Annotated in this window: 52 protein-coding genes, 1 tRNA gene and 6 pseudogenes; 15 read left to right on the top strand and 44 right to left on the bottom strand. The window is 62.9% G+C overall.

What is annotated here, in order from left to right:
* Both CHB90_RS16905 and CHB90_RS27065 read left to right on the top strand, forming a co-directional pair.
* The coding region (locus CHB90_RS16905) for a transposase domain-containing protein (RefSeq protein ID WP_141135912.1) at positions 1–321 on the top strand (321 nt) is incomplete at its 5' end.
* A 31-nt stretch (positions 322–352) separates the two neighbouring features.
* Positions 353–484: pseudogene (locus tag CHB90_RS27065) on the top strand (IS110 family transposase); the annotation flags it as partial.
* 47 nt (positions 485–531) lie between these two features.
* Here CHB90_RS27065 and CHB90_RS27060 read toward each other — a convergent pair.
* The 14 genes and pseudogenes from CHB90_RS27060 to CHB90_RS16840 form a co-directional block, all read right to left on the bottom strand.
* Positions 532–906, bottom strand: a pseudogene (locus tag CHB90_RS27060) (IS5/IS1182 family transposase); the annotation flags it as partial.
* A gap of 67 nt (positions 907–973) precedes the next feature.
* Positions 974–1225 carry a hypothetical protein gene (locus CHB90_RS16895; protein ID WP_089279037.1) on the bottom strand — a complete coding sequence of 84 codons (252 nt, stop codon included), beginning with the start codon at positions 1223–1225 and terminating at the stop codon, positions 974–976.
* Positions 1225–1899: a YcbK family protein gene (locus CHB90_RS16890; RefSeq protein WP_089279035.1), complete on the bottom strand. Its 675-nt coding sequence runs from the start codon at positions 1897–1899 to the stop codon at positions 1225–1227. The genes CHB90_RS16895 and CHB90_RS16890 overlap by 1 nt, the downstream gene beginning before the upstream one ends.
* A gap of 183 nt (positions 1900–2082) precedes the next feature.
* Complete coding sequence (locus CHB90_RS16885; RefSeq protein WP_089279034.1) at positions 2083–2394, bottom strand: hypothetical protein; 312 nt, start codon at positions 2392–2394, stop codon at positions 2083–2085.
* Positions 2391–3143 (bottom strand): DUF2793 domain-containing protein, encoded by a 753-nt coding sequence (locus CHB90_RS16880; protein WP_089279033.1) that lies wholly within the window; start codon positions 3141–3143, stop codon positions 2391–2393. The genes CHB90_RS16885 and CHB90_RS16880 overlap by 4 nt, the downstream gene beginning before the upstream one ends.
* Before the next feature lie 10 nt (positions 3144–3153).
* Positions 3154–5199: pseudogene (locus tag CHB90_RS27575) on the bottom strand (phage tail protein); the annotation flags it as partial.
* 492 nt (positions 5200–5691) lie between these two features.
* Positions 5692–7620: pseudogene (locus CHB90_RS27570) on the bottom strand (baseplate multidomain protein megatron); the annotation flags it as partial.
* 10 nt (positions 7621–7630) lie between these two features.
* Positions 7631–8092 carry an NlpC/P60 family protein gene (locus tag CHB90_RS16865; RefSeq protein WP_089279032.1) on the bottom strand — a complete coding sequence of 154 codons (462 nt, stop codon included), beginning with the start codon at positions 8090–8092 and terminating at the stop codon, positions 7631–7633.
* Positions 8089–8973, bottom strand: a complete 885-nt coding sequence (locus CHB90_RS16860) for a DUF2163 domain-containing protein (protein ID WP_089279031.1) — start codon at positions 8971–8973, stop codon at positions 8089–8091. The genes CHB90_RS16865 and CHB90_RS16860 overlap by 4 nt, the downstream gene beginning before the upstream one ends.
* A complete protein-coding gene (locus CHB90_RS16855) occupies positions 8970–9596 on the bottom strand; it encodes a DUF2460 domain-containing protein (protein WP_089279030.1) in 627 nt (208 codons plus the stop codon). The genes CHB90_RS16860 and CHB90_RS16855 overlap by 4 nt, the downstream gene beginning before the upstream one ends.
* 61 nt (positions 9597–9657) lie before the next feature.
* Positions 9658–12114 carry a phage tail tape measure C-terminal domain-containing protein gene (locus tag CHB90_RS16850; RefSeq protein WP_089279029.1) on the bottom strand — a complete coding sequence of 819 codons (2457 nt, stop codon included), beginning with the start codon at positions 12112–12114 and terminating at the stop codon, positions 9658–9660.
* A complete protein-coding gene (locus tag CHB90_RS26600) occupies positions 12107–12268 on the bottom strand; it encodes a DUF7697 family protein (protein ID WP_170941094.1) in 162 nt (53 codons plus the stop codon). The genes CHB90_RS16850 and CHB90_RS26600 overlap by 8 nt, the downstream gene beginning before the upstream one ends.
* A gap of 68 nt (positions 12269–12336) precedes the next feature.
* Positions 12337–12774 (bottom strand): hypothetical protein, encoded by a 438-nt coding sequence (locus CHB90_RS16845; RefSeq protein ID WP_089279028.1) that lies wholly within the window; start codon positions 12772–12774, stop codon positions 12337–12339.
* Positions 12774–13493 (bottom strand): annotated as a pseudogene (locus CHB90_RS16840) (phage tail tube protein); the annotation flags it as partial. The pseudogene CHB90_RS16840 and the gene CHB90_RS16845, both read right to left, overlap by 1 nt.
* 204 nt (positions 13494–13697) lie before the next feature.
* On the opposite strand from CHB90_RS16840, the gene CHB90_RS16835 reads away from it, so the two are divergent.
* Positions 13698–14639, top strand: coding sequence for an IS110 family RNA-guided transposase (locus tag CHB90_RS16835; RefSeq protein WP_089279027.1), 942 nt, complete (start codon positions 13698–13700; stop codon positions 14637–14639).
* Positions 14640–14645: 6 nt separating this feature from the next.
* Here CHB90_RS16835 and CHB90_RS27050 read toward each other — a convergent pair.
* Together CHB90_RS27050 and CHB90_RS16825 are read right to left on the bottom strand one after the other, a co-directional pair.
* Positions 14646–14867: pseudogene (locus tag CHB90_RS27050) on the bottom strand (phage tail tube protein); the annotation flags it as partial.
* 24 nt (positions 14868–14891) lie between these two features.
* The gene (locus CHB90_RS16825) at positions 14892–15314 is read right to left on the bottom strand and encodes an acyl-CoA transferase (RefSeq protein ID WP_089279026.1); all 423 of its coding nucleotides are present in this window, start codon (positions 15312–15314) and stop codon (positions 14892–14894) included.
* Between the two features lie 280 nt (positions 15315–15594).
* On the opposite strand from CHB90_RS16825, the gene CHB90_RS16820 reads away from it, so the two are divergent.
* Positions 15595–15669 (top strand) — tRNA-Thr (locus tag CHB90_RS16820).
* Between the two features lie 12 nt (positions 15670–15681).
* A complete protein-coding gene (locus CHB90_RS16815; RefSeq protein ID WP_089279025.1) occupies positions 15682–17868 on the top strand; it encodes a hypothetical protein in 2187 nt (728 codons plus the stop codon).
* On the opposite strand, the gene CHB90_RS16810 is transcribed toward CHB90_RS16815, so the two are convergent.
* From CHB90_RS16810 to CHB90_RS16765, 10 genes are all read right to left on the bottom strand, one after another.
* A protein-coding gene (locus CHB90_RS16810) for an IS3 family transposase (protein WP_089279024.1) occupies positions 17831–19320 on the bottom strand; the annotation gives its coding sequence in 2 pieces (ribosomal slippage) (positions 17831–18894 and positions 18894–19320; 1491 coding nt in all). The two genes, CHB90_RS16815 and CHB90_RS16810, sit on opposite strands and share 38 nt — an antisense overlap.
* A gap of 256 nt (positions 19321–19576) precedes the next feature.
* Positions 19577–20206: a DUF6441 family protein gene (locus CHB90_RS16805; RefSeq protein WP_089279023.1), complete on the bottom strand. Its 630-nt coding sequence runs from the start codon at positions 20204–20206 to the stop codon at positions 19577–19579.
* Positions 20203–20517: a head-tail joining protein gene (locus CHB90_RS16800; protein ID WP_089279022.1), complete on the bottom strand. Its 315-nt coding sequence runs from the start codon at positions 20515–20517 to the stop codon at positions 20203–20205. Before CHB90_RS16800 ends, CHB90_RS16805 begins: the two co-directional genes overlap by 4 nt.
* Positions 20518–20528: 11 nt before the next feature.
* Positions 20529–21551 (bottom strand): major capsid protein, encoded by a 1023-nt coding sequence (locus CHB90_RS16795; protein ID WP_089279021.1) that lies wholly within the window; start codon positions 21549–21551, stop codon positions 20529–20531.
* Positions 21552–21578: 27 nt separating this feature from the next.
* Positions 21579–21959, bottom strand: a complete 381-nt coding sequence (locus CHB90_RS16790) for a head decoration protein (protein ID WP_089279020.1) — start codon at positions 21957–21959, stop codon at positions 21579–21581.
* Between the two features lie 54 nt (positions 21960–22013).
* Positions 22014–23369 (bottom strand): S49 family peptidase, encoded by a 1356-nt coding sequence (locus tag CHB90_RS16785; protein WP_170941097.1) that lies wholly within the window; start codon positions 23367–23369, stop codon positions 22014–22016.
* Positions 23369–24865: a phage portal protein gene (locus tag CHB90_RS16780; RefSeq protein WP_089279018.1), complete on the bottom strand. Its 1497-nt coding sequence runs from the start codon at positions 24863–24865 to the stop codon at positions 23369–23371. The genes CHB90_RS16785 and CHB90_RS16780 overlap by 1 nt, the downstream gene beginning before the upstream one ends.
* Positions 24866–24868: 3 nt before the next feature.
* Positions 24869–25084 carry a phage head-tail joining protein gene (locus CHB90_RS16775; protein ID WP_089279017.1) on the bottom strand — a complete coding sequence of 72 codons (216 nt, stop codon included), beginning with the start codon at positions 25082–25084 and terminating at the stop codon, positions 24869–24871.
* A 1-nt stretch (position 25085) separates the two neighbouring features.
* Positions 25086–27137, bottom strand: coding sequence for a phage terminase large subunit family protein (locus CHB90_RS16770; RefSeq protein WP_089279016.1), 2052 nt, complete (start codon positions 27135–27137; stop codon positions 25086–25088).
* Positions 27085–27621 (bottom strand): hypothetical protein, encoded by a 537-nt coding sequence (locus CHB90_RS16765; protein WP_089279015.1) that lies wholly within the window; start codon positions 27619–27621, stop codon positions 27085–27087. The genes CHB90_RS16770 and CHB90_RS16765 overlap by 53 nt, the downstream gene beginning before the upstream one ends.
* A gap of 139 nt (positions 27622–27760) precedes the next feature.
* On the opposite strand from CHB90_RS16765, the gene CHB90_RS16760 reads away from it, so the two are divergent.
* From CHB90_RS16760 to CHB90_RS16725, 8 genes are all read left to right on the top strand, one after another.
* Entirely contained in the window at positions 27761–27979 is a 219-nt protein-coding gene (locus CHB90_RS16760) for a hypothetical protein (protein WP_089279014.1), read from the top strand.
* 2 nt (positions 27980–27981) lie between these two features.
* The gene (locus CHB90_RS16755) at positions 27982–28200 is read left to right on the top strand and encodes a DUF6900 domain-containing protein (protein WP_089279013.1); all 219 of its coding nucleotides are present in this window, start codon (positions 27982–27984) and stop codon (positions 28198–28200) included.
* A gap of 12 nt (positions 28201–28212) precedes the next feature.
* Complete coding sequence (locus CHB90_RS16750; protein ID WP_089279012.1) at positions 28213–28425, top strand: hypothetical protein; 213 nt, start codon at positions 28213–28215, stop codon at positions 28423–28425.
* A gap of 24 nt (positions 28426–28449) precedes the next feature.
* Positions 28450–28746, top strand: a complete 297-nt coding sequence (locus tag CHB90_RS16745) for a hypothetical protein (protein ID WP_089279011.1) — start codon at positions 28450–28452, stop codon at positions 28744–28746.
* Between the two features lie 103 nt (positions 28747–28849).
* Entirely contained in the window at positions 28850–29080 is a 231-nt protein-coding gene (locus CHB90_RS16740) for a hypothetical protein (protein ID WP_089279010.1), read from the top strand.
* On the top strand, positions 29070–29294 hold the full coding sequence (locus CHB90_RS16735) for a hypothetical protein (RefSeq protein WP_089279009.1): 225 nt from the start codon (positions 29070–29072) through the stop codon (positions 29292–29294). Before CHB90_RS16740 ends, CHB90_RS16735 begins: the two co-directional genes overlap by 11 nt.
* A gap of 11 nt (positions 29295–29305) precedes the next feature.
* Entirely contained in the window at positions 29306–29839 is a 534-nt protein-coding gene (locus CHB90_RS16730) for a DUF3489 domain-containing protein (protein ID WP_089279008.1), read from the top strand.
* A gap of 139 nt (positions 29840–29978) precedes the next feature.
* The gene (locus tag CHB90_RS16725) at positions 29979–30347 is read left to right on the top strand and encodes an NUDIX hydrolase (protein ID WP_245823282.1); all 369 of its coding nucleotides are present in this window, start codon (positions 29979–29981) and stop codon (positions 30345–30347) included.
* Between the two features lie 49 nt (positions 30348–30396).
* On the opposite strand, the gene CHB90_RS16720 is transcribed toward CHB90_RS16725, so the two are convergent.
* The 13 genes from CHB90_RS16720 to CHB90_RS16670 all read right to left on the bottom strand — a co-directional run bounded on the left by CHB90_RS16720 (position 30397) and on the right by CHB90_RS16670 (position 43707).
* A complete protein-coding gene (locus CHB90_RS16720; protein WP_089279006.1) occupies positions 30397–31725 on the bottom strand; it encodes a site-specific DNA-methyltransferase in 1329 nt (442 codons plus the stop codon).
* Positions 31722–32984 (bottom strand): site-specific DNA-methyltransferase, encoded by a 1263-nt coding sequence (locus tag CHB90_RS16715; protein ID WP_089279005.1) that lies wholly within the window; start codon positions 32982–32984, stop codon positions 31722–31724. Before CHB90_RS16715 ends, CHB90_RS16720 begins: the two co-directional genes overlap by 4 nt.
* Positions 32985–33490: 506 nt before the next feature.
* A complete protein-coding gene (locus tag CHB90_RS26235; RefSeq protein WP_141135911.1) occupies positions 33491–33925 on the bottom strand; it encodes a hypothetical protein in 435 nt (144 codons plus the stop codon).
* Positions 33925–37053 carry a type I restriction endonuclease subunit R gene (locus CHB90_RS16710; RefSeq protein WP_089279004.1) on the bottom strand — a complete coding sequence of 1043 codons (3129 nt, stop codon included), beginning with the start codon at positions 37051–37053 and terminating at the stop codon, positions 33925–33927. The genes CHB90_RS26235 and CHB90_RS16710 overlap by 1 nt, the downstream gene beginning before the upstream one ends.
* A gap of 123 nt (positions 37054–37176) precedes the next feature.
* On the bottom strand, positions 37177–38292 hold the full coding sequence (locus CHB90_RS16705; protein WP_089279003.1) for a Fic family protein: 1116 nt from the start codon (positions 38290–38292) through the stop codon (positions 37177–37179).
* Complete coding sequence (locus CHB90_RS16700; protein ID WP_089279002.1) at positions 38292–39623, bottom strand: restriction endonuclease subunit S; 1332 nt, start codon at positions 39621–39623, stop codon at positions 38292–38294. The genes CHB90_RS16705 and CHB90_RS16700 overlap by 1 nt, the downstream gene beginning before the upstream one ends.
* Positions 39620–41161 carry a class I SAM-dependent DNA methyltransferase gene (locus CHB90_RS16695; protein ID WP_089279001.1) on the bottom strand — a complete coding sequence of 514 codons (1542 nt, stop codon included), beginning with the start codon at positions 41159–41161 and terminating at the stop codon, positions 39620–39622. Before CHB90_RS16695 ends, CHB90_RS16700 begins: the two co-directional genes overlap by 4 nt.
* Before the next feature lie 92 nt (positions 41162–41253).
* Positions 41254–41907, bottom strand: a complete 654-nt coding sequence (locus CHB90_RS16690) for a hypothetical protein (protein ID WP_089279000.1) — start codon at positions 41905–41907, stop codon at positions 41254–41256.
* Entirely contained in the window at positions 41904–42503 is a 600-nt protein-coding gene (locus tag CHB90_RS27045) for a hypothetical protein (RefSeq protein WP_245823281.1), read from the bottom strand. Before CHB90_RS27045 ends, CHB90_RS16690 begins: the two co-directional genes overlap by 4 nt.
* Positions 42415–42831 carry a helix-turn-helix domain-containing protein gene (locus CHB90_RS27040; RefSeq protein ID WP_245823280.1) on the bottom strand — a complete coding sequence of 139 codons (417 nt, stop codon included), beginning with the start codon at positions 42829–42831 and terminating at the stop codon, positions 42415–42417. The genes CHB90_RS27045 and CHB90_RS27040 overlap by 89 nt, the downstream gene beginning before the upstream one ends.
* Positions 42828–43220: a VRR-NUC domain-containing protein gene (locus CHB90_RS16680; protein WP_089278999.1), complete on the bottom strand. Its 393-nt coding sequence runs from the start codon at positions 43218–43220 to the stop codon at positions 42828–42830. Before CHB90_RS16680 ends, CHB90_RS27040 begins: the two co-directional genes overlap by 4 nt.
* On the bottom strand, positions 43217–43462 hold the full coding sequence (locus CHB90_RS16675) for a hypothetical protein (RefSeq protein ID WP_089278998.1): 246 nt from the start codon (positions 43460–43462) through the stop codon (positions 43217–43219). The genes CHB90_RS16680 and CHB90_RS16675 overlap by 4 nt, the downstream gene beginning before the upstream one ends.
* The gene (locus tag CHB90_RS16670) at positions 43459–43707 is read right to left on the bottom strand and encodes a helix-turn-helix transcriptional regulator (protein ID WP_089278997.1); all 249 of its coding nucleotides are present in this window, start codon (positions 43705–43707) and stop codon (positions 43459–43461) included. Before CHB90_RS16670 ends, CHB90_RS16675 begins: the two co-directional genes overlap by 4 nt.
* Positions 43708–44317: 610 nt before the next feature.
* Here CHB90_RS16670 and CHB90_RS16665 point away from each other — a divergent pair.
* Complete coding sequence (locus CHB90_RS16665) at positions 44318–44941, top strand: hypothetical protein (RefSeq protein ID WP_245823279.1); 624 nt, start codon at positions 44318–44320, stop codon at positions 44939–44941.
* Positions 44942–44944: 3 nt separating this feature from the next.
* Here the strand turns inward: CHB90_RS16665 and CHB90_RS16660 are convergent, their stop codons facing one another.
* A complete protein-coding gene (locus CHB90_RS16660) occupies positions 44945–46216 on the bottom strand; it encodes a tyrosine-type recombinase/integrase (RefSeq protein ID WP_089278995.1) in 1272 nt (423 codons plus the stop codon).
* Between the two features lie 404 nt (positions 46217–46620).
* Between CHB90_RS16660 and CHB90_RS16655 the strand changes: the two genes are divergently transcribed.
* Positions 46621–47007, top strand: coding sequence for a hypothetical protein (locus CHB90_RS16655; RefSeq protein WP_245823278.1), 387 nt, complete (start codon positions 46621–46623; stop codon positions 47005–47007).
* A gap of 442 nt (positions 47008–47449) precedes the next feature.
* Here CHB90_RS16655 and CHB90_RS16650 read toward each other — a convergent pair whose 3' ends face one another.
* From CHB90_RS16650 to CHB90_RS16635, 4 genes are all read right to left on the bottom strand, one after another.
* Entirely contained in the window at positions 47450–48217 is a 768-nt protein-coding gene (locus CHB90_RS16650) for an anti-sigma factor family protein (protein ID WP_089278993.1), read from the bottom strand.
* Positions 48201–48743: a sigma-70 family RNA polymerase sigma factor gene (locus CHB90_RS16645; protein ID WP_089278992.1), complete on the bottom strand. Its 543-nt coding sequence runs from the start codon at positions 48741–48743 to the stop codon at positions 48201–48203. The genes CHB90_RS16650 and CHB90_RS16645 overlap by 17 nt, the downstream gene beginning before the upstream one ends.
* Before the next feature lie 29 nt (positions 48744–48772).
* Positions 48773–49942, bottom strand: a complete 1170-nt coding sequence (locus tag CHB90_RS16640; RefSeq protein ID WP_089278991.1) for a 2OG-Fe(II) oxygenase family protein — start codon at positions 49940–49942, stop codon at positions 48773–48775.
* A gap of 1160 nt (positions 49943–51102) precedes the next feature.
* On the bottom strand, positions 51103–51394 hold a 292-nt coding region (locus CHB90_RS16635), incomplete at its 5' end, for a transposase (protein ID WP_141135827.1).

Here is a 51394-nt window from a genome sequence, read left to right as displayed (position 1 = left end):
ACCAAGCTGGCCGAGGCGATCCGCTACGCGCTCGGCCGCATGCCCAAGGCGCGTCCATACCTCGATAACGGGCTTCTGGAACTGGACAACAACATCTGCGAGCGGTCAATCAGGCCCCTGACTCTCGGCAGGAAAAACTACCTGTTCATGGGTTCGGAAGGTGGCGGCAAGGCCGCGGCTGTCGCCTACACACTCATCGAAACCGCCCGCATGAACAGCGTTAATCCCGAAGCCTGGCTCACCTGGGTTCTCGAACGGATCGCCGATCACAAGATCAACCGCATCGGCGAACTCGCGCCATGGAACTGGACGCCGAAATAGGCGTCAAGCGCTGCGTGGCCGGACGCATACAATGCAAGTTACCACAATCGGCCTGGACCTGGCCAAGAACGTTTTTCAAGTTCACGGCATTACAGAAGACGAAGACGTCGCCTTCAACCGACCTTTGAGACGGGTGCAGTTGTTGCCTTTCTTCTCCAAGATCCCTCGTGTGTGAGAGATGGTGATATCGAGGCCGTCACGGTCGATCTTGTGGCCGCAGTAGCCGCGATCGACATAGGCGCGTGCGACGGATGTTCCGGTCAGGCGGACCACCTGGTCGATCTGTCCGGCGAGGCTGTGACCGTCATAGGGATTGCCAGGCAGCGCAATGGCTCCGAGGACGAACTGGCCACCTTTGCAGCGCTCATTGGTCGTGGCGATGGATGTCTTGCAGCCGAACTCGTAGCGGGTGCGGGCCTTGCCCTTGCCGATGCATTCCACCTCCGGCGCGTGGAACGCATAGAGTTTCACCTTGTCGTCTTTCTGTTGCTCAAGGATGCGCTCGGCGCGCTCCAGCACGGTGGCGAACGCGGCTTCCAGGAGCATCCGGACGATCATTGCGCCGTCTGGCTGCGCCTCCACCTCTGAGGTCGCGCGGGCCAGTTCGGCCGCGCTGTAGTCGACCACCGGCGGGCAGACCTGTCCCGTTCGATCAGAACCGCCTGTCGCGCAGGCGCTGAGCCAGAGAATCCCGATCAGCGGGGCGGCGGCTGGCGGCGTCCAGCATCTGGCGTTGGATTTCATGGGCTCTCTCCGATGTTGAAAGGCGCTCTGCCAGCCGCCCGGCGCGTTCGCCCGTGCGGCGGAGGTTCAAAAGGAACAGAGCGATGGTGAGGGCGGCCAGCAGGAGGTGCCGCGCTTTGCGCGCCAGGCCGCTGGTGAGGTTCGCGGTGATCCAGCCCATCATCGCTGGCCCCGCTTCCAGTCGTCGATCCGGGCGTGGATGGCGACGGCTATGCCGGTCAGCGCCAGGGCGATGAAGACCCAACGCAGGGTGTCGAGGTAGGGCAGCAGCGGCAGGATGGCGGATTGGGTTTCGGCGAGGACGTCCTGCGCGACCTCGATACCGGCGGCACCGACTGTGGCGATGCCTGCGGCCCCGCTGCCCTTCAGGGTGCGGCTGTCGGCCAGCACTTCGCGGGCGGGTGGGGTTTCTAGCGCGAAGGGCGTGGGACGTGCGGGAAACGGCTCGCCCCAGCTGCGCGCGGGGCCGAGGTCGATGTGCATGAAGCCCGAGCGGGGATAGGTGCCAAAGCCGAGGAAGCCGACGGCGCGGGCGGCCACCATGAAAGCTGCGGGGTCGTGGTTCGACATGGCGATGTCGAATGCCGTGCCCAGCATGTGCTTGGAGGCCGGTGCCCCACCGACGGCGCGGTTGTGGCTGGGGCTGCGATAGCCGGAGCGCACGATCAGCGGCTTGCCGAGGTGGTTGCGCAGGGATTGCAGCTTGTCCATGGCCTCGGTGTTGATCCTGATCGCGCCGGTGCCGCGGCAGGCGATCTCGGCCGGGGAAAAGCTGGGCCAGCGCCAGGTGGAGTCAGGCACGTCGCGGAAATGGGCGTAGGTTGTGGTTGGCATGGTGGGTCTCCAGAAATGCAAAACCCGCCCCCGCGTGGCAAAGCCACGCAGACTTTAGAGTCTGGCGGGCATTGCCCGCCGGGTGGCAAGGCCACGCAGACTTTAGAATCCGGCAGGCATTGCCTGTCGGGGGCGGGTTGGTGGCGGGTTGGGTGGGTCGGCAGGGTCGTGATTGGGTCTTGGTCAGTCGGTGTGCCCGCGCTGGTACGCCTCGAACATCAGATCCCGCATGGCGCGGATGTCGGCCTCGATGCGCTCCAGCCGGTCTGCGTCGCCCTTTCGGTCCTCGGCGCGCTGGCGATCGACGCGGTCGCGCTCGGCCAGCAGCTCTCGGTCGAGCCGTGCCAGCATCGCGTCATTGGTGAAGGCGCGGCGCGTGACGGCGGCAAGCAGGGCAATGGTCCCGCCGATCAGGGCGGTGATGGCGGCCGTCAGTCCGTGATCGCGCAACGCCTGACCGATCTCGGCCAGCAGGCTGGAGGCGTGATCGTTCATGTGGGCGCTCCCAATGTCAGATAATGGATGGCAATGCGCACCGCGCCGCCTGTAAAACTGCCCCCCCGGGCGGTGAGCTGGATGGGCGTGTCGGCATAAAATGCCTGCGGGCCGATCACGCCGATGTTGGTGCTTCCCGCAGCGATGCCGAGCGCGCCGCCAAACTTGCTGGTCTCGCCCGCAATCCCGCAATCATATGAGGTGGCACCCGTGATTGTGGTCGCGGTCCGCGTCGAGACACCGAGCACAATGGCCCGGTCAGGGATCTCGATGTCAGAGGTCACCGTGGGCCCGGCGAGGCCAGTGAGGCCTGCGAGGGTCTGCTCCAGCACGGCTATTCCGGTGGTGCTGCCCAATGCGCCCCGGGCGACATCCACGCTGGCGGCCTGTGACAGCAGCCCCATGGCCACGTCCAGCGGCGTCCAGACGGCGCTGATCCAGACAAGAGCCCGGGCTTCATCCTGCACCCAGACGAGCCAGCCTGCGCGCGGCGGCAGGCGCAGCCAGGTCCCATCCGTGAACAGTGCCACATCTTCGTCCCATCCCGCCCAGTCGCCTGTTGCGCCCGAGCCGACGATGTAGCGGTCGCCATCATTTGGAGAACCGGGCGGCGCGGTCAGATCGCGGTCGAGGACAGAAAGCTGGACAAGCCCGTCAAGGATGCGCAGGGCCTCGTTGTGGGTGACATGCTTCTGGGCCTGCGCTGCGAGGATGTAAGGGAGCAGCAGGTTGGTCGTGGTGTCGGACATGGTGTTGCCTTCAGAATGTCAGTGTGACGGTTTTGGCGGCCCCCCGCCCGATCCGGGCGGAGAGCTGGTAGATGCGGATGGCGAGCGTGTCGCCGGGGCCGAGCGGCGCGCCCCAATCAGCGCTCTGATGGGCGACGGAATAAACTGCACTGGTCGTGGTCGCGCTCAGCACTCTCTTGATCGCAGCGCCATCGAGGATCTCGACCTCGTAGGCTTCACTGTCCTCAGCCACGGACACCTCCATCGCGCCCCAGCTGTCGGCGGAGAGAGCGCGGGATCGGCGCGTCCAGCGGATCGTCAGATGCGCCAATTCGCCGGTTGAGCGTGGCTTGCGCCAAGGCTGTTCCACATGGGCCACCGAGAACGGCCGCAGCCCGGCGCCTTCGGGGGTGAAGGCTTGCGCCACATAGGTCTCGTCGCTGACCGAGCGAGAGGCCGGGCCGATGCGCCAATTCCACGGCAGCCCAAGGTCAGCTTCGGAAATCGGCAACGATGCCAAAGTCGCATCCAGCACCACCACCCGCGCGCCAATCGGCACCATGCTGACCATCGCCTCTTCGGTTCCACGCTGGCCGCGCAGCAATCGGGTCAGGCGGTATTGTCCGGGCGCGATCAGTTCTGCCACGCCCGCCTGCACGATCTCCCAAGTGCCGGGGGCGCTCTCGACAGCCAGCGCGTTCGCCCCACCCAGCAGGGCGATATCCGTGACGCTTTCCAGCGTGCCGGAATAGAGATCGACGACCAGCGCATTGCCGAGATCGAAGCGGGACACAGGCCCCGCAAAGAAGTCGGCCACCAGCACCCCCATGCGCACTCGCGAGCCAAAGGTGGTCAGCACCTCAAACCCATCGGTCGCAGCACTGCGGTAGACCGCGATTTCTCCCGGCCATGGCTTGGCATGGGCCGCAACCAGAGGGCGATGTACAGGCTGATCCTCGCGCAGCTGCGGCAGGTCCAGCAGGATGATGTCGGGCGTGCCAAAGACCGTCGGCGTCGACAGCGTGGCCGGGCGGGGTTCGCCGGGCGGCAGGTCATAGACCGCGCGATCCTGACGCACGGCGTCCACGCTGCGCAGGTCCGAGTCGGCGATGGACACGAGGCGCAGTTCCGTCAGGCGGCCATCGTGATCAAGCAGGATCACGTCGCAGGGGTCCAGTGCCAGACGGGACGGCGGCAGGCGGAACACCGCACTTTCGCGGCCCACCCAAGCCTCCATCAGCGCGCGGCGGCAGCGGCGTTCGGCCTCCTCTGGCGGCACGGCCAGCGGGAAGGATTCGGACGCGATGCGGGTGGTGTCGACGGTGATCCGCCGCGCCTCGACCTGCGCTGCGTCATAGTCCTCGTCGGCGCGGGCGATCTGCCATTTGAGCGCCTGCGGCAGTTCGGTTTCCTGCGCGCGGGTGAGCTCCAGTAGGTCGCCCGCGCGGGCAGCTACCAGGTCGTCATGTGCAATCGTCGCGCTGGCGATCCGGCCACGCATCAGAAAGCGGATGCGGCCCTCGCTTTCGACCGCATCAAAGCCGAAGTGGCGCGCGAGGGTGGAAATCGACGCACGCGGGGCCTCCAGAGCCGAGATCACATAGCCCTCGACCGCGCCCCAGAGGCCGGAGACGTCGATCTGCGCCTCCGGCATTCCCGCCCGCAGGCAGAGGTGGCGCACCAATGCCGCCAGCGATACGGCCCCCAGCCGCCCGGTTAGCCAATGGCCGAGCCGCCAGTGCGCGCCGTCCGTCCAGACGTCGGTCAGCGCGGGAAAGAACGGATGCGGCCGCGCGTCCCATGTCCAAGCCGCGCATTCGGGAACATGCACCATCGGGGCGCTATAGACGGACGAGACCGGATTGTTCGCGGCCTCACCCCACCAGAGATACGTCGCCTCCAGATAGGCCCGCTGGATGGCATCGTCGCGCCAGCCTCGCGAAAAGTAGGGCGTGGCGCTCTCGGACGACTTCGGGTCGAAAAACACGTTCGGCTGGTTCGTGCCCCGGTCGATGGCCGGGCAGCCGAGTTCCGTGAACCAGATCGGCTTGGACTGCGGCCCCCATGCCGTGCCCGAGCGGATCCGTGAGGTCAAACGGATCGCGATGAGGACCACGTCCCGGCCCGGAATGTTGTTGCCCGGTCCGAATCCCCATTTGGAGACGGGATCATTTTTGGCGGGTGTGAAGGTGAACCGCGCCTCAAAGACGCCGTCCCCGTGATCGATATTCTCGATCGGGCCAAACGCATGGCCGCCCGAGAGCAACACGGCCAATGCACCCGGCGCGCCGAAGACGTAGGCCCAGTAGAGGCCGTCCGCGTCGCGGATATCGAGGGTGAGCCGCAGGGATGTGGCGCTGCCCGCCTGATAGAGCAGGCTCACGTCACAGGTCTCTCCGGCAATGAGCGCGGTGCCCGCCGATCGCGCCATGGAGAGAAAATGGCCCGTCGTGTCAGTGACGCGAACGGCGTCGCCGAAAAGCCCGCCAAGGTATGTCTGTGGCTCGGGCGTCAACGTGGCGAAGCCGCCGCTGGCCCAGAGGTTTGGCCGGTGCCCGTCCGGGATCAGCCCCACCAGGACGCCGCCGGGCCGGTCGTAGTGCGGCCGGTCCCACCAATCGCGCAGAGCCTTATAGCGAAACACCCACGGCGCGCCAAAAGTGTCATCGGTGATCGGCGTGCGGACCTGCGCGGTTCGGTCTGCGGCGCTGGCGTAGAACCAGTCAAAGCCCTCGCCGCCCGCAATGTTGGATTGCAAATAGGCGCGGTCGTAGATCGCCGGGGCCAATGCACCATCAGCATGCTCAAAGCCATCGCGCCAATCCGACAGCGGCATGTAGGTGTCGATGCCGATGAAATCTATGTTCGCGTCTGACCAGAGCGGGTCGAGGTGGAAATACACATCACCACTGCCATCGCCCGGCTGGTGGCCGAAGTATTCCGACCAGTCGGCCGCATAGCCGATCTTGGTGCCCGCCCCGAGGATCGCACGGACATCGGCGGCGAGAGCTTTGAAAGCAGTGACCGCAGGATATGTGGCCGCGCCCGAACGGATGGTGGTCAGACCGGGCATCTCAGACCCGATCAGGAAGGCATCGACGCCCCCGGCGGCTTTGCACAGATGCGCATAGTGCAGGATCATCCGGCGCAGGCCCCAGTCGCTGGAGGGTCCAGTCCAGTTGATGCTCTCACCCGAAACATTGAAGTTCGCGGGCGTGGCCGCGCCAAACAGCGCTGCGACCTGCGTGGCCGCCGCAGCGGTTTTGTCCACCGATCCTGCATACCCTGCCGCCGGGGAACAGGTGATCCGACCCCGCCAAGGGAACGCGGGCTGTCCCGCATCGGCTGCGTTGTCACTGTAGGGGTTTGGCAGCGTGTTGCCGGGCGGGACATCCATCAAGATGAACGTATAGAGCGTCACGCGCAGGCCCCGCGCCTTCATCTCCTGGATGGCTTGGACGACTGCGAAATCGGCAGGCGTACCGCCATAGACCGGACGGTCCTCAGCGTCTTGGCTGACCATAAAGGCATCTGCGCGTCCGACACCGTTCACCGACCAGGACGACGGCGTCGTGGTCTTGGCCGCCACCTCCACACCGGGGCGCAGTTTGCAGTTCCCCGCACGCAGATCATCGCCGAACCATGCCACCACCAGCGACACCGATTCCACCGCCGGGGCCATCGCCGGCAGCCGGTCGAGCGCCACCACGATGTCGGCGGTATCAGTGATCGCATTCAGGTTCTCCGCCACGATCGCACTGCCTGCGCCGCTGGTCTTCTTGACCGGGGCCGTCGCATAGCTGAACTCGCCCGAGGCCGGGATCATCGTTACCGCTTTCACCAGCCCTTCGGCCGTATCCGGATCGGCCAGTGGGCGAAACACCTCAAAGCTGATCTGCGGCAGGCGATTGCCGAAGGTGCTGAGGTCCAGCTCTTCAAAGACCACATAGGCGGTGCCGCGATAGGCCGGGGTGTTGGCAGCACACATTTTGGCAGCAATGAATGGATCGGGGGTCTGCGCCTCATCGCCCGGATACCACCGCCAGGTGACGCCGGAGAGGTCCATCGGCTTGCCATCGGCCCAGACCCGGCCGATCCCGGTGATCTCGCCCTCACACAGCGCAACGGCGAAGGAGGCATAATAGAGATATTCGGTGGTGGTGACCTTGGGCGCGCCCCCTTTGCCGCCGCCCTGACGGGTCGTGTTGACCTCCTCCCGGAAGTCAGTGGCCCAGATGATATTGCCGCCAATCCGCATCCGGCCGAACAGGCGCGGGATCACCGCCCCTTCGGTCGAGGACGTGATGCGCAAGCTGTCCAACCGCGCGCCTTCGATCCGCTGGGCCGGGGCCAGCGATGACACGATCCAATTGTCGACAACCGAGCCGATGGTCGAGCCGACGAAGCCGCCAATGGCCGCAGCCGAAAAGCCAAGGATGGACCCGCCAATGCTGCCGCCAATCGCGGAGCCGACAGCGCCGAGAACCAATGTTGCCATGTGCGAAATCTCAGCTTTTGGGAAACAGGAAGGCAAAGGCGATGCGCCGCCGCCAGGATGGGGTGAGGGTTTCTTCAATGACACCCAGCCGTTCATAGGCATGAATGAAGTGGTCGGGCGCGGTCAGGATCCCGACATGTTTGGCAATGGCGCGCGTCGGAGCAGTGCTCAGACCGATGCGGAACAGGACCAGCGCTCCGGGTTTGGCGTCAGCAACCGTGATCTCCGGCATCATCGTTCGCGCACCGTCCGCCAGAACTTCGCGAGGACCAGTCTCGCCCCAATCGCGGCTGTAGGGTGGGATCGGGAAAAGCTCATCGCCCACCACCTCGCGCCAGACACCCCTCGCCAGGCCAAGGCAATCGCAGCCGACCCCGCGCAGGCTGGCCTGATCATGGTAAGGCGTTCCGAGCCAGCTGCGGGCAGTGGCAATGACCAAAGCGGGATCGGCTACAGAGGGAAAATGGCTCACAGCACATTCCCCTCATGGCTGCCATCCTGGCTGGCATAGCGCAACACCGCATCCTGGCCGGGGATGCTCGGGAACCCCCGGAAGTTTGCGGTGTTCGCGAACTTCGCGCTGCAGGTCTCGATGCGTTTGTCGCAGCCAGCACGGATGGTGAACGCATCACCGCCCGCGATAGATCGCACTGGTGCTTCCAGCAGGGTCAGGGTGGTGATGCTGCCATCCAGCCCGTGCGCCAACACTTCAGTCATGCGCCCGGCATTGGCCCCGCTGGTCCAGGTGAGTGTGCCAGAGGTGAACCAGCCCGCGTCAAAACTGGACAATCCAGAAGCCATGAAGGCCCGGTCGCGCAACAGGTTGGCGACCACGCCCGCGCCCTTGTAGATCGCGTTTTCCAGATCGATGCCACAGCGGGCATCGCCAAGCGCAGCATCACACCCCGCCTGAAACGTCCGCCCCACGGTCTGGCCCAGCACATGCGCCAGCGAGCGGACCTCGGCGACAAACGCCATCCGACCACGCCGGATTTGTCCCACAGCCCCCCGGCGCAGCAAGACGCGCTGGCCGGTGTCAGCCCAGTTCACCCGCCAGAGCTCCACCGCCGCATTGTCCCAACGCCCGTCGAGGATGTCGGTTTCCGTGATCCGATCCGAGGTCAGCACGCCGGTCGCGTCCTGCGCATCAACAGCCAGATCGGAGCCAGCGCGGATCTCTGATGCCGCAAATCCGCTCTCGGGTTCAAACGTGGTGCCATCGAAGGCAAGTGGGCGATCATGATCGGTGAAGCCCAGCGCCACACCGTCGGCACGGCTGATCCGCCAGCACCAGGACAGCGTCGTTGTGCCCTCGTCCAGATGGGATTGCAGCGCAGGGGAGATGGCTTTCATCTGCGGATCTCCAAAAGGGGGATGGAGGTGATCGACCCCAGCCGTTCAAAGTCGAGGGTCACGTCGAGCGTGTCGCTGTCGAAACGCACCGGCACGTCGAATTCGAAGCCTGCCGTGATGGCCACGCCTGCTCCGGGCGCAGCCGCAAAACTGACGCGGCCTGTGGTGGTGTCGATGCTCCAGCCCGACATCTGTTCGACGCCGTTCAGGGCGAGGCGGACGCTGCCCGCGACCGGCTTTGCGATGGCGCGGGTCCAGCTTTGGGCACCGGAGGTGTAGCGCTTCAGCAGCGCGAAGGTGGTGACGGCCCCGTTGCCGGTTCCAATGGGCTGGTCGGTCGCGGTGATCGTCTGTGACGGCAGGCTCGATTTGTAGTCGGCCCAGTCCTTGTAGCGAAAGCCGTGCAGGCGGCCGTTGCGGGCCTCGAAGAAGGCGACCACGGCGGCCAGATCGTCGGTGCGGCGGATGCCATAGGCGACATCATAGCGACGCCGGCTGTTTGCCCAACTGGCGTTGCGCTCTTCTTCTCCCGAGGCCAGTTCGACGATCTGCGTGCGCCGTTCCGGCCCGCCGCGCGCACCGCGACTGATGTTGTCGGGAAAACGCACCTCATGAAACGCCATCAATATTCTCCGTTTTTCATGCTCTGGACCCCGCAACCGGATCCCACTTGCGGGGTCGCACTCACATGCCCCTGCGCCCGAGCGAGACGGCGCGGGCGATGTCGGCCGCGATCTGCGTGCGCGATTGCCGGAAGCTTTCGGCGTCGCGGGACATGATGGTGACGTTGACGTTGGGCGTGGAGGACTGCCCATGGCCGTATCCCGCTGCCTCCCGACGCGACAGCACCCGTTCCCCGCGTTGCAGGATCGCCGGAACCTCGTCCGGCTTCAGCCCGGCCCAACCGCCCGCATGCATACGTGGCGCGCCTGCGAAGGCCATGGCCGGGACCATGCGGCCCGGGCCCGGCGATCCGACAACGCCGCCTGCGTGCAGGATGTTGGCAAAGAGTCCGCCAGCGCCACCTGCGCCGCCAAGCACCCCACCGAGCGCGTTCGCAATCGGGCCGAGGATAAACTTGCGCGCTGCCAGCTTGGCCAGATCGGCGATCATCGAGGTGACGAGGTCGCGGAAATCGAGCTTGCCGGTTTTGACGAAGGTGGCCACGGCATTCTCGGCACTCTGGAAGGCCCCGACCAATGTCTGGCCGATATCGCCTCCAATATCGCTGGCCTTGGCGGCGTAGTCGGCGAGCGACGCGGTGATGGCTGCCCAGCCTGTTGCTGCCTGTTCGGCACTGGCAGCAACCGTTGCACCGGCATTGCGGGCAGCCCCGCCTGCGCCGTTTGCTGCAGTGGTCGTGTCGTCCAGGTCCTCGCCCAGCGCGGTGGCGGCAGAAGCGGCACCGGCAAGTGCGGCCTCAGCCTCCGTCCCGCTGCCAGACACCGCGTCGCGCAGCGCCTGCCAACTGGCCAGCGGGCGGCCTGCGGCATCGGCGAGCATGCCAGCGGCCTCGCGGTATCCATCGGCGCGGGTGCGGGCATCCTCGGCCATTGCGCCAAGGCCAATGTCGGGCGGTTCCAGATAGCTGCGCGACAGGGCGGCCGAAAAGGCATCTGCGGCCGCAGTTCCGGCGGTCGTGGCCGCCCCTTCGAAAGGGTTTTCAATCCGCCTAAGGTCCACCGGGTCGAGCATGCCGATCCGGATGCCGTCTTCGCCAACGGCCCAGGCGGGCAGCAGGTCCAGCGCGGCATTGAGGCCGGTGATGAACATGTTGATGCGCATGGCCACGCCGTTCAGCATGGCCTCGACGCCAGAGATCAGGCCGTTTGCCGCCTGAAACGCAAAGTCGCCGATGGCCCCCGGCAGACTGCCCCAGATCGCCACCGCTGCATCATAGGCCCCCTGGAAAATCGCCGCCGTCCGGTCGCCGAAGCTGACAACGCCTGCGATGGTGCCCTCGAGCGCCGATAGTCCGGACGCCTTCAGCCCCTCCCAACCGGCCGCCATATTGGAGAACGCGCTATCCAGCGCCAGCCCCATGCGCGACCAGACCTCCTTTGCGAGATCCCCCAGCAGGCGAAACGCCTCACCGACGCCGCCGACCTTGGTCACCAGCTGCGAGAATTGATAGACCAACTCGCCCGCACCGACGATCAGCGCGCCGATGCCGGTGCGGATCAGCGCGCCGCGCAGGATGACCAGCGCTGTGGCGAGGCCACGAACGGACAGGGCCGCCGCCGCCAGCCCGGCCACCCAGCGCCCGGCCATGAGGCCTGCGAATGTGGCGGCATAGCTGGTCAGTCGTCCGATGTTGTCGAAGAGCACTTTGATCGCGATGCCCACCGGCCCGGTCGTGCGCGCGACGCTGGCCAGCGCATTGGCCACGGCCTCGAGCGCCGGGGCCGCTGCAACCGCGAGTTGGTTCGAGACCCCGCGCCAGATCAGCCCCAGTCGCGAGATCGCATCGTTCGTGCGCTCAATCTGCGCCGCGTCCTGATCGGATACCACCACCCCGAAATCCAGCACATCCGCTGTTGCCTGCCGCAAGGTGGCTGTGTCGATCCGGGTGAACACCAGTGCAGCGCGGTCGCCAAACAGCTGCGAAGCCACCGCCGCGCGCTCGGCCTCGGGGACAAACTGGCCCAGCGCCTCCTGAATGGCCGCAATGCGCTGGTCGAGCGGCAGGCGCTGCAGGTCTTCGGCCGTGAGGTGCAGGCGGCGCAGGGCGTCCACGGCGGGCCCGGTCCCCGCCGCCGCCTGGCTCAACCGCCGCGTCAGCTGCACCGTGGCCTGTTCGACCTGACCCATCGAGACGCCCGCCAGATCGCCCGCGCGCTCCAGCACCTGAATGCTGGCGACGGTGGTGCCGAGCGAGGCCGCCAGCTTGGCCTGCGCATCCACCGTCTGCAGGCCAGAGCGGATCATCGCAGCCCCGGCAGCGGCCAGTGCAGCAGTTGCCGCTGCGGCCGCCAGCGTGGCGCGACGGGCGAAGGCCGCGACGCGCGCATTCGCCAGATCCATCTCGCGCGACAGACGCCCGAAACCGCGCGCCCCAGCCTCACCGACGCCTTCCAACTCGGCCCGCACCTGACGGCCGCCTTCCGCCACGAGGCGGACACTGACCCGTTTTTCAGCCATCGCGGCCTCCTTCCATCTGTTCATTCAGCTTGCGGGCCATGACCGCCTCGATCTCGGGCAGCAGTTCGGCGGCGATCAGGGTGTCGATGCCGAGGGCGTGGGCCAGAGCGAGGGCCGCGCCCAAGTCCCAGCCCAGCACAGCGCCTTGGGTCACGCGCAGCTGCCCGCCAAGGCGACCGACCAGATCCCAGACCTGCCAGCCGTCCTGTGTTTGGGGCCGGTTCAGTCTGGCTGGGCAGTCGGCACAGCGCCCTTCGCAAGCTTCGCAGTACCGGTCGCCGCCGCCGAAGGACCATTCGGCGAGGGCGCGGAGGCGTTTTTTTCCTGATCCAGCAGCAGACCACGCGCGACGTATTGGGTCTGGAAGGCCTCAAAGACCGGCCAGATTTCCAGCAGCGCGTCGATGCCCTCGGGCGAAACGGGGATGAGATTGCCCGCGTCATCGCCGACGCCCTCCCAATCCAGAACGGCGCGACGGGCCACGGACTTGGCCATGACCAGCGCCAGCTCTTCCTGGCTGGCCTCTTCGGGCAAGGCCTCAAGGGCGGCATCGGCGCGGGCCGAGACCATCAGGGCGGTGGTCAGCGGCGCGACCAGCAGGCGCAGGCCGGGGGCAAGCTCCAGCCATTCAGGGGCGGCGGTCAGGTTCAGTCGGATCATCAGTAGGCCTCGATATCGTTGATCAGGGTTGCGGTGCACATGCGGGCGGGGCTGGCAGCTTTGGCGGCTTGCCAGTCGAACGTCGCCTGCACACCCTGCGGCCCGGAAATCTCGATCCGGGGGCGCGGTAGGTAGACGGCGTGGACGGTGAAGGTAAAGCTTTCGCCGGACGGCAGCACATAGGCGAAGCTGATCTCGCAGGGATCGCCATTGATCGCCTGGCTGACGAGCGTGCTGTCGGCGAAGCGGACCTCGATCCGGCCGGTGAGGGCTGCGATGGACGGGTCGGCCCCGTCGATCTTGCCGTCGCTGCGGATGGTCTCGATCCGGTCGAGAGTGTTGGCATAGGTGATTTCTGCTGACACCACATTGCCCAGCGCAGAGCCATTGCGGCTGATCGCGCCGTTGAAATGACCGAAGCGTTTCAGGGCCAGATCAGCAGGCGTGCCCGCGCCGGTTGTTGTGGCGATGGCCTCGCCCTGCGCCACCAGCCGCGCGGTGGCGGTCAGCAGGCCCGAGCGCTGTATCTGCCATGACAGCTGATCCAGCACGCAGCCGGAATACATCGCAAAGCGCGGCACCTCGGGCATACCGGTTTCGATCGACATCGATGGCAGCGTCCAGGATCCGGACTGAAATTCATGGGTCCAAGGGCCGGTGCCGGACGTGGTCGGATCGCCAAAGGCCGCCTTCAGCCAAAACCCGAAAGCCTCAGCATTGTCTTATGATTTTCCTTGGTTCTCGGGGTAATCGGGAGCCATGGCCCGCCACGCCATTTATGGCGGGCCATGGCGGCGGTTGGATCGTGTCAGCAAGGGTCTTGCAGGACCGATATTGAGTAAGGTCGACCGCCGTCTTCACCTCAGGGCCTGAACGGATACGCGTGTTCGGATCACGCATGACAAGGATAGGACAAGGCGAAGATGACGGAGCATAACATCGGGATCGACATTTCCAAATCCCACCTCGATGCATTTCATCTGGAGGCAGATGATGCGCGGCGGTTCGAGAATTCGGCGAAGGGTTTGCGCGCCCTCCAGAAATGGCTGAATTCTTTCGAGGTGACGCGCATCGTGTACGAGGCGACGGGGCCTTATCATCGGCGGCTCGAAACCGCTCTCTCAGGCAAGCTGCCTCTAGTGAAGGTCAATCCGTTGCAGGCGCGTCGCTTTGCGCAGGCCCTTGGCACACATGCCAAAACGGATGCGGTGGACGCCCAGTGTCTGGCGCGTATGGGGGTCGCGTTGGGCCTGGAACCCGACGAGCCCATTTCGGAAAATCTGCGCGATCTCCGTGATTTGCAGACGGCACGAGTAGCGTTGATCAAGGAACGCGGGCGCTTGCGCAATCGCCGATTGATCCTGACAGACACCCTTCTGAAGCGTCAGAGCAAGACCCGCCTGGCCTTGGTAGAGCGCCAACTCGTAGAGCTCGACGCCGAGATCGCGCGCCGCATTTCCGAAGATAAATCGGCCGCACGGAAGCGCTACATTCTGGGATCGATCCCGGGTATCGGCCCAATTGCCGCTGCCGCCATTTTGACCTTCATGCCCGAAATCGGCACTCTGGGACGAAAGCAGGCTGGGAGCTTGGCCGGACTGGTTCCGCACACACGGGAGTCAGGCCAATGGAAGGGTAAGTCCTTTATCAGCGGCGGGCGCAAACCGCTCCGGGATGCGCTTTACATGCCGGCTCTTGTCGCCATGCGGTTCAATCCGGATCTCAAGGCCAAATATCAGCAACTGCGTGATGCTGGAAAACCCGCGAAAGTCGCTCTGGTGGCACTCATGCGCAAGCTTATCGAGATCGCGAACGCACTCATCAAAGCCGACCGTCTTTGGGCCAAAAGACCCGCTTGCGCATGACGGATACTCAATCGGCACGACAACGTCGCCGTCTGCCGTCACCGCATCCTTGATAGGGGCCAGCGGATCGCGGCCGTAACCCAGCAATTCACTGTTCAGAAGCGGTTGCTCCGATCCCAGCGAGGTGCTGGCGAAGGGCATTTTGGTGAACCCACTGACCGGCGGGGTGCCGTAAACCGTCTCAAACGCAAGCGCCATCTGCGCCCGCGCGCCTTGCGCACGTGCCATGTCGTTCTCCTGAATGTTGGGGTGTCAGGCCAGCGGGCCGGTTGTGGTGTAGTGCAAGTTGAGCGTGATCACCGCAGCCTTCAGCGCCGCCGCGCCCTCGATGGGCAGATCGACCGAGGCCGGGGCTTCGGGTTCGACCCAGTCGCAGAGGCCGCCAAGCGTGCGGTCGGCCTCCAGAACTTGCCCGATGGCGGCAATCAGGGCGTCGAAGGCGCTCGCCCGGCTGGTCCCAACCTGGACGACAACCTCCAGCTCGGCGCGGTGCTGATAGTGGTAGCGCAGCGGCGACAGCGTCACCTCCGGCTCCCCCGGCTCGCCGTCGCGCAAAATGATCAGCCCATCGGCCGGGATCCGCTCGGGCAGAACCTCATCGCGCAAAACAAGAGCGGCAAGCGGTTGCAGTCGCGCATGCAGCGCGGCGAGGACGGTTTCGCGGGTGGTGGGCATTTTGGCTCAGTCTGTTTTTCTTCAACGCGGCAGCAGTTTGGAGACAAATTCAGAACGGAAAAGCTCGAACGCATCGTTCGACGCCATGGGCTAAAGCTGCCCTCCGCCGCGCGAGTCGCGAACTGGTAAGATGCGGACAAAACCGCCGTTGGATTTCTCAAAGTGGATGTCAGCTTTGGTGACACACAAAGAAATCAGCTTGCAGTTTCCATTTGAGTTTTGACTTGGACGCACCGGACGTTTAGTGCACAGTATAAACATATGCCAATTATAGCTTTGTTCCGAGGTAGCTTAGTAGCAAAGCACCGGGCTCGTAACCCGGGGAGCGCGGGTGCAAGTCCCGCCCTCGGACCCAACAGAGGCAACTATGGCCGAGCAACCTGGCGAGAAATACGCTTTTCTTAATCTTGCCAAAGCCCTAAGCGCTGAAAGCAGTAAGAAGATCAGACAATGGCGCGATGTTCTTGCCGCGATGAAGGCAGGCGATCTCACCGTTGGCAGTCGGACACCGGTTGCGGGCATGCCGAAATGGGCGACGCCCGAGGTGGTTCGAGGTGGATTTGCAACCACTGCTTTCGCGGCGGGCGGGAAACTAAGACCCCACGAAGTTGCTAAGGCGGAAGAGTTGGGCCTACAAACATCCGATGTTTCACGCGCGCGCCTCGCGCTCAACAACTGGCATCTGACCGACGAAGGCCTCAAAAAGCTGAGCCAGCAAGCGGCGGCTGCTGAGTTCGCGGCCCAGACGCCCGAAGAAACGGCGCTGCTTACAGTCTGTCTGTTGTTGGAACATGATCCCGATGCTGCGGAGGAAATCCTAGCCGAGATCACCCCTTTTTTTGATCGATTGAGATTTTATCCGGCGCCCTGCGCAGCACGAAAAACGGACGGCGCGTTTGTACGGAGCGTTCAAGAAATTCGCGATCAGTTGAGCGGCAAGGTTCCGCGTGAACAGATCGTCGTCCAACACAACACCCTGACGAGATGGATTCCGCTTTACGACCGCCTAATCGATCTGCTGGCGGAGCACGAATCAGAAGGTTGGACAATCCGCGTAGATGATTGGTGTGCCGACTACGATCAGGCCCTAACCGCACCAACAGCGCAACGTTGGAAAAAGCCGACCGGACAGCTCCAAAGGGCTCGGCGCGCGCTGCTCGCCTTGCGGAGAGGCGGCGATCCCAACGACAATGTTGAGACGATCATTAAGCGGCACCGGTTGAAATACGGCATAGCAGAAGAGCGGCGCGCACACCGCCAATCACAAGCTGAGCAAGATGTAAAAGTCTGGCACGATGCTGTCGCAAAGATCGTGGCAGCGCGCCTAGCCAAATTGCCACTAGATATGGGCGTTGCCGATCCAAGCAGCGTCACTGGCCCGATTGGACCAGACGAAGAAGTCGTCGGAGGTCCTTCCGGTGCCCAGCTTCCGCGAAGTTTCGAGCGAGGAATTCATTCGGCTAGGATGGCTTCTATCGACGAGCTTGTTGAAGGCGGGCAGATCGGAGCATCAGAGGTGCTGGCCAAGGTTTTGCCGCAGATAACATCCAGCATCTATGCGTCAGGCCTTCCGACGGAAGCCGAAGCAGAGGTCTGCCGCACCCTATACCGTGCGTTCAGCAACAGGCGGTCCCTCCTTTTGTTGAATTTGAAATCGCAGGTACGGCTTGAAGAACTGCCATGGGCACAGGCTCTCTTGCGGCGGCGTGATGGCGAACACGATGCAAAGGAAATTCCTCTCCAAGCTCTGACCGAACTCGTGCGCTTGTCTTTGACCCATTTCCCACACTTGATCTTCCCAAACACTCTGATTCAGGAGTTTTCGATGCTCGCAAAATTGGCGGATTTGGAAATTCCGTTCACCAATGAGATCGCGGCTGACATCTTCATGGGGGCTTTCTCAGAGCAATTCGCGAAGGCGGCGAATGTTGGATTGTCTTACTACGCAGGCACTCTTTATGCGCGCTACTACGACCTACCTGATCAAAAAAGAACCCTACGTCTTGCTGAAATCTGTGCTGAGCGTGCTGGCGTGCGCAAAACACGCAACTGGTCGGTTTCATCCAATGGGATGATCATTGAACAGCAACAAATCATCACGACCCACAATCTGGCGCAGGTTTTGTCCGTGCTTGATTTGAGTGACCTTAGATTTGAGGACATGGCACTTCGGTGCTTTGAATGGATTTGCTGGCGCCAGCAGACGCCACTAACCGATTGGCGCGCTAAATTGCAGATGACGAAGAACACCGCCTATGCGTGGCGCCAGATGATCGCGTTCATGTCCGAATTGACCCCGGCGGAACAGGGTGTCGCATTCGAGAGCATCGAATCGACAGCGGGCAATCAATCCACAGAGTATCAAGCACGCTTCGCGCCTGCTTTGGCTGGCTTGGGTCGCGCTATTTCCGGCGAAACACCGTCGTCTGACGAGGTATTCTTGGGGTGGGTGCAAGGAATACATCCTTTCGCCCCACGGAACGTGTCAACGACTTTGAGACAGCGTGGTTTGGACTTTAGACTTGTTCGTCTTCCGTATGGGTTGGTGGATTGATCCAAACTGCGGTCGGGATTTGAGGTGGTTTTGGCGGCTTGTGGACGAAGCGCTGGGGCGTGCTGAGGAATGCGGCGTCCAGGGTTTCCTGTCGTGCGGCATAGATTTCCTCGGCCTGCCCGAAGTGCATCTGGTCAGGTGTCATAAGCCCAATCCCTGAATGATGATGGTCTTGGTTATACCAGGCAAAGAAAATGCGGCAGAAAGCGCGGGCCTCGTCGATGGTTTCAAACCGCTTCGGGAATTCTGGCTGATACTTCATTGTTTTGAAGTGGGCTTCCGAGAAGGGGTTATCGTTCGACGTGTGTGGTCGGCTGTGAGATTTGACCACGCCGAGATCGGTCAGCATCAGGGCCGTGGCCTTTGCCTTCATTGGTCCGCCGCGATCTGCGTGCAACGTCAGCTGGTTGGGTGGCACGGCATGTTTGTCCATCGCGTCGATGAACAGGGTCTTGAACTGGTTTGCACTTTCGGCGTGCTCGATGCGCCAGCCAACGACGCGGCGGCTGAAGATGTCGAGGATGACATAGAGGTAGAAGTAGGACCATTTCACCGGCCCCATCAGCTTGGTGATATCCCATGACCAGACCTGATTGGGGGCTTCGGCCAGCAGTTCGGGCTTCTGATAGACCGGGTGGCGGCGCTGTCGGCGGCGCTCGGCAACTTCCCCCTGCGCGGAAAGGATCCGATACATCGTGCGGATCGAGCAGAGGTAGACGCCTTCGTCCAGCAAGGTGGCAAAGACCTCAGTGGGTGTCTGATCGGCGAAGCGGGGTGTGCGCAGATGTGCAAGCACCTGATCGCGCTCGACTTCGGGCAAGGCCCGCGGGGACGGCTGGCGTGGTTTTTGGGTGCGAGGCGGGGCAAGAAGCGCCGCGCGATGCCTGAGAACGCTTGCCCGAGATACCGACAGCGCAGCACAAACGGCCGTCGTAAGGCCGCTGCCCGCAGGCAAGGCAATTGCTGCGGCCATCATGATTTGCCGCTGCGCTCTGGCGTCTGCTCCATCTCGTCCAGAAGTGCCGCAACTTTTTTTTGGATTGCGATGATCGCCTCTGCCTGATCCAGGCGCCGACGCAGTGCGGAGACCTCGCGGTGTGCTTTGGATAACTCGGCTTGCAGGGAATTGACAGGTACCTTTTCCGGGCCACGCGGGCGGGGTTGCAAGGCTCCCAACGTGCCTGCCGCGCGCTGTCGCCGCCAGTCGGTCAGCGCCGAAGAGTACAGCCCCTCCCGCCGCAGAATGGCTGAAACGCCACCCGTATCCGCCGCGCGGTCCGTTTCGTTCAGAATGCGCAGCTTGTATTTTGCAGTGAAACTGCGCCGCTTCGGGGTGGCTGTCAGCTCGGCCGTCGGGACACTCGGCGCAGCCACGACACGAGAGGGTGGCATCGCAGGCGAAATCTCAGATCCGGCATCCGCTGAAAGCGGCATCTGTGAAGGCATTACCATGGGTTCGGTCTCCTTCGCCCTCAAGTGTAAACTTCAGACAGTCAAATGTCTCACGCTTATTGGCACGGAGGGCCATGACTTCGGACCAAGTTTATGCTCGGAGCGGCGCCAGGAAAAGCTGACATTCGTTGGCATCGCAGCATCGGTCAAAGTGGGCTCACTGCTGCCGTTAGCTGCGCCGTCGACGAAGGTCCGCAGCAAGCCGTTCGTCTCTTTTCCCGCAATATCTTCGAAGTCCCATCAACCGCAAAATTGGTCACCGCCTCGCCCCTACCCAATTCGCCACGATCAGCCCCGGCACGCCGTCCACCGCGCGCTCTGCATCCCGGGCCAGATCCAGCCGTTTGCGCAGTTTGACCTGCGGGACCAGCAGGAAAATTGGCACGGTTGCCACGCCGCGTCCTGTCTTTGATCTGGACGCCACCGCGCGACCCTTGGTATTCAATCTCCCCTCCGCGACCAGCAGGCTTGGCCCGCGACGGCGGTAGATGAACCGCAGGCGCAAGCCGGTGCGACGTTCCCACTCAAAGGGCGTGATGCGGCCACCTTTGGTGCTCTTCCCGGCTGCGGGGGTGGGGATTGCCAGCCAAAAGCCATTCTTGGACCGGATCAGCGGGCCGGTGTCATGCGCGTTGATGATCACCGGGGCCTTGGACCAGACCAGCGCCGCCGCGTTCAGGCTGTCGCCGGTTTTGGGAAAGGTCTGACTGCGGATCGAATTTGCCAGTCTTCGCCCCAGACCCGCGCCGGTGATCTGTGCCCGCCAGTCAGATTTCAGAGAGCTGCCCGCCTCTCGCATCGCCGCCGACACCGCTTTTTCACCAGCTGCAATTTCTGCCTGCATCAAGGCGGCGATGTCAGGCCGAATGTCGATCCGGAGCCTCATGTTGGCCGCAGGTCCAGCGTCCAGAGCAGGCGTTCTCGGTCGCGCACTGGCTCTCCCTGAACGGTGAAGCTATCCACCCCGATCACGATCAGATCTCCGGAGCGGGGACTGGGCAGATCACCGACACGCACGTCCACCATCGTGGTGTCGCTGACAAAGCGCCCAGCCCCGAATTCGGTGATGCGATCCGGGGCGCGCTGGATCACGCGGATGGTGCGTTCCTGCGAGGTGGTTGCAGAGATCCAGAGCGCGGACACCGCCATGGAGGGGTTGGAATAGATGCGGCCCAGCGCCGTCTCGAACACCGACATGCTGGCGACCGTCAGTTCGAGGTGTGCAGGCGGATCGCGATGCGCGGCCGTTTGTTCACCGGCAGGATCGAGGCCTCGGTCATCAGGTCGATCCAGCGGCCTTTCTCGTCGAGATGCTGGCGTGCGTAGAGTGGCAGGCCCATGGTGTTGGCCGCCTCCAGCAGGTTGGCCGGGCCGCCATAGGTGGTGAAGGTGTCCATGGTGCCGAGCGGAAAGGCGATGCCCTCGCTGGCGGGAACCAGCCGTTCGGTGGCCTTGGTCGAAAGGGTGACGGTGCCGGAATATTCCTCGAACACGATACCCGCGAAGGGGAAGTTGCGCCGCACATCCTGGCGCAGGGGCTGCGCGCCGGTGGCGGCGTAGAATTTGTAGGCTTCCTCGGTCTTGGGGTGGCTGATTAGCTTGTCGAAGAATTCGCGGCTGACGAGGGCATGCACGTCCGTCATGCTTTCGCCGAGGAGGTTGTCTTCCATCGCCCGCAAGACCTCGCGGACCTTGCCTTGGACGTTGGTGCCAGCCGTGCCGAGGACGAAGTCGACCGAGATTTGCGCAAGGCCGAATTCGGTGAAGTAGTTGTAGAGGGTGGTGCCCGCGCCATCCTTCACGATGCCCCGCAGGGCGTTCATTTCCATATATTCGCGGGTCTGGGCATGCTTGCGGCGCATCAGCTGCAGCTTGCGGTTCATCACTTCGACCAGAGGATCAGCGCCGTCAAACACGCCAAGCGCGGGTTGCCCCTGAATATCGCCGGGCAGGATCACGTCATCATGCGGGATCCACGGCAGCGCAAAACTGCGCATCGACCGCCCCTCGCGGGTGCCGACCGTTGCAGGACCTCCCAGTGGGACGGAGGGCAGCAGGTTCAGCACGCCCTCGTATTGCTCGATGATCACCGACCGCTGGCTGACGCCCTCGAAGCGGAACAGGCCGATCTGGCCAAGGCGGGTGTAGAGGTTGGGCAGGATGTTGATGGCCTGCGTCATCTCGGCCAGCGAATAGCCGCCAGCGTCAAAGGGATTGCGGACAAGGGTCATGGGGTGCTCCGGGGAAATGAAGGGGGATCAGACGCCGTCGCGAGCGATGATGCTGACGGTCGCCAACTGGCCGATCTTGGTGGTGATTTTCGCGGCGTCATCGACAGTGGCGTCATAGGCGAGGCCTGCGCGCGAGACGATTGAGGGGCCGCGCACGACAACGATGCCGGTGGCATCCGCCAGCGTGGCATCCACGGCATAAAGCAGCACGGCCGTCGCGGTCTGCGCACCATCGCTGCCGCCGCTGGTGGCCAGCTTGTATTTGCCGCTGGCGGTGATTTTCCCGAGGACTGAGCCGACCGGATAGGGCATGCCTTGCAGCAGGATGATCACTTCGCGGGTGTAGTTTGGGTTGACCTCATATTTGAGGACGTCGCCCATGCTGGGCGGTTGCGTCAGGACGGGCATTGGTCAGTCTCCATGGTTTGGGGGATGGGGAAGGTGTAGGAAGCGGGCGCCGGTTCAGCGCTTGGCGTCGGTCGCAGTTTTCTTGGCGGCAGCGATGATCGGGCTGTCTTTGGCAGCAGCGGCCGGGGCGGTGGCGATGATGCCAGCGGCATCACTGCGGGCAGCAAGGTCGGCCAGCACGCGGGCGCGCAGGGCCTCGGGTTTGATGCCACGCGTGACGGCGTCTGCCGCATCGATGCTCACACCCAGCCGGGCTGCCTGCGCACAGACCTGCGCCACTTCGGCGGCTTCTGCGCGGATGGTCTCGGCGGTCAGTGTCGGGGCGTCGGGCGCGATGGTGGCGGGTGCGGCTGCATCCGGCACAGGCGCGGCCGCTGCTTCCGGCACAGGCGCGGCCGCTGCTTCCGGCGACGCGGATGTGGTCGTCGGCATCTCGGTTTCGGTCTGGTTCGGGGTTTCGGCGATAGTCATCTGTGGACCCTTTCTGGTGGGGGGCGTGATGCCGCGGGGTGCGGCGGCGAAGGTGCGGAAGGCGGTGATGGGATCTGCGATTTCATCGGCCAGACCGGCCGCGATGGCATCGGCCCCGCGGAACACGGCGGCCTCTGTGGCCAGCGCTGCCGCGTGGGTCAGTCGATCCCCGCGACCGGCAGCGACGGTTTCAGCAAAGAGAAAGCGCACGACCTCCAGTTGGCGCTGCATCTGGTCGTGCACCGCCTCGGGCAGCGGCTGGTAGGGATTGGCGTCGATCTTGTGTGATCCCGCATGGATCAGGGTGACGGCGATCCCCTTTTGGTCGAGGGCACCGCTCATGTCGGTGTGCAGGACCACGACACCGATGCTGCCAACCGCACCCGTGCGCGGCAGGATGATGCGGTCGGCTTGTGATGCCAGCACATAGCCAGCCGACAGGGCATGTTCCGCGACAAAGGCATGGACGGGTTTCTGTGCCCGGGCCGCCCGAATGCGATCCGCCAGATCGAAGGCTCCCGCCACTTCGCCGCCGAAGCTGTCGATATCGAGAGCGATACCACGGACGCCCGGATCTGCGACGGCCGCCTGAAGCTGAGCGGCGATCCCCTCGTAGGACGTCAGGCCGGAAGATTGCCCGATCCACGCGCCGCGATGCACCAGTGTGCCCGCGATTTCGATGACTGCGATGCCATCGACCACCGCATAGGGCTGTGTGCCATTGCGCTGATGACGCTGGGCGAGGTCATTGCCGAACAGCGAGGCCCGGGCTGGAAGAGCAACTGCGGTCTGATCGGAAACGTCCGCGTCAACGCCATGGAAGGTGATTTCCTGCCCAGTGATGCGCGGGCCCAACCCGGACAGGAACGCCAGCGCCTTGGCCGGGTCGACCATCAAGGGCGTGTTGAAGGCGCGCTGGGCGATTTGCGCGTGGTGCATCATGCGCCCTCCTTGGGGTCGGGTTTTTCATCGCCGCTATCGTCGGCCTCGTCGTCCTTTTCGGCGTTGGGATCCTCATCCGTCTTGCCGCCTTCGCCAGGCCCCTGCGCCGGGGATCCCGGACGACGAAAGTCGAGGCCCAGCGCCAATTCCCGTTTGCGCTCCGCAGCGATTTCACGATCAACCTGTTCAGCGTCGTATCCCCGCTCAGCCAGCGCTTGGGTGCGGGATTTCAGGCCCGCTTCGATCTGCAGGATCTCGGCCGAGGCGTCCTTCATCGGGTCGATCCAGTCCCATTTGGTCGGAAGCCATGCGCAGGCCTGATATTGCCGCCGCTGGCTGTAGTAGCCGGGCAAGTCAAGCGCGCCTGACAACACGGCCGTATCCATCCAGCGCACCCAGACGGCGCGGCAGAGCTGATAGACCAGCACGCCATGTTGCCAGGCGGAGATCCGGCGGCGGAATTCGATGAGGCTGATCCGGGTATTGGAGAAGTTGCCCTTCGCCGTGTCGCCGGTCAGATAACCGTAGGGCACACCGAGCGCCGCCGCGATTTGCAGCAGGGTGCGGTACTGGAACGGCTCGTAGGTACCGCCCGAGTCTGGCGTTGCCGGGGTGGACACATCCTCGCCCGGATCGAGCCGCACCACCTGGCCGGGTTCGACCTCCAGATCCTCCTCGGTCGGTTCCAGTGGGGTTTCTGGGGCGGGCGAGGTGATGAACATCGCGAACATCGCTGCGATCTTCTTTCGCTCCAGCTCGGCGTCGTCGTAGAGGTCCAAGGTGAACAGCTTGACGATGGCGGCTGCAAAGCGCGACACGCCGCGCAGCTGGCCCGCTTCGACCGGGTCCAACACATGGATAACATCTGCGGCGGGCACGCGGACCGTTTCGCCTGCAAGGCCCGGATCGGTCAGATCACCGGGATGGCGACGCAGAAAATGATAGGCGACACGGCGTCCGATACCATCAAACTCGATGCCCTGCCGGATGAGCCCTGCGCCGGGCAAGGTGCGGTTCATGTCGAGCGGCAGCATCTCGGCAGGCAGCATCTGCAATTGCAGGGGAACGGTCAGGCCATCTTCCGCCCGGCGCGGCCGGATGCGGATGAACACCTCGCCTGACAGGAACACCTCGCGGGCGGCCCTGCGCTGCAAACCATAGAAGTCCGTCAGACCCTCGGCGTCGGCATCATCGGTCCAGGCGAGCCATAGCGCCTGCAACTCTTCCTTCTTGGCGGCGTCCGTGATGGTCGACGACGGCTTGATGCCATCGCCGACCACATTGCTGGCGAAGCTTTCAACCGCGTTCGCCGCATAGCCATTGTTCCGCACCAGCCAGCGGGCGCGGGCAGTGATCGTGTCGCCCGAGGCCGCGATCAGCGTGTTCACATGTGCGCGGCTGGCGCGGAACCCGCGCAGACGACGATGGGCTTGCGCGGCATCGAACCCACCGATGATGCTGCCGATGCGTTGTCGGAAGGCCTCAAACGCCATGGTTCACAGGCCTTTTGACGCAACAGTGCCCCAGCGCCGACGACGTGGCGCACCGGTTGTGGCGCTGGCGATCCGGGTTTCGAGGTCACTGATGGCGTTCGCCAGTTCTGCGTCTGAGCCGTAGGTGATCGATTTTCCGTCATAGCTGACCGAGCGGACGCCCGCGTAGCGCGCCTCCTGCAGCGCGGCCAGCAGGGCACGCATCCGTTCCAGATCCATCTCAGTCCCTCATGAAGTTCGGTGTGTAAGCCCGGCGTTTGCGCCGCGGCGTCGTTGGTGTTCCGGCCTTTGGCGCGGTCGGGGCCTCTGATGGCGCAAGTGTTGCCACAGGCGTCTGAGGCTTCGTTTCGACCCCGGCCTGTTCCTCAAGCCGCCGCCATGTGGCCTCGTCCCAGCGATCCGTGCCCATGATCCAGGCCGCCGCGCGGGCATAGACACGGCAGTCGAGCGCCTCGTTGCGTTCCCGCATTTTCTGCCATTCGGGGTGGGCATAGCCGCGCTTGTTGCGCACCGTGACCAACTGTTCGGCCACCAGTTGCTTGAGCCATTCGGTGTCGATCCAGTCGGGCAGATGCACGGTGCCGGGGGCATCCAGCACACCCAGCGCCCGGTCCTCGTCGCTTGGCCGCTCGAGCCGCAGGAAGCGGTAGGTCTCGGTTTTGAAGGTCGCCGTGGCCACCGACCACAGCCGTGCGCCCCGGCGCAGTCGCTTGCCGCCGATGGTGGCGTCGACGAAGGTCGGACCCGACACCGGCGTCGCGCGGTTGAAGCCTTCGAGGCCCTTTACGGGTGCGACCTGATCGAACCCCTGCGCCCGCGCCCATGCATACACGGCCGCCGCCTCATAGCCGGTGTCGATGGCCAGCTTGCCGATTACCATCACCGCCCCGTTCGCGCAGACCCATGTCCGACCGAGCAGGACCGTCAGCTTTTCCCAGCAGGCCGGATCATCCGGACCACCGGCAATGACGATGTGATCGACGAGCCAGCTTTCGAGACTGCGACCCCAGGCCCAGACATCAACCTCGATGCGGTCCTTCTGCACATCAACACCAGCCGTCAGGAACAGACCTCCAACTGGGATCTGTGTCCCGAAGGCTTCGCGGCGTTCCGCCAGCCGCTGCCATTCGGGCGCATCGCCCGACTCCACCCAAGTTTCGCCCAGCAGGGTGTTGCGCGCAGCGCGCAGCATTTCTTCCGAACCCTGCGCGGCCAGCCAGTCCCGCGCGATCTGCTGCCAGCTTTTCCAGCCCAGCGGCGAATAGAGCGCGGAGATGTGGAAGCCGATGGAATGCGGATCGGCGGACACGGCCGTCGGCCGCCATTCGCCCTTTTCCAGCATCTGCGTCTTGTGATGCTCGGCGATGGGCTTTTCACAGCCCTCGCAATGATAGGCGGCTGTGTCGGGCCGCCCCTTGTCCCAGCGCAGCCGTTCAAATTGCAGCCATTGCATGTGGCCGCAGTTTGGGCACGGCACGAAATAGCGGCGCTGATCGGAAGCCTCGAACTCCCGCTCAATGCGCGACAGCCCCCGGATGGTGGGCGTCGAGACCATGAACACCTTGCGCCGATGCGCGAAGGTGGTGGTGCGCGCTTCTGCCAGCGTGACCGGGTCGCCTTCCTCGTCGGCCGAGGCCGGATAGGCATCGACCTCATCCAGAAACACATAGCGTGCAGGCATCGACCGCAGGCCGGTCGCCGAGTTGGCACCGGTCAGCACCAGAATGCCGCCGGGGAATTCCTTGGACAGCATCGAATTGCCGGCATCGCGAGACCGCGCGGGGCTGACGCGCTCTTTCAGCGCCGGGCTGTCTTCGATCAGCGGATCAATCCGCCCGCGCGAGGTGCGTTTGGCCATCTCGACCGTCGGCAGCACCGCCAGCATCGGGCCCGGTGCGTGGTGAATGACAAAGCCGATCCAGTTGTTGCCCGCCTCGGTCGCGCCCACCTGCGCGGCCTTCATGAAGGTCACTCGCTGCGCCGGGTGGCTGGGCGAAAGGGCATCCATGATTTCGCGCAGATAGGGCGTCCGCGCAGTGCGGTATTGGCCGGGTTCGGCCGCCGCGCGCGACGACAGCCAGCGATGCGCATCGGCCCATTCCGACACTGTCAGATCGGGGTCGGGACGCATGCCGCGACGCCATGCGCGCAAGACATCCTCGGCCCCGTCAAACCCGAGGTCGAGGTCTGCCGTCAGATCGTCGGTGGCCGTGTCGTCACTATCCGAGGCTGACCCGGAGATCGGCAAGGGCGTCGAGTTGCGCTCTGACATGGGTTTCCAGCACCCTCTGCAGGATCGCGGCCTCGATGATCACCGGAATTCCGGATTGTTTTTCCACCTCCGCTGCCACTTCAGCCGCCATCAACGCCGCCACGCGGCTGGGCCAAGTGACCCATGTGTCGCGCTCTTGCCGCGCGAGGCGAAACACCAGCGTTTCGGCGCGCGCCCGATCGACCAGCGTGCCCTTTTTCTTCTGGATCGCGAGCTGACGCTCCTGCGCCTGATAGACCGTCAGCGCGGTGCGGGCCTTCAGGTAGGACGAGCTATCAGCCGGACCGCTGAACCCGGTATCGCCGCCAGTGCTGCGGCGCTGCTGATCGGGATCGGTCATGTCGGCGCGGCGCACGTCCGATGCAGCGGCGTTGATCGACCCGTCCTTGTAGACCACCAGCCGCCCGGCTTTGCGGGCCTTCTGGATCGCCCCGCGTGACAGGCCGGAATGGGCGGAATACTCCCGCTCTGACATACCTTCCATGGCGCTGTGATTACCCTCAAGATATTGTAAATAAACAGGAAAGCCTGTCTATTTGAGTTGATTACACTCCCCGATAGAGCGATTCATGGTGTCAGCAAACGGGTGCATCGCAGCCCGCACACAAGGATCGGAGACCACCATGCGCGCACAAGAGAAGATGGGACACAGCTCGATGAGCGAGGGGTGGCGCCGCCACACCAGCCCCGCGCAGGAACGGGTGAACTGGGTGATGGACGAGGTCATGTCCGGGCGGATGAGCCAGGCCGACGGGATGGTCGAGATGGAACGCGCCCAAGAGATGATGCGCGAGGAAGCCCGCGCGCGGACGACCCACCCCGAACACACTTGGGAGGAATGAGCATGGCACGCGCCCGCAAGCCCGCCGCCGCCAAAGCCCCCAGCGACGCCCTGCTGCTGGAGATCGCAGCCAAGCATTTCCACAGCATCGAGACGCTGGAAACCCGCAACTGGGACCGGCTCGATTTCCACGATGTCGCCGTCTGGGCGATCCGCGCGGCACTCGAGGAGGCCTTTGAGGCCGGACGACTTGCCGCTGAAACCACCACAACCAAATCCTGAAAGGACCAGATCATGACCATCGCCACCCCCACCGACACGACCCGCATCTTCATCGACCGCGCCCGCTTCATTCAGGCCATGAGCGTCGCCGCGCTGCAGGACCATTTCAATGACCAGAACCTGAACTCCGAGGTCTTCGAGATGGTGGGCCGGATCGGGATCGACTGCCTCACCATCGAGCTGGCCGATGTCGTGCCGGTCCTGAAACAGCACGGGCTCATTTGAGCCGCCCCCAATACGGAGATCCACATGAGCACGCGCGCGCAGATCGCCATCGAAATCGGTCCCGGAGAATGGGCCCACACATACGTGCACTATGACGGCTATCCGTCGCACATGCTGCCCGCGCTGGCACCGTGGACGCCCGAGGATGTCCTTGCCGCGAAAGAAATCCGGCAGGTCATGGCCGAAACGCTGGACTGCTTCAGCCCACCCCGCAATCCGCGCATCCTGCCGCGCCCGACGCGCGAGTTTGCGCATCTTTACATGTGGATCGGATGCCAGTGGGTGCATGTGGTGCCGCAAGCCGATGCGAACAGAGTATAATCAGAACGCACTGATATTGCTTGGATTTGCCTACAATAGTGCTCCCAGCGGAGCGATGGTGATTACACGAAAACGATGCAACTCAGCCAAGGAAACCCTCGCCATGACCACCCGCCGCACCACCACCGACAATTCCAAAGCCCTCGACGCCTTCATGACCACCAAGGTCCAGATCGACGCGATGCTGGAACGCCTGAAGGCCCTGAGCGACGACCATTTTGAAACCCATCCAGACGAGATCAACTGGGGCGATGTCGGCACCCTGAACCACTATGCCAGCCTGCTGCGCCAGATCACCGACAGCGCCTTCAAGGAGGGCGAACATGCCGCTTGATCCCGCCCAGCGCCACCAGATCGAACAGGACGCGATCACCGCCGCTTGGGAGGCAGACCGCCTCGCCGCCTGCGACGCCGCCATCGCCCTGCTGCGCGAGATTGCCGATCTGGACCACGACGACGACGGGGATGTGATCATCGGCGCGGATGCCGACGGCCACAACGACCTCATGTCGCGCATTGCCGCCTTCCTTGTCACCAACGACCAATAGAGGATCCCGCCATGACCAAGCTGACCAAAACCCAGACCATCATCCTCAGCGCCGGGGCCCAGCGCCCGGAGAACATCGCCCTGCCGCTGCCCAAGGGGCTGGCCGGGGCGGCCGCGAAGATGGCCGTCACGAAGATGATCGAACACGGCTGGCTGCAAGAGGTCGACGCCGACCTGCGCCGGAATGATCCGCTTTGGCGCGAGACTGGCGATGGCCATGGCACCACGCTGATCGTGACGGACGCCGGGTTACTGGCCATCGGGATTGAGCCGGTGGTAGTGAAGACGGTAGTTGCCTTACGCGAACATGCCGCAAAGGCTGCGAACCCAAAGCCGCCCAGCCAGCGCGCCGGGACCAAGCAGGCACAGATCATCGCCCTGCTTCAACGCCCCGAGGGCGCGACCATTGCCGAAATTGTGGAGGCGACTGCGTGGCAGGCTCACTCGGCCAGAGGCTTGATCTCGGGGGTGCTGAAGAAAAAGTTGGGCCTGGTGGTCGGCTCGACCAAGGAAGATGGCAGGGGATCAGTGTATCGGATTAGCTGACGACGAAAGGAGTCAATTGCGGCCCTTGGCGGTTTTCCGGTACTGATCAGATATGACAACTTGGCGTCCTGCACCCAGAATTCGCTTTAAGGCACTTGGCCTCCACTGGCGTGGCAACCGGCTTCTTGTTGCTGAAGTAATGGATGACGCTGGACGTGTGAAGGGTGTGCGCCCGCTCGGCGGTTCCGTCGAGTTAGGGGAGACAGCAGAGGCTGCTGTTGTCCGAGAGTTTCAAGAGGAGCTCGGAATCGCGGTCGATACCCTCGGCCCGCCTGTTTTCATGGAAAACATCTTTATCCATGAAGGTTGCCTTGGTCATGAAATTCTAGCGATCTTCGATGTGTCATTTCCTGATGGTGCTTTTGCAGACGTGACCCGAATTGAGTTCCACGAGGACGACGGGACAACGTGCTTTGCCGAGTGGTTTGCTCTCGACACGCTTGATTTAGCGGGCCGACCTCAGCTTTACCCAGAAGGACTGAAGGCGCATTTGCAGAAAATTCGGTGATCTCACCCTTCGTCCGCAAAGTAGAGATTGGCTGCAAGATGTACGGGCGTCAATTCGTAGCCGTTATGGCCTTTTTCCTCGTCACCATCTCCCACCGCCGCACGGCCACGTCGCAATAGACCGGGTCTAGTTCCATCGCGAAACAGCGCCGCCCAGCGCGTTCGGCTGCGACGATCTGCGTGCCGGAGCCGCAGAACGGTTCATAGATCAGGTCGCCCGGATCCGAGAAAGCCCTCAGCACCGCCTCGACCAGCGCCACCGGGAACACGGCCGGGTGCGATCCTGCCGCGCCCAGCCCGCCCTTGTGGCGCATGATGCGGAACACAGAGTCTGGGATGCGGTGGCTCTGGATCGCGTTGCCGGTGCCGGTTTTGGCGTGGACGGTGCCGTCGGCCCCGCGCAGCCCGCCGCCGCCCAAGGTTTCGCCTGCGTGCTTGGACGGGACGGTTTTGTGCGGTTTGCGGGGCGCGCGGTTGAAGTGGAAAATGAACTCGTGCGATGGGGCCAAGCGCCCCTGCCAATCGCCCGGCAAACCGGGGCCCTGATCCCAGACATACCACCCAAACCGCCGCCAGCCAGATGCGCGCATCCATTCGACCCATCCTTCCCAATAGGGCAACCATTCGCCGTCGCGATGCACGAGGCCAAGGTTGACCAGCAGCTGCGCGTCATTGGTGATCGGGGCTGCGGCGAACACGCCCTGCATCAGCGCATCCCAATCGCCGACCTTCTCTTTGGCCGCGCCATAGTCGCGCTGCTGCGCGTAGGGCGGCGAGGTGAACATCAGCTTGGCCTGTTCACCCTGCATCAGCCTGCCGACTGCCGTCGGATCGGTGGCATCACCGCAGCACAGCCGGTGTTTGCCCAGCGCCCAGATGTCGCCGGGCTTGGTGATCTGTTCAGCAGGTGGGTCCGGGATGGCATCGGCCGCGTCGTCAGAAATCGCCGGGCGGTCGTCGGCGTCTGCCAATAGGGCGTCCAGCTCATCCTCCGGGATCCCGATCAGCCCGAGGTCAAAGTCCTCGGCCAGCAGCGCCTGCAACTCCTGCAACAGCAAGGCCTCGTCCCAGCCGCCCATCTCCGTCAACTTATTGTCGGCGATCCGGTAGGCACGGCGCTGCGCCTCGGTCAGATGACCCAGCACGATGACCGGGGCTTCAGATAGCCCGAGGTGCGCGGCGGCCAGGATGCGGCCATGGCCTGCGATCAGCTCGCCATCAGCCGCGACCAGCACCGGCACGGTCCAGCCGAACTCTGCCATGCTCGCGGCGATCTTTGCCACCTGATCGGCATCATGGGTCTTGGCGTTGCGGGCGTAGGGTTTGAGGCGGGACAGCGGCCAGAATTCGATCTGGTTGGCGCGCAGATGCGCAGTCATGCCGCCAGCCTCTTTGCCTTCAGCTCGGCGAAGGTTTCCCCGGTCTCGGCCAGCACGGCATTGGCACCGGTGAACTGCTGCCAGCGCTCGATGGCCACGTCGACATAGGCCGGGTTTAATTCGATGCCAAAGCAGACACGCCCGGTGGTTTCTGCCGCGATCAGCGTGGTGCCGGATCCCATGAAGGGTTCATACACCGCCTGACCCGGGTTGGAGTTGTTCAGGATCGGGCGGCGCATGCATTCCACTGGCTTTTGCGTCCCGTGGACGGTGGCTGCGTCCTGGTCCTTGCCGGAAATGCTCCACAGCGTGGTCTGCTTGCGGTCGCCCGCCCAATGGCCCTTGCCGGTCTTTTTCACGGCATACCAGCAGGGTTCATGCTGCCAGTGATAGTCGCCCCGGCTCAGCACCAGCCGATCTTTGGCCCAGATGATCTGCGCCCGCACGGCAAATCCAGCCGCCACAAGGCTCTCCGCCACGGTCGCCGCATGCAGCGCGCCATGCCAGACATAGGCGACGTCTCCGGGGAACAGCGCCCACGCCTCGCGCCAGTCGGCACGGTCGTCGTTCAGCACCTTGCCGGTGCGTTTGGTCTTGGCCGCACCAGCCTGGTTGCGCCAAGACGGATCGTATTCCACACCGTAGGGCGGATCGGTGACCATCAGCAGCGGTCGCACATCGCCCAGCAGTCGCGCGACCACATCGGCGGAGGTGCTGTCGCCGCAAATCAGCCGGTGCGATCCGAGCTGCCAGAGGTCGCCCGCCACCGACACCGGGGTGACCGGCGGTTCGGGAATGTCATCCTCGCCCTCCACCGGCCCTTCACCGCCCAGCGCATCCGGATCGCGCAGCAGGGCGTCCAGATCGTCGTCGGTGATGCCCAGCAAGGACAGGTCGAAATCCTCGGCCAACAGCCCCGCGATCTCGTCGCGCAGCAGGGCCTCGTCCCATTCGCCCAACTCGGTGAGCTTATTGTCGGCGATGCGGTACGCCCGACGCTCTGCCTCGTCGAGATGGCCAAGCCGGATCACCGGCACGTCGGTCAGCCCCAACATGGCGGCCGCCAGCACCCGGCCATGCCCGGCAATCAACTCGCCATCGTCGGCGACCATGCAAGGAACGGTCCAGCCAAACTTGGCCATGCTGGCCGCAATCTTCGCCACTTGGTCGTCGCCGTGGATCTTGGCATTGCGGGCATAGGGGCGCAGCCGGGCGATCGGCCAAGTCTCGATCTGGCTCGGCGCAAAGACCAGGTCCATTGGTGGCTCTCTCGGGCAGGCGGACATGCCGATGCGCACGGGCAGCATGGCCAGCGACAAGATCGGGGTCCGCGATGTGGGGAAAAAGAAAGCGCCCGAGAGGGGTTTCCTGCGGGCGCTATTCTTCGATGATCAAGGTATGAGTCAAGGGGGGCAGGTCTGTCAATCGGAAAACTGACATGGATTCAATGCCTTCACCATGGGGTGGCTTCCGATGCCTGGCTTCTGGTCAAAATGGCTTCCCTGGACTCCGCTGGGTGGATTCTTGACAAAAATAGTAAAATCCACCCTGAGAGCCGGGTGGGCCAACGTAAGGTACTGTAATTTAGTGATTTTATTTTGGCTTGTCGCCAAGGTGGATTCCAAGTGGATTCCCCGGTGAAGAAGCCAGTCGCTAGCGAAATGCCGCGCTACGCCCCCCCGCATACGTTCGGGGCCGGGGAGGAACCATGCCATGGGGGGGCGGAGTGAAGTCAGCGCTGCCAACGGCAGAGCCTAGTCTAGGCTCAGGGGACCCGGCATGCATCTGTTTGGAAGAGCTCGTTCCCGCTCCAGTATTCCATTCGCAAATATGGTCGCAGTGAAAGCCTGGCTGTTGGGCCATCATTGACGGTCAAAGCCACCACGACATGACGCTCAGTTGTCTCCTCGACGGCGAGCACGCGGTAGAGCGTGGTGCCATCAGGCGTTCCGAGCTGAATGTTTATGTCGCCGTCACTAAAACTCACTGTGTATTCGCGGAGCGGGTTTTCACAGATCAGCTGATACGTATCAGCCGAGGCTTGGACTGCTGCAATGATCAGCGCGAGTACAGGGAGGAAGCAAGACGCGGATGAGGGGAAACGAAACCAATAGTTACTTGATTGTAGCTCTGGCTTTCTGCGAGAGGCGTGTGATACCCAAAACAGTGTCCAGTGCACGTGGAAGAAGCTTTTGGTCATTAGACAATCTCCGATAGCATCGCTTCCGCCTGCGCCAGCACGCCTTGAACCGCAGCGTCCTCCAGATCGGGTGGATAGCCGTACTTCCGCAAAATCCGTTTCACGAGAACGCGCAGGCGAGCCCGAGCGCTATCGCGGCGAGCCCAGTCAATGCTTACGTTCGCTTTCAGCCCCGTGAGCAGTTCATGCGCGATGATCTTCAACTGATCATTGCCGAGAATATCGACGGCGCTCTTATTGTCGGCCAGCGCATCGTAAAAGGCAATCTCCTCGGGCGTCAGCCCGGTTTCCTCGCCACGGTTCCTGGCCTCGCGGACCTCCTTTGCCAGCCCAATCAGTTCTTGCAGCACCTCGACCGTGCTGATGGCGTTGGTGTGATACCGCGAGATCGCCTCTTCCAGCCGTTCCGAGAACTTCCGGGTCTCGATGACGTTCGACCTGCTGCGCGACCTGATCTCGTCGTTCAACAGCTTCTTGAGGGCCTCAAGCGCGAGGTTCTTTTTTTCCATCTGCCCGACTTCGGCGAGGAACTCGTCCGACAGGATGGAAATGTCTGGTGATGAAAGTCCGGCTGCCGACAGTATGTCGACGATCTCGGTCGAGGCGACGGCACCATTCACGATCTGGCGGATGGCAAGATCGCGGTCGGTGGCCGAACGACCGGAGGTATCGGCGGCCTTGACCATCGCGGCGCGGACGGTCTGAAAGAAGCCCACTTCATCGCGCACATCACGGGCCGTGTCGCTGGCCGAGCAGAGGGCAAAGGCTTTTGATAGCCCCAGCACCGCATCCTGATAGCGCCGGTGTGCGGCCTTCTTGACCTCCTTGTCGGTTTCCCGCTGCGCCGCCTCATCCTGCTTTGCCAGCACCCAGTCGAGCGCCTCTGCCAAAGCCACAAGTCGCTGATGCGGTGTTCCCGACAGCCCATTTGAATAGTCGAAGCCGTGGAACATTGCGCGCACCACATCGAGCCGTTCCAGAAGAGCGGTGACCGCCTCCGCCTCGTCGATGCCTGCCTGCTCCTGATCTGATGCAGAGTATTGGCCTAATGCTGATTTCAGGTTCTGAGCAATGCCGATGTAATCCACGATCAGCCCGGCAGGTTTGTCGCGGAAGACCCGGTTCACGCGAGCAATGGCCTGCATCAGCCCGTGACCACGCATCGGCTTGTCGATGTACATTGTGTGCATGGATGGCGCGTCGAATCCGGTCAGCCACATGTCGCGGACGATTGCCAGTTTGAGCGGGTCTTTCGGGTCCTTTGCGCGCTTGGCCAGAAGATCGCGCCGTGCCTTGCCACCAACATGCTGTTGCCAGGCCTCGGGGTCAGAGGCCGATCCTGTCATCACGATTTTAATCAGACCACTCGTATCATCGGTGGAATGCCAGTCCGGCCGCAGGGCGACGATCCTGTCATAGAGATCCACGCATATCCGGCGGCTCATGCCAACAACCATTGCCTTGCCATCCATCGCCTGCACCCGGGCCTCGAAATGTTCGACGAGGTCCTCCGCAACCATTTGCAGGCGCTTTTCGGAGCCGACAAGCGCCTCGACGGTGGACCATTTGCGCTTCAGACGCTCCTGCTCGCTGGTGGCCTCGTCCTCGGTCAGTTCTTCGATCTCGGCGTCAATCCTTGGCTTTTCCTCCTCGGGAAGTTCGATCCGTGCAAGACGGCTTTCGTAGTAGATCGGCACCGTCGCCCCGTCCTCAACCGCGCGACTGATATCATAGACGTCGATGTAATGGCCAAAAACGGCGGGCGTGTTTACATCGTCCTGTTCGATCGGCGTGCCCGTGAAACCGATGAAGGATGCGTTGGGCAAAGCATCGCGCAGATGTTTGGCAAACCCATAGGCGATTGCGCCTGTCTTCTCGATCCGCGCCTTGAACCCGTACTGGCTGCGGTGCGCCTCGTCCGCGATGACCACGACGTTGCGCCGGTCGGTCAGCATCGGATAGGCCTCGCCCTTTTCGGGGGCGAACTTCTGGATCGTGGTGAAAACTACTCCACCGGATGCCCGGGCTAGCGCGTTTTGTAGGTCCTCACGGTTCTCGGCCTGCACCGGCGTCTGGCGGAACAGGTCGCGGCACATCGCGAAGGTCCCGAACAGCTGGTCGTCAAGGTCGTTGCGATCGGTGACGACGACAATGGTGGGATTTTCCATCGCCGGGTCACGCACCAGCTGCCCGGCATAGAACGCCATCAGCAGGCTTTTGCCCGACCCTTGGGTGTGCCATATCACTCCGGCCCTGCGGTCACCTTGCACTCGGCTGGCCTCAACCGTGCTGGCGACAGCCCGCTTTACCGCGTGGAACTGGTGGTATCCCGCAATGATCTTGGCGATGCCACCGGGCGTTTCTCCAAACACAGTGAAGTCCCGCAGCAGCGACAGCAACCGTGCCCGATTGAATACGCCCTCAATCAGCACAGACATCTCTGGCGCACCTTTCGGAGCGACATCAGCGCCATCAGTCGTGCGCCATGGCATGAACCGTTCAAGGTCAGCCGTAAGCGAGCCGATGCGCGCCTGGATGCCGTCGGTCGTGACCAGCACCGCATTGGCACGGAAAAGCGCTGGTATCTGCGCCTTGTAGGTCTGCAACTGATTAAAGGCGGCGCCCAATGTTGCGTTTTCGGCACCGGGCTTCTTCACCTCGATCACACCCACGGGCAGACCGTTGAGAAACACCACCACATCTGGTCGGCGCTTGTTGCCGTTCTCGGTCACGGTGAACTGGGCAATGGCCAGCCAGTCGTTCAGTTGGTCGTCAGCGTCGACCAGACGCACCGCATCGCCGCGGATCGTGCCATCGTCGGCGCGGTATTCCACAGGCACGCCCTCGACCATGGCACGGTGCAATCGACGGTTCTCTTCGATCAGTGAGGGGCGCTCGACCGACAACAGCTTGCGGAGCGCATCCTCGCGGGCCTCTTCCGGGATGTGGGGGTTCAGTCTCACGATGGCATCGCGCAACCGGGTTGCTAGAAACGTGTCGGAGTAGGCGTGGCGTTCCGGGGCGCGGCCGTCGGGGCCCGAGACCGAGTCGTCAAGGCAAGCGTAGCCCAGCGCCGCAAGATGATCGAGGAGGACGGCTTCAACTTCGGCTTCGGTCAACGTGGCCATGAAAATCCTCGCTTCAGGGATGCACTGCTGCGTTGTCGATCACTTGTGCACCGCGACATTTCTTGTGGGTCAGTTTTCCCTTCAATGCGACCGACAAGGTAGCTTGAGGTGAATAAGTGATCCTCAAAACGCTGCCCGTCCTTCGCAGATGTTTAGCAATTCGGGAAAGGACAGCACCGCGGGACGCCTCCCACTTGACGGTCTGATCTCGCGCAACAGTCCGTTGTCGCGCACCAGCCGCAGGATGCGTTTGGCGGTCGGTTCAGGAATGTCGGCCTGCGACACGAAATCCGACGCAGCGAAGATCGGGCGGCTGAAGAACCAGTCCAGCGCACGCACCCCGTATTGAGACCGGGTGGCCTCGACCATCCAGTCCTTGCGTGCGGTGTAAAGCGCGTGGATTGCCTGAGCCTTGGCCTGGTTCGTTCCGGCCTGTTCGATAATGGCGCGCAGGAAGAACCCGCACCAGCCGGTCCAATCGTCGTCGCGCGACACGGCCAGCAGGCGGTCGTAGTATTCACCGCGGTGGGCTTCCAGATATTCCGACAGGTAGAAATTCGGGGCCGACAGCAGGCCCTTGGATTTCAGAAACAGCGGGATGATCAGCCGTCCCAACCGTCCGTTGCCATCCAGAAACGGGTGGATCGCCTCGAATTCGGCGTGCAGAATGGCAAGCTGGATCATCGCATCCGGGGCCGGGGCGTGGATGTACTCCTCCCAGGCAGTCATCGCGTCGGGCAGCGCCTCGGCGGAACAGGGGATAAACCGCGCCGCCTCGATGGTGCAACCTTCGGGGCCGATCCAGTTGGGGATGCGGCGATACTCGCCCGGTGATTTGTTGCGCCCGCGCACGCCCTGCATCAAGCGTTCGTGAGTCAGGCGGATCAGGCGTTGCGACAGCGGCAGGTCCTCCAACAGGCGCGCGGCTTCGGCAAGGGCGGCGCGATAGTTCAGCACCTCGCGAATGTCGGCCTTTTTGGGCGTGCTTTCATCGTCGGGCGCGCCTTCGGCCTCGAATTCCAGCACTTCGCCCAGGGTGGCCTGCGTGCCCTCGATCCGGCTGGACAGCACGGCCTCTTGCGAGGTCAGCGGCGAGAGCAGCACGTTTGGGTTGGGGATGCCGTGCAACACGCCCTCATAGCGCGCGACGGCGGCATTGGCCGGGCCGATCAACGGCAAAAGCTGCGGCCAGTCGAGCGCCTCTGGCGGAAACCGGCCAAGGTGATAGGCAACGGCCATTACAGCACCGCCTCGACAGCGCGCGCGGCCTCAGTCACGCGCAGCTCGCCTGACATGAGGCGGGGCAGCAGCAGGTCGCGGGTTTGGGCGAGAGTGCGGGTCTCCAAAACATTTGAAAGGATGCGCTCAAACAAGGGGGTCGCATTCTTCTCGAATGCGGCACGTAACGGACCTGAGCCATCAATCAATGAAATGCCTTCGATAGTCCGGGTGGTGATAGTATCAAAGACTGATCCGTGGGCGGCGTTTACAAGCCGCTCAACAAATTCGCCAAAGGCACAATTCAGCCAGAAGGGCTGATCGTTGCGTGAAGCAAGCGCATAGCAGGTCTGGTTCATTGCGATTTCGGCACCAAAGAGGCAGCTTCGCCCGGTCGTCGCACCCCGCGCGACTATTGCGGTCGAGTATTTCGGGATCATCTTCGTTGAACTGTTGGTCAGCCCTTCTTTCGAAATGTTCCGTTGGGTTCGCAACAGAAAAGCATCGCTACATTGGCTGACATCCTTGGCGCTTGCCCATGCAATGCCACCATCCCAGTATTTCAGATTGTCGGTCTTCGGCGTCCCGCCGGAAATCAAGCGCGCCAAGTCTAGAAGCCGAGTTGAGCTCCACTCCTCCGGCTTGCCCGCTTCATCCAGACGGTCGGGGAACAGGGACCAGAGGTCGGGCGAGAGATAGGGGGCGGCCAGTTCGTTTTGATCTTTCGCGCCAGCGGCGCTTTGGGCCATCTTGGCGCGGGTGGGGCCGAAGTCGACGAACCAGTCGCGGAACAGCGCCCGCGCCATGGCCTCCAGCGTCTCGTTCATCCGCCGGTTCAACTCGATCTTGTCATCCAGCGTTGCAAGCAAATCGCCTATTCTCTGCTGTTCCGAGAACTCCGGAAAGGCGATTGGCATTGATCGAAGCGTCTTTTGGCTAACCCCCAATACAGTTGTGCCAGTAGCACGATTTGCAAGAACCTCTTGCTGGCCGGGCGAGGCTAAGAGATAGCGCAGGAAAGTGTTGTCCAGCTTTCCGGCCTTGCCTCGAAGACAAACGAGACGCTGGCCCAGAGCGAATGACGCAGTTTCTTCGTCTAGTTGGATTACTTCACCGAGAGGGGCCTCTGTTGTCATCACTACGTCGCCCGGCATCGGAAAACCGCGCGTCATCCACTTGGGATAATAATCTGGCGCGATTGTTTGTTCGATCGGACGCAATAATCCAGCGGTTTTGACAACCTTGGCTGACAAAACGGGGATGCCCGACTCGGATTTGGTCGGACTCTTGCCGCGATAGTCGAGCAAAGCCTCCAGACAGCTTTCCAGCGTTTCAGTTGTCCACGCTGTCATTTCTGGACAACCCCCGCCAACCGCTCACGGATCGTCGCGGTCAACACCTCCGCCTCCGCGAACTGCCCCTCCAATTCGTCCTGCAAAGCAGCAAAGCGCTCGGCAAAGGGCGTGTCGTCCTCCTCTGCCGCTTGCGATCCCACATAGCGGCCCGGGGTCAGGACGTGGCCATGGCTGCGGATCTCCTCAAGGCTGGCGGATTTGCAAAAGCCCGGAATGTCGGCGTAGCCCTCGCCCAGCCGCCAAGCGTGGTAGGTTTCGGCAATCTGAGCCACATCAGCATCGGCAAATTCTTTGCGCGTCCGGTCCACCATGAAGCCCAGCTTGCGGGCGTCGATGAACAGCACCTCGCCGCGCCGGTCACGCAGTTTGCGGTCCCGCGCGATGCCGTTGGATTTGTCCTTGGCCAGAAACCACAGGCAGGCCGGAATCTGGGTGGAATAGAACAACTGCCCCGGCAGGGCGATCATGCAATCCACCACCTCGCCCTCGATCATAGCCTTGCGCATCTCGCCCTCACCCGATTGGGTTGACGACATCGAGCCATTGGCCAGCACCACCCCCGCCGTGCCCGAGGGGGCCAGATGATGCAGGATATGCTGCAACCAGGCGTAGTTGGCATTGCCTGCCGGGGGCGTGCCAAATTTCCAGCGCCCATCTTCGCGCAGCCGCTCGCCGCCCCAATCAGAGATATTGAACGGCGGGTTGGCCAGGATCACATCAGCGCGCAGGTCGGGCAGTTCGTTCTTGTGGAAGGTGCCTTCGGAGTTCCACTTGATGTCGGCGTCGATGCCCCGCACGGCAAGGTTCATCTTGCACAAGCGCCAGGTGGTGTAGTTGCTTTCCTGCCCGTAGATGGCGATGTCGCCCAGACGGCCGCCATGGGCCTCCACAAACTTTTCCGACTGAACGAACATGCCACCCGATCCGCAACAGGGGTCATAGACGCGGCCTTTGTAAGGCTCCAACATCTCAACCATGGTGCGCACGACAGATCGGGGTGTGTAAAACTCGCCGCCACGCTTGCCCTCGCTGCCCGCGAATTGGCCAAGGAAGTATTCATAGACCCGCCCCAGCAGATCGCGCGCCTTGTCCTTGCCCTCGCCCAGCGCGATGCCTGAGATGAGGTCGATCAGTTCCCCCAGCATGACAGCGCTGAGGGCGGGGCGACCATAGTCCTTGGGCAGCACACCCTTGAGCGAAGGGTTCACCTTTTCGATGGCGATCATCGCCTCGTCAATCAGTTTGCCGATGGTGGGCTGTTTGGCACTGGCCTGCAGATGCGACCACCGGGCATCGGTCGGAACCCAGAAGATGTTGTCGGCGAGATAAGCGTCGGGGTCTTCCGCATCCTCAGGGTATTCGACCAGCAGGGCCTGGCGTTTCAACTCAAACCCATCCGAGATGTGCTTGAGAAAGATCAGTCCGAGAGCAACATGCTTGTAATCTGACGGCTCCATATTGCCGCGCAGCTTGTCGGCCGTTTTGAAGAGGCTGGCTTCAATTCCGAGGTCAGAGCCTTTGTCTGTTGATGCCATTGGTAAATCTGCCCCCAAAACCGGTTTTCAGGACCGTATTTCAGCGGGCAGCTGAAATCCAGACATTACGCAGCATTCAAGGACGTTACGTCCTACCGAGGCTGCCATGGCCGCACCCTCGGCATCGCTGCCGTCACCTCCATCTCCCGCAGCATTCCACCCGCCACCAACCCATCACGCATCCAGTCCAGCGCCTGCCACCAGTCCTCATAGCCGCGCCGGGCGGATGCGATCTGCTCCGGATGTGGTCGCCAGGTGACCGTGCAGGCCAGAACCTCAACCGTTCGCCAGCGGCCACGGTAGAGTATGCGCTCGACGCCGACCACCACCGTGGTCGCCCTTTCGCCATGCTGATTGCACCTGGTTTCGACCGGTACACAGCGCGGCACCGCACCGGGCATCCAGTCGGGGGTCAGCCCGGCGCGGGCCAGTTCGGCCACGCGGATCGCCATGCGCTTGCCGCCCAGCGCGTCAGGCATTCCGGCGACGGTGGCCGCGATCACCTCGGCATCCGCGTGGGTGTAGCTGCCCAACTTGTGTTGCCCGCCATCGACCTGACAGCCCAGCGCGGCGCGCTGCAACAGGACATATTCGAGGCCAAAGCCGAAGCCCTCCTCGGTCACGTCCTTCGGCGGCGGCAATTCCAGCTGCGCCTTTTCCACCCGGAACGCCCATTGCAGCGCGGCCTGCACGCCCAGCGCGCGCTTCGGCTTTGATCCGCGCGGAGTTGATCGATGCACGGTCATCGCACGCCCCGCTGGCGCAGCCGTTCGGCGGTGACCAGCCCGCGGTCCAGCATCGCATCGCGCATGGTGTTGCTGATCGCGCTGACCGCGAGGTACCCGTCGGCGTTGACGATCTTGGCGTAGAAGGCGGGAAGGTCTGCGATCGGCTTTGTCGCTGGTGCTGGTCTGCGTTTGCGCTTGCGCCGTGTCTGCCCAGCTGCCCCGACCTTGCGCTGGGCGGCGCGCTGCATGGCGCGGTCCAGTGCCTTCGGCCCATCCGGCGGTTCGGGATGTTGCTGGCGGGAAGCTTTGGCCGCCGTGACGATTTCCGCCTCGCTCAGCCCCAGCTCGTCGCGCCAGCGCTGGACGTGCAGTCGGGGTGGCCCGCCTTGCCACCAGCCGGGCAGGGCGGTGGCATCGAGGCCTAGCGCTGCCAGCAGCTCTTCGAAAAACTGATCAGAGATCGCCGCGCAGGCTTGCGCGTCCTCCTCCTCCTTTACAGGTTTACTTAGGGGTTCTCTTACAAGGTTAGTCTCCGGATTCCGGAGATGGCTTTGGGCAAAACCCGGAGATGGCTCCATGTCCAGAAACCGGAGTTGGATCGTCGTCTTGTTCATCGTCCGTTCCGGCAAAGCCGTCTCCGGTTTCCGAAGTTGGGTCTTGTGGAAAACCGTCCTCGAACCCCAAGATGTAGCGTGTGGCCTGACGCTTGTGGGTGCGGGGATCATGGGTGCGTACCCGGTGGATCAGGCGCAGGTCCTCGAGCTTGGCGAGATGTTCGTTCAGCGCCGAGACCGACATCTCCGCATCCTCGGCCAGCCGTGCCTGCGTCGGGAAGCAGCCGAAATCTGGATTGTGCCGGTCGCAGAGAAACCACAGCACGATTTTTGTGGCGGGCTTCAGCCCGCGTTGCTGGATGGCCCAGACGGTTGCCTTGTGGCTCATGGCTGGGCCCTCCGCGCGGGGCGCACACGGCTGGTGAAGCCATGATCAGCCAATGCACCCAGCGCATCGTCCACCGAGCGCACCAGCGACCAGGCGAAGCCTTGCGAGCAAACCGTGTCGCGAAACACCTCCTGGGATTTGCGCAACCGGCCGGTCTCGCTCTTCACCTCGAGAAACAGCACGCGACCGCCGGAGATCACGATCAGATCGGCAAAGCCTGCATGGACGCCCATGCCGACCAGGATTGCCTGGCGGCGGGCGCCACGCGGTCCGGCCACGGTCACCTCGTTGGCACAGTGATGGACGATGGCGTCGCGGGGCAGCGCGACGCGCAATGCAACGACAATGGCGCGCTGGGCGTCAGCCTCGGGGGTGCTGCGCCGGTTCATCGTGCGGCCCTCCCGGTATCGTCGCCGCGTTGCGCCGTGCGGATGGGACGCTGCGCATCGATCACCACCAGCAGCACCCGGGCGTCCTCGCGCTCGGCCGCTGTCTCGCCATGGGTGGCAAGCACCCTGCAGGCGAGCCGGATCAGATGGTCGCTGTGGTGGGCGACATCGGCGATGACGGCGCGGGCCTCTGCTAGGCGCTCAGCGGGCCATTTGGAGGGCAAGATGTTGAGGAGGCTCATGACCGCCCCCGCGTTTTGCGCACCGGGTGCACCTGTTCTTGTGCGCGGATCCAGTCCTGAACTGATGCGCGCCGGTACAGCGTCTTTCGCCCTATGCGTGTGCAGGGTGGACCCTGACGCCGCGCCTCCCAACGGGAGAGCGTGTCGGATGTGAGGCCCAATTCCTGCGCCAACTGTTCGCGGCTGATCCAGTCAGCCAAAAGATTCAACGTTTCGTGCGGGGCCTCAAGCTGGGGTTGTTTCATGACTGCTCCAATTGCCTCATGCCCCTCTCTTGGGGGCAGGGACAGCGAAGCAGACCGCGAGGGGTGGAAGACAGGCGGAAGGTGGAATTGAAACCTCATGACCAATTCCGGTCCTTGTTTCATTGGGCTTTCGGGCGATTTGGATTGATGGAAAGACCGTAACCGCGCGCCTGACAGATCCAATACTGCAAGGCTTTATGCGCTGGTCACAGGACTGAACTGCTCGTTCGTCCTGGCAGGTCAAAGAGGCTGGCTCTTAACAGTGATTCGCGGGATTTACGCGGTGCGGAATTGCCTCTACGACCAATTCCGGTCCCGCGCTGCCGACATTCAACGGCACTCAACAGTTTGTTACGGCAACCGGCTGCATTGGCCGACTATCACGGGTTCGTGATTGCGTGCTCGCCCATAGGATGCGTATTCTGGGGATGAGCAGCAAACAAGAATCGAAAAAGACGAACACAGTCAGGTGCCAGCATCCCGAGGGACGCGGCTCTGGACCACAGGCGGTTTTCCTCGACACAAGGCTCAGCACCTAAACCGTCCGCGTGCTTGGCAGCGCGGGCTTTGTAACCCCGCGTTCCGACGGCTTCTGGCTGAACGATGCAGCATGTCTGAAAGGATTTTATCTATGCCACTACCGCCGATTGCCTTTTATTCAATTTATGAACTTTCTGCGCGCTGGGGCTGTCCTGCAGCTGATGTTGCAGGCTGGGCCGCAGCCGGGCATTTTCAGGTGCTTGCGGGCATCCCACCGGTCAGCTGTGATGACGAAACCGTCGCCGGGCTGGTCGAGGTGCCGATTGCCGAGTTGATGCCGATGTTTCGCCGCTATGGCCCCAGCGATGAGCTTTGCCGCCTGAAACGTGTGCTGCCGCCCGGCAGCAAATCCTGGCTGAAAGTAACTGATCCACCTGATGGCCTGCCCATCCGATCCTCGGACCTGCTCTTGGCCGCCCATACGGTGCAGCAGTTTGAGGAAGAACGCGATCTTATGCGCCGACCAGCCGCGAACACGGGCGCTGCCCCGCGGTATGAATGGGACGCGATGTACGCATGGTTGACGTGGTTCGTCTTCGAGAAAGGCGTGCCTGAAAGCCAAACGGCGCTGGTGGCGCTGGTCCAAGAATGGTTCGTGCAAAACTCTAGGTCGGGCGAGGTGCCGGAGGAAAGCACCATTCGCAAGCGCCTGGCAGCACTCTGGCGCAAGCTGCGCGGCGAAGAACCGGCCTGAGGGTCACGCCAACTTCGTCAGGCCGCCCTCATCCTGATCAGCGCCGTGCACCAACCGCGGACGAGGGCGCAGGAGGCTGGCCACCGTGTCGACCCCAGCGCGCAAGGGCGAATCCATGAGGTGAGCATAGCGCTGCGTGGTCTGCATCTGGCTGTGGCCCAGCAGCTTGCCGATCATTTCCAGCGACGCGCCACCGCTGACGAGCAGGGACGCAAAGGTGTGGCGCAGGTCGTGGATGTGCAGGTCGGGCAGATCGGCTTCCTTCTGCACCTTTGACCAGAAGCGGCGAATTTCCCGGACCGGCTGGCCGACGGTTTCGCCGGGGAACAGCCATGGATTGCCCTTCGGGACGACCAGCTGGCGCTGGCGCACGATGGCCACGACCTCCTGCGAGATTGGCACACGGTGGATCTTGCGCTGCTTCGTGGTCGAGGCGGGTTTCGACCAGACAACATAGTCGAGGTTGAACTGTTCGAACCGCGCCGTCCGCACCTCGCCCACACGGGCACCAGTCAGCATGCACATCCGGATGATCGACGCCGCGCGCTGATCCTCGGCGCTGTCGAGAACAGCTGCGATCCGGGCCAGTTCGTCGGGCCCAAGAAAGCGTTCACGCGCCTCTTCGATGCGCCGGTGAAACCCCTGCGCCGGATTGTCAGTGCGCCATTCCCATTCGATGGCGAGGGTGAACATCTTCCGCAGCACCTCGCCAGTGCGGTTCGCCCGGATCGGAGTGGGCTTGTGCCCCTGCAGCTTGCGCGCGCGGTTGTTGGGTTTTTCCTTGCTGGGGCGGGGGCGACCTTCTGCCACAAAATCAAGAAACCGCGCGACATCGGACTTGGTGATCTCGGTCACCAGCTTGTTGCCCCAGGCGGGTTCAACCATCTTTTTAAGCATTGAGGTCTGGTCAGCGGCATTGTTCTTCGCCAGCTTCGGCAGATGTTCCCGGATGTAGCGATCGATCATGTCCTTGATGCGCGGGGCCTCGCGAAAGTCCTCCCGTACCGCCAGAGGGTCGTGCCCCTCGTCGATGGCGCGGCGCAGTTCCTTGGCGCGCTCGCGGGCGGCCGTCACACTCCACTCTGGCCAGCGCCCGATGTTCATCCGCCGCTGCCGTCCCGCATGGCGATAGTCGATGGTGAAGGTCCGCGCGCCCGAGGCCTGGATCCGCGCGGCAAATCCGACCACCTCGGTGTCGAAAACCTGATAGCTGACGCCCGGTTTCGGCTCGGCGTCGCGCAGGGCTTTCTCGTTCAGTTTCAGTCGCTTGACCATGTCTCCAGCCTCCTTGCGCCCCGACACAGGCGTAGACCTGCGTCGTTATCAAGAGAGAGCATGGGGGGAGGGGCGGAATACAGGCGGAAGGTGGAATTGAAGTGGGCTAGGGAGTTCCGGATCGAGAGATCAATGGGTTAGATGGGCATGCCCAGCGCCGCCGCGAATGGTCAGGGAACGACTCTGTCGAACAATCAGCGCCGGGCATCGTGATCCGGGCGCAGGTCGTGGATCCTGTCGACGAGTTCGCTGGCAAGCTGAGCGTCGTTTGATGCCGTGGAACACATGCGTTACGAATACCGAAAACCACAGCGCATCTTCAGATTCCCGAGTCCAGCATCATGCCAAACCCCAAGCCACCCAGAAACCTGACGCCCGCACTCTGCCAGCGCCTGTCACATGAGATGCTGAAGGCCTGCCAAGACGTGGCGGCACGACATGGCTTGGTGGTCGAGGCCAAGGAGATCGCGGCGATTGATCTGCGGTGGGGCTTCGATCTCGCGTTCCGCGTGTCGATCCCGCTTCCGAACGGGACTGCGCTCGACCCGGAAAGGCTTCGTTTCGAGGCGCTGGCGGAAGCCTTCGGACTGTCGGCCACCGACTACGGTCGCCATTTCAGCACCGGCCGCGAGACCTTCCGGATTGTCGGCATCGATCCGCGCAGGCCAAAGTACCCAATATCGGCAGAACGCATCCCGGACGGGCAGGGGTTCAAATTCACCGCGGACGAGGTGGTGCTGCTGCTGCAAAAGGGAATGCGCGACGTGACCCCGCGAGATTCACCGCAATGACGTAACCGGCCCGTACCGGACATTGACCATACAAGTTCGATGCTGCAGTGCGGCCCGTCGAACCGTACATTCGCCGAAATCGCAAAATCATCTAGCCGTCGGATGACTGAATCGCGGGACTGAGCGGGCAGTCACGACAAATCTCCCGTGACTCCGCGTCCGTGGTGCTGCGCAGGATCAAGGCAATCGCAATGCAGATTGCGAGAACCCAGATCGATGCGTTCGAGTTGCGGTATCTACCTCGGATCGGCAACCTTGGCGTTTGTTTCCCAAGTCGCAACAGCTTGGAAGTTGGGCGGCGCTCGGATTTCGGTTTGATATCGTCAGGCCGTGTAGATGGAGGCATATGATCCTTCTTTTCGTTTCTCGTGTTCAACACGACGATGCTACCGAAGGTGTTTCCTTCGTCATCGGCATCCCATTATGCGGGTACTGCGTCATGTCAGTCGCTTGCCGACAGCAGCCTCTCGGCGCCAAGCGCCAATTGATCGGGATGACCGGACTCATCGACGAGTACGAAGGAGGACCGGCCGCGCTCGAAGAGGGCGATGGTGCGTCCCTGGTACTCGAAGGCACTCGGCGGTTCCTCTGTGTCTTCGGGGCTGCGAGCAACAACCATCAGCAAGAGCCGTCCGAGATCGGGAGCGTCTACTACAATTGCAATGGCGGGGCGATCAGGTGTTGCGACGATTTGCACATCGCGCACTGTCCAATCCTCGGGCAAGGACGGCAGGTCTACCCCGAGCGCAGCGACGATCTCCTGCGCGTTCAGGTCCGCAGTTTCGGGCTGCGATACCATCCAGTGTCGAAGCTCCAGCGCCGACTGCGCGTCGAGCGCCGCCTCCACCAGCGGTGGAGCGCTTGCGGGCCCGGTCATTTGCCACGTCGCATGGCCAACCCAACCTGCTGCGAACAGAACCACGGCTGCCGCGAAGGGAACAGCGCGACGCAACACGCGCTGCCCGCGCAAACGGCCCTGCAAACGCTGCGCCTCCGCCACGAGTCGAGGCGGCACCGGATCGTCCGCAGATGAAAGCGCCATTCGCAGTGCGGCAGTGTTGCTTGCATCGGCAAGCAACTCCGCTGTCCGCTCCGGCCTCTCGTTCAGGTAATCGGCAATCGCAAGGGTGCGATCAGGGTCAAGACGCCCCTGGAGAAGCGCCAGAAGGTCAGCCTCAATGTCCGGATCGACCTCAGTCCTGTCGCTCATCGCGTCCTCCTACAATCCTGAATGGTTTTGCCGACGCTGCCTCACCCCGACCGTCCTCGAAGGCTCGGAGTGCCGCGCGCGCCCGGCCGACGCGCGACATCACCGTGCCCGGCGGCACACCTAAAACCTGCGCCGCCTCGATCGGTCCGAGCCCCTCTACCGCCACCAGGTGCAGCGCTTCGCGTTGTTCGGCGCTGAGCGACAGTAATGCGGCACGCAGCTGCGCCAGCCGTGCCGCCATTTCGCCGGACGCCTCCACGAAGGACGGTCGCGTCTCCGCCCATGCCTGTTCGCGTGCTTGCGCCGCCCGCGCGCTGCGCAGGGTGTCGATGAAGAGATTGTGCAGGATCGCCATGAGCCAGACCCGTACATCCGCCCCCTCGCGGAAGGTCGCGCGCCGCTCCTGCGCCCGCAGGAAGGTCGCCTGCACAAGGTCGTCGGCGGCTTCGGCGTCGCGCGTCAGGACGCGTGCATAGCGGCGCAGGGTATCGATTTGTCCAACGATGTCGAGGTCATCATGGGCCATGGTAACTCATATCTCCTTTCGGGCGCGTTTCATGCGCTCTGTTCTGCCGATGTCTGGTCACTCACACGATAGTTCGAGCCGGTCTCGCCAATGAAGCGGGCATTCTCTTCACGTATGCGCGCCGCTGCGTCGTCGTAAAGGAAAGGCAGGAAGGCAAAGCGCCGACCTTTCGTTACCTTGCTGACCTTGTGCAGCAGCGAGCAGGAGAAGACCACAGCCCCGCCAGGCGGTGCCTTGAAGCTGCGTGGACCGTATTCCGGGAAGCTGACCTCGCCGCCCTCGAAGTCGTCATTGAGATTGACCGATACGGCAAAGCGGCGATGCGCCGTGCCCTTTGTCGTGTTGTCGCGGTGTGCAGAGAAGTGGCCGCCATCCTCGGCCGCGTAGCAGGAGACGATGTAGCGCTCCATCCGGGTCACCTTGAACTGGTGCACCTTTGCGATCTCGGGAACGACACGGCGCAGGAACCGCGCCTGCAGGGCCGAGATCAGGTCGCGATCCTCGATGCTGTAGTCCTTGCGGCGCTTGAAGCCCGGGTCAGTGATCCCCATCGTCTTGCCGCCGATCTCACGCATGAAGCCGCTTTCTTCCCCGCCTTGCGCTTGATAAAGCCCGATCAGGTGGCGGCAGAGCTCGGGCTCGAACACGCGCGGCAGGAACAGGACCGGCGCCATGATTTCGACTCCGGCAAAGCGTTCTGGCGGTGGCAGGCTGTCCATGAACGCCATAACCTCGTCGAGGTCGCCCCGATCTTTCTGGAACGGGATCGCCGCCAGAACGCGCATGGTTGGATCGATGACCACCCATTGCCGTGCAAGTGCGACTGGTCCGTTGGCACGCGAGGCATTCTTTGCAGCGACTCCGTAGAGGCACGAGGCCAGCAGATCGAAGTCCCAAAAATGGCGATACCCCGGCATGCGGTTTTTGACCCGCCCGCTTGCCTCATCCTCGGGGTCGATGCTGACACCGAAGAAGCACGCGAAGTCATCGTTGAAGATGTCCGGCCGGTCATATGCAGTTTTGAGCGCCGCCTGCGCATGGCCATCCGCTGCGCTGCCGAAGAAGCAAAGAACCAGGTACCGCCCAGCTGCGCTGTCGAAGGCATAGCGCGGATTTGCAACGCTCCGCTGGATGAATCTGGGAGCCGGATCGCCCGGTGTCAGGAAGGTTGTCGCGTCAATGTGCAGTGGTGTGGTCATTCCGGTCTCCCCAGCTTTTCTTTGCATACGGAGACCTCGGCCCGCCACATCCCGACATTCATAATATTCTTTTCATGGCCATTCGGGGGATGCGAGCGGCTACCTGATCTGCAGATGCTGAAAACCGGAAGCAGTTTGCCCGGACACCGCCAAACCTCCTCAAGCGGCGGATCAACGTCTGTTCTTTGACTGGCGGCAATATTCACTTGCTGTTGCAGCGAAGGTCTGGAGGCCGCCCTTCGTGTAGGTTCCAGATTAAGTTCTCGAGCAATCCGTTGGTGCTCTTGTCAACGTCTGGTCAACCCTTGAAACTGATTTGGGGCACGGACTGCGCAGTCGAAATCCCGCGAAACATTATTGGAAGAGGTCGTTTCAGTTTGTGATGTCAAAGGCTTATCGCGTAAGCTGTTGAAAAGATTAGGGTCGAACTTGTCGGGAGGCTTCGGCTCATAACCTGAAGGTCGTAGGTTCAAATCCTACTCCCGCAACCAAAAAACCAGGCATTATCAAGACGCTAACAGCCGCCCTCCGGGGCGGCTTTTGCATGCCCGCATTCCAGGTCAACAATAGGTCAACAAAACAACCCAAACTGCGTGCTAATCCAACACCTTAGTAGCCCGACCCGCACTCAACCGCGCTAAAACGGTAGAAGCCGTGGCTCAACGGGGAAAAGCTAGGTAGTAGGGCACACGGCGCGTGCTATCACAGCGACATGAACCTTATCGACGACTGCCGTCAGCCGTCTGCGGACCAACCGAATGCCTTTCACACTGCCAAAAACGACTCAAGTCGCGACTGCGATTGAAGTCCCATGCGAAAGTAGGACGTGCAGTACCGCCCCGATTGGCTGATAGAGTCCATTTTGAGGAAATTCTGTGCGTTGGTTATGTGTTATGTCTCCCAAGATGCACTGTCTCGAGCTTGTCGCCATTCCTGGTAAGTGGCCTCATTCGCGAATCCATAGAATTTCCGGCCCGCCAATCGATGCCTCTTGATCTTGAGCCAAAGCTTATTTCGATCATTTTCGCCACCGAGCACTTCAGAAACCGTTGGCGTCTCTCTGTCTGCAAGCGCATTTGAAATAAGGAAAACACCTGGGTCGAGTGGGCTTTGTTGCGCAAAGTCGGTAACGTCCGGAGTTCCCCTTTCCCCGGACGCAATTATCCCACAGGCTCTGTGACGGGTATGCCGAGCGCGGTGTAGCCGTTGAGCACGGCGGCGCGGATCTGAAGTTCGGCGACCTGACGATCGAAGTCGCGCGCCATGAGGCTCTGCCCCAGCAGCTTCACGCAATGCATCTTCGTCTCGGCGCGGCTTCGTCGGTGGTATCCGCTCCATTTTCTCCAGATGGCGCGGCCAAGGTATTTCGAAGCGCGCAGCGCCTCGTTCCGAGCGATAGCCCCTGCAGTCGATGGCTTCCACGGCTTGGCATTCTTGCGCGGCGGTATGACG

This window comes from Antarctobacter heliothermus, assembly GCF_900188425.1.
In the GTDB taxonomy this organism is placed as follows: domain Bacteria; phylum Pseudomonadota; class Alphaproteobacteria; order Rhodobacterales; family Rhodobacteraceae; genus Antarctobacter; species Antarctobacter heliothermus.
The sequence above is the reverse complement of the archived record's forward strand: the minus strand, read 5'-3'. Positions and strand labels throughout refer to the sequence as shown.

Coding starts and splice junctions, on each gene's coding strand:
- CHB90_RS16815 (WP_089279025.1), top strand. CDS start 15,682: ATGGCCGAGCAACCTGGCGAGAAATACGCTTTTCTTAATCTTGCCAAA.
- CHB90_RS16780 (WP_089279018.1), bottom strand. CDS start 24,865: ATGGCGTTTGAGGCCTTCCGACAACGCATCGGCAGCATCATCGGTGGG.
- CHB90_RS16790 (WP_089279020.1), bottom strand. CDS start 21,959: ATGCCCGTCCTGACGCAACCGCCCAGCATGGGCGACGTCCTCAAATAT.
- CHB90_RS16805 (WP_089279023.1), bottom strand. CDS start 20,206: ATGAGGCTCCGGATCGACATTCGGCCTGACATCGCCGCCTTGATGCAG.
- CHB90_RS16655 (WP_245823278.1), top strand. CDS start 46,621: ATGCTGAAGGCCTGCCAAGACGTGGCGGCACGACATGGCTTGGTGGTC.
- CHB90_RS16670 (WP_089278997.1), bottom strand. CDS start 43,707: ATGAAACAACCCCAGCTTGAGGCCCCGCACGAAACGTTGAATCTTTTG.
- CHB90_RS16850 (WP_089279029.1), bottom strand. CDS start 12,114: ATGGCTGAAAAACGGGTCAGTGTCCGCCTCGTGGCGGAAGGCGGCCGT.
- CHB90_RS16665 (WP_245823279.1), top strand. CDS start 44,318: ATGTCTGAAAGGATTTTATCTATGCCACTACCGCCGATTGCCTTTTAT.
- CHB90_RS16640 (WP_089278991.1), bottom strand. CDS start 49,942: ATGACCACACCACTGCACATTGACGCGACAACCTTCCTGACACCGGGC.
- CHB90_RS16740 (WP_089279010.1), top strand. CDS start 28,850: ATGACCACCCGCCGCACCACCACCGACAATTCCAAAGCCCTCGACGCC.
- CHB90_RS16860 (WP_089279031.1), bottom strand. CDS start 8,973: ATGAAAGCCATCTCCCCTGCGCTGCAATCCCATCTGGACGAGGGCACA.
- CHB90_RS27045 (WP_245823281.1), bottom strand. CDS start 42,503: ATGAACAAGACGACGATCCAACTCCGGTTTCTGGACATGGAGCCATCT.
- CHB90_RS16795 (WP_089279021.1), bottom strand. CDS start 21,551: ATGACCCTTGTCCGCAATCCCTTTGACGCTGGCGGCTATTCGCTGGCC.
- CHB90_RS16715 (WP_089279005.1), bottom strand. CDS start 32,984: ATGGACCTGGTCTTTGCGCCGAGCCAGATCGAGACTTGGCCGATCGCC.
- CHB90_RS16660 (WP_089278995.1), bottom strand. CDS start 46,216: ATGGTCAAGCGACTGAAACTGAACGAGAAAGCCCTGCGCGACGCCGAG.
- CHB90_RS16730 (WP_089279008.1), top strand. CDS start 29,306: ATGACCAAGCTGACCAAAACCCAGACCATCATCCTCAGCGCCGGGGCC.
- CHB90_RS16855 (WP_089279030.1), bottom strand. CDS start 9,596: ATGGCGTTTCATGAGGTGCGTTTTCCCGACAACATCAGTCGCGGTGCG.
- CHB90_RS16825 (WP_089279026.1), bottom strand. CDS start 15,314: ATGCCCACCACCCGCGAAACCGTCCTCGCCGCGCTGCATGCGCGACTG.
- CHB90_RS16675 (WP_089278998.1), bottom strand. CDS start 43,462: ATGAGCCTCCTCAACATCTTGCCCTCCAAATGGCCCGCTGAGCGCCTA.
- CHB90_RS16835 (WP_089279027.1), top strand. CDS start 13,698: ATGACGGAGCATAACATCGGGATCGACATTTCCAAATCCCACCTCGAT.
- CHB90_RS16680 (WP_089278999.1), bottom strand. CDS start 43,220: ATGAACCGGCGCAGCACCCCCGAGGCTGACGCCCAGCGCGCCATTGTC.
- CHB90_RS16735 (WP_089279009.1), top strand. CDS start 29,070: ATGCCGCTTGATCCCGCCCAGCGCCACCAGATCGAACAGGACGCGATC.
- CHB90_RS16720 (WP_089279006.1), bottom strand. CDS start 31,725: ATGACTGCGCATCTGCGCGCCAACCAGATCGAATTCTGGCCGCTGTCC.
- CHB90_RS16705 (WP_089279003.1), bottom strand. CDS start 38,292: ATGGCCGTTGCCTATCACCTTGGCCGGTTTCCGCCAGAGGCGCTCGAC.
- CHB90_RS16700 (WP_089279002.1), bottom strand. CDS start 39,623: ATGACAGCGTGGACAACTGAAACGCTGGAAAGCTGTCTGGAGGCTTTG.
- CHB90_RS16725 (WP_245823282.1), top strand. CDS start 29,979: ATGGATGACGCTGGACGTGTGAAGGGTGTGCGCCCGCTCGGCGGTTCC.
- CHB90_RS16885 (WP_089279034.1), bottom strand. CDS start 2,394: ATGAACGATCACGCCTCCAGCCTGCTGGCCGAGATCGGTCAGGCGTTG.
- CHB90_RS16690 (WP_089279000.1), bottom strand. CDS start 41,907: ATGACCGTGCATCGATCAACTCCGCGCGGATCAAAGCCGAAGCGCGCG.
- CHB90_RS16755 (WP_089279013.1), top strand. CDS start 27,982: ATGGCACGCGCCCGCAAGCCCGCCGCCGCCAAAGCCCCCAGCGACGCC.
- CHB90_RS16775 (WP_089279017.1), bottom strand. CDS start 25,084: ATGGATCTGGAACGGATGCGTGCCCTGCTGGCCGCGCTGCAGGAGGCG.
- CHB90_RS16845 (WP_089279028.1), bottom strand. CDS start 12,774: ATGATCCGACTGAACCTGACCGCCGCCCCTGAATGGCTGGAGCTTGCC.
- CHB90_RS16765 (WP_089279015.1), bottom strand. CDS start 27,621: ATGGAAGGTATGTCAGAGCGGGAGTATTCCGCCCATTCCGGCCTGTCA.
- CHB90_RS16880 (WP_089279033.1), bottom strand. CDS start 3,143: ATGTCCGACACCACGACCAACCTGCTGCTCCCTTACATCCTCGCAGCG.
- CHB90_RS16770 (WP_089279016.1), bottom strand. CDS start 27,137: ATGTCAGAGCGCAACTCGACGCCCTTGCCGATCTCCGGGTCAGCCTCG.
- CHB90_RS16710 (WP_089279004.1), bottom strand. CDS start 37,053: ATGGCCACGTTGACCGAAGCCGAAGTTGAAGCCGTCCTCCTCGATCAT.
- CHB90_RS16785 (WP_170941097.1), bottom strand. CDS start 23,369: ATGCACCACGCGCAAATCGCCCAGCGCGCCTTCAACACGCCCTTGATG.
- CHB90_RS27040 (WP_245823280.1), bottom strand. CDS start 42,831: ATGAGCCACAAGGCAACCGTCTGGGCCATCCAGCAACGCGGGCTGAAG.
- CHB90_RS16695 (WP_089279001.1), bottom strand. CDS start 41,161: ATGGCATCAACAGACAAAGGCTCTGACCTCGGAATTGAAGCCAGCCTC.
- CHB90_RS16800 (WP_089279022.1), bottom strand. CDS start 20,517: ATGTCGGTGTTCGAGACGGCGCTGGGCCGCATCTATTCCAACCCCTCC.
- CHB90_RS16650 (WP_089278993.1), bottom strand. CDS start 48,217: ATGAGCGACAGGACTGAGGTCGATCCGGACATTGAGGCTGACCTTCTG.
- CHB90_RS16895 (WP_089279037.1), bottom strand. CDS start 1,225: ATGGGCTGGATCACCGCGAACCTCACCAGCGGCCTGGCGCGCAAAGCG.
- CHB90_RS26235 (WP_141135911.1), bottom strand. CDS start 33,925: ATGACCAAAAGCTTCTTCCACGTGCACTGGACACTGTTTTGGGTATCA.
- CHB90_RS16745 (WP_089279011.1), top strand. CDS start 28,450: ATGAGCACGCGCGCGCAGATCGCCATCGAAATCGGTCCCGGAGAATGG.
- CHB90_RS16645 (WP_089278992.1), bottom strand. CDS start 48,743: ATGGCCCATGATGACCTCGACATCGTTGGACAAATCGATACCCTGCGC.
- CHB90_RS16890 (WP_089279035.1), bottom strand. CDS start 1,899: ATGCCAACCACAACCTACGCCCATTTCCGCGACGTGCCTGACTCCACC.
- CHB90_RS16760 (WP_089279014.1), top strand. CDS start 27,761: ATGCGCGCACAAGAGAAGATGGGACACAGCTCGATGAGCGAGGGGTGG.
- CHB90_RS16750 (WP_089279012.1), top strand. CDS start 28,213: ATGACCATCGCCACCCCCACCGACACGACCCGCATCTTCATCGACCGC.